48 protein-coding genes and 2 tRNA genes (2 of these 50 only partly in view) are annotated in these 57,671 nt (G+C 63.7%); 39 read left to right on the forward strand and 11 right to left on the reverse strand.

Translation table 11 applies throughout. The annotated features are described in order from the left end of the window. From J8C05_RS00650 to J8C05_RS00675, 6 genes are all read left to right on the forward strand, one after another. A protein-coding gene (locus J8C05_RS00650) for a MotA/TolQ/ExbB proton channel family protein (protein ID WP_211422336.1) crosses the window boundary here: on the forward strand, nucleotides 1-17 show its 3' end. 739 nt of this gene lie to the left of the window's left edge; the window shows 17 of its 756 coding nt (coding positions 740-756); its start codon lies off the left edge, out of view; it ends in the stop codon at nucleotides 15-17. Nucleotides 18-20: 3 nt separating this feature from the next. After that, nucleotides 21-452, forward strand: a complete 432-nt coding sequence (locus J8C05_RS00655) for an ExbD/TolR family protein (RefSeq protein ID WP_211422337.1) — start codon at nucleotides 21-23, stop codon at nucleotides 450-452. Between the two features lie 118 nt (nucleotides 453-570). Continuing rightward, complete coding sequence (locus J8C05_RS00660) at nucleotides 571-1,008, forward strand: ExbD/TolR family protein (RefSeq protein ID WP_211422338.1); 438 nt, start codon at nucleotides 571-573, stop codon at nucleotides 1,006-1,008. 9 nt (nucleotides 1,009-1,017) lie between these two features. Then, the gene (locus J8C05_RS00665) at nucleotides 1,018-1,869 is read left to right on the forward strand and encodes a tetratricopeptide repeat protein (protein ID WP_211422339.1); all 852 of its coding nucleotides are present in this window, start codon (nucleotides 1,018-1,020) and stop codon (nucleotides 1,867-1,869) included. Nucleotides 1,870-1,989: 120 nt separating this feature from the next. After that, the gene (locus J8C05_RS00670; RefSeq protein WP_211422340.1) at nucleotides 1,990-3,243 is read left to right on the forward strand and encodes a HesA/MoeB/ThiF family protein; all 1,254 of its coding nucleotides are present in this window, start codon (nucleotides 1,990-1,992) and stop codon (nucleotides 3,241-3,243) included. A gap of 544 nt (nucleotides 3,244-3,787) precedes the next feature. Next, a complete protein-coding gene (locus J8C05_RS00675) occupies nucleotides 3,788-4,033 on the forward strand; it encodes a ubiquitin family protein (protein WP_058867740.1) in 246 nt (81 codons plus the stop codon). A gap of 42 nt (nucleotides 4,034-4,075) precedes the next feature. On the opposite strand, the gene J8C05_RS00680 is transcribed toward J8C05_RS00675, so the two are convergent. Further along, nucleotides 4,076-4,693, reverse strand: a complete 618-nt coding sequence (locus J8C05_RS00680; protein WP_211422341.1) for a DICT sensory domain-containing protein — start codon at nucleotides 4,691-4,693, stop codon at nucleotides 4,076-4,078. A 303-nt stretch (nucleotides 4,694-4,996) separates the two neighbouring features. Here J8C05_RS00680 and J8C05_RS00685 point away from each other — a divergent pair. From J8C05_RS00685 to J8C05_RS00725, 9 genes are all read left to right on the forward strand, one after another. Continuing rightward, nucleotides 4,997-5,071: transfer RNA gene (locus J8C05_RS00685), tRNA-Gly, on the forward strand. A gap of 288 nt (nucleotides 5,072-5,359) precedes the next feature. Then, entirely contained in the window at nucleotides 5,360-7,048 is a 1,689-nt protein-coding gene (locus J8C05_RS00690) for a 30S ribosomal protein S1 (protein ID WP_211423160.1), read from the forward strand. Between the two features lie 165 nt (nucleotides 7,049-7,213). Continuing rightward, the gene (locus J8C05_RS00695) at nucleotides 7,214-8,455 is read left to right on the forward strand and encodes an NAD(P)/FAD-dependent oxidoreductase (RefSeq protein WP_211422342.1); all 1,242 of its coding nucleotides are present in this window, start codon (nucleotides 7,214-7,216) and stop codon (nucleotides 8,453-8,455) included. Between the two features lie 73 nt (nucleotides 8,456-8,528). After that, nucleotides 8,529-8,604, forward strand: a tRNA-Lys gene (locus J8C05_RS00700). A 297-nt stretch (nucleotides 8,605-8,901) separates the two neighbouring features. Then, complete coding sequence (locus J8C05_RS00705) at nucleotides 8,902-9,774, forward strand: fumarylacetoacetate hydrolase family protein (protein WP_246840708.1); 873 nt, start codon at nucleotides 8,902-8,904, stop codon at nucleotides 9,772-9,774. Further along, nucleotides 9,749-11,182 (forward strand): L-seryl-tRNA(Sec) selenium transferase, encoded by a 1,434-nt coding sequence (selA, locus tag J8C05_RS00710; RefSeq protein WP_211422343.1) that lies wholly within the window; start codon nucleotides 9,749-9,751, stop codon nucleotides 11,180-11,182. Before J8C05_RS00705 ends, selA begins: the two co-directional genes overlap by 26 nt. Nucleotides 11,183-11,280: 98 nt before the next feature. After that, entirely contained in the window at nucleotides 11,281-12,552 is a 1,272-nt protein-coding gene (locus J8C05_RS00715) for an MFS transporter (RefSeq protein WP_211422344.1), read from the forward strand. Nucleotides 12,553-12,568: 16 nt separating this feature from the next. Continuing rightward, nucleotides 12,569-13,543 (forward strand): tryptophan--tRNA ligase, encoded by a 975-nt coding sequence (gene trpS, locus J8C05_RS00720; protein ID WP_211422345.1) that lies wholly within the window; start codon nucleotides 12,569-12,571, stop codon nucleotides 13,541-13,543. Beyond that, nucleotides 13,540-14,109 carry a methyltransferase family protein gene (locus tag J8C05_RS00725; protein ID WP_211422346.1) on the forward strand — a complete coding sequence of 190 codons (570 nt, stop codon included), beginning with the start codon at nucleotides 13,540-13,542 and terminating at the stop codon, nucleotides 14,107-14,109. Before trpS ends, J8C05_RS00725 begins: the two co-directional genes overlap by 4 nt. A gap of 9 nt (nucleotides 14,110-14,118) precedes the next feature. Here the strand turns inward: J8C05_RS00725 and J8C05_RS00730 are convergent, their stop codons facing one another. Then, nucleotides 14,119-15,420 carry an ABC transporter permease gene (locus J8C05_RS00730; RefSeq protein ID WP_211422347.1) on the reverse strand — a complete coding sequence of 434 codons (1,302 nt, stop codon included), beginning with the start codon at nucleotides 15,418-15,420 and terminating at the stop codon, nucleotides 14,119-14,121. Next, nucleotides 15,420-17,144, reverse strand: coding sequence for a YCF48-related protein (locus J8C05_RS00735; protein WP_211422348.1), 1,725 nt, complete (start codon nucleotides 17,142-17,144; stop codon nucleotides 15,420-15,422). Before J8C05_RS00735 ends, J8C05_RS00730 begins: the two co-directional genes overlap by 1 nt. Nucleotides 17,145-17,341: 197 nt before the next feature. Here J8C05_RS00735 and J8C05_RS00740 point away from each other — a divergent pair, with 197 nt between their 5' ends. Further along, nucleotides 17,342-18,850, forward strand: coding sequence for an NADH-quinone oxidoreductase subunit N (locus J8C05_RS00740; protein ID WP_211422349.1), 1,509 nt, complete (start codon nucleotides 17,342-17,344; stop codon nucleotides 18,848-18,850). A gap of 9 nt (nucleotides 18,851-18,859) precedes the next feature. Here the strand turns inward: J8C05_RS00740 and J8C05_RS00745 are convergent, their stop codons facing one another. Both J8C05_RS00745 and J8C05_RS00750 read right to left on the reverse strand, forming a co-directional pair. Continuing rightward, nucleotides 18,860-20,056: a geranylgeranyl diphosphate reductase gene (locus J8C05_RS00745; RefSeq protein ID WP_211422350.1), complete on the reverse strand. Its 1,197-nt coding sequence runs from the start codon at nucleotides 20,054-20,056 to the stop codon at nucleotides 18,860-18,862. 478 nt (nucleotides 20,057-20,534) lie between these two features. Further along, on the reverse strand, nucleotides 20,535-21,926 hold the full coding sequence (locus tag J8C05_RS00750) for a BCD family MFS transporter (protein WP_211422351.1): 1,392 nt from the start codon (nucleotides 21,924-21,926) through the stop codon (nucleotides 20,535-20,537). 325 nt (nucleotides 21,927-22,251) lie between these two features. On the opposite strand from J8C05_RS00750, the gene J8C05_RS00755 reads away from it, so the two are divergent. Beyond that, nucleotides 22,252-22,545, forward strand: a complete 294-nt coding sequence (locus tag J8C05_RS00755; RefSeq protein WP_014098664.1) for a MoaD/ThiS family protein — start codon at nucleotides 22,252-22,254, stop codon at nucleotides 22,543-22,545. Nucleotides 22,546-22,616: 71 nt separating this feature from the next. Continuing rightward, nucleotides 22,617-23,336, forward strand: coding sequence for a DUF1684 domain-containing protein (locus J8C05_RS00760; protein ID WP_246840709.1), 720 nt, complete (start codon nucleotides 22,617-22,619; stop codon nucleotides 23,334-23,336). Nucleotides 23,337-23,393: 57 nt separating this feature from the next. On the opposite strand, the gene hutH is transcribed toward J8C05_RS00760, so the two are convergent. Then, nucleotides 23,394-24,914 (reverse strand): histidine ammonia-lyase, encoded by a 1,521-nt coding sequence (gene hutH, locus J8C05_RS00765; protein ID WP_211422352.1) that lies wholly within the window; start codon nucleotides 24,912-24,914, stop codon nucleotides 23,394-23,396. 142 nt (nucleotides 24,915-25,056) lie between these two features. Between hutH and gatA the strand changes: the two genes are divergently transcribed. The 8 genes from gatA (at nucleotide 25,057) to J8C05_RS00805 (ending at nucleotide 34,773) form a co-directional block, all read left to right on the forward strand. Beyond that, complete coding sequence (gene gatA, locus J8C05_RS00770) at nucleotides 25,057-26,502, forward strand: Asp-tRNA(Asn)/Glu-tRNA(Gln) amidotransferase subunit GatA (RefSeq protein WP_211422353.1); 1,446 nt, start codon at nucleotides 25,057-25,059, stop codon at nucleotides 26,500-26,502. A gap of 41 nt (nucleotides 26,503-26,543) precedes the next feature. Further along, complete coding sequence (locus J8C05_RS00775; protein ID WP_211422354.1) at nucleotides 26,544-27,512, forward strand: HEAT repeat domain-containing protein; 969 nt, start codon at nucleotides 26,544-26,546, stop codon at nucleotides 27,510-27,512. Between the two features lie 177 nt (nucleotides 27,513-27,689). Then, nucleotides 27,690-30,707 (forward strand): DUF6079 family protein, encoded by a 3,018-nt coding sequence (locus tag J8C05_RS00780; protein ID WP_211422355.1) that lies wholly within the window; start codon nucleotides 27,690-27,692, stop codon nucleotides 30,705-30,707. A 30-nt stretch (nucleotides 30,708-30,737) separates the two neighbouring features. Further along, on the forward strand, nucleotides 30,738-31,010 hold the full coding sequence (locus J8C05_RS00785) for a hypothetical protein (protein WP_211422356.1): 273 nt from the start codon (nucleotides 30,738-30,740) through the stop codon (nucleotides 31,008-31,010). Beyond that, nucleotides 31,007-31,468 (forward strand): P-II family nitrogen regulator, encoded by a 462-nt coding sequence (locus J8C05_RS00790; protein ID WP_211422357.1) that lies wholly within the window; start codon nucleotides 31,007-31,009, stop codon nucleotides 31,466-31,468. Before J8C05_RS00785 ends, J8C05_RS00790 begins: the two co-directional genes overlap by 4 nt. Before the next feature lie 16 nt (nucleotides 31,469-31,484). Beyond that, on the forward strand, nucleotides 31,485-32,780 hold the full coding sequence (locus J8C05_RS00795) for an ammonium transporter (RefSeq protein ID WP_211422358.1): 1,296 nt from the start codon (nucleotides 31,485-31,487) through the stop codon (nucleotides 32,778-32,780). Between the two features lie 22 nt (nucleotides 32,781-32,802). Continuing rightward, on the forward strand, nucleotides 32,803-33,264 hold the full coding sequence (locus J8C05_RS00800) for a DciA family protein (RefSeq protein ID WP_211422359.1): 462 nt from the start codon (nucleotides 32,803-32,805) through the stop codon (nucleotides 33,262-33,264). Nucleotides 33,265-33,405: 141 nt separating this feature from the next. Further along, on the forward strand, nucleotides 33,406-34,773 hold the full coding sequence (locus tag J8C05_RS00805; RefSeq protein ID WP_246840710.1) for a S8 family serine peptidase: 1,368 nt from the start codon (nucleotides 33,406-33,408) through the stop codon (nucleotides 34,771-34,773). Here the strand turns inward: J8C05_RS00805 and J8C05_RS00810 are convergent. From J8C05_RS00810 to J8C05_RS00830, 5 genes are all read right to left on the reverse strand, one after another. Continuing rightward, a complete protein-coding gene (locus tag J8C05_RS00810; protein WP_211422360.1) occupies nucleotides 34,741-35,850 on the reverse strand; it encodes a fibronectin type III domain-containing protein in 1,110 nt (369 codons plus the stop codon). The genes J8C05_RS00805 and J8C05_RS00810 overlap by 33 nt on opposite strands. Continuing rightward, complete coding sequence (gene hslU, locus J8C05_RS00815) at nucleotides 35,822-37,207, reverse strand: ATP-dependent protease ATPase subunit HslU (RefSeq protein WP_211422361.1); 1,386 nt, start codon at nucleotides 37,205-37,207, stop codon at nucleotides 35,822-35,824. Before hslU ends, J8C05_RS00810 begins: the two co-directional genes overlap by 29 nt. A gap of 172 nt (nucleotides 37,208-37,379) precedes the next feature. Next, nucleotides 37,380-37,781: an arsenate reductase ArsC gene (locus J8C05_RS00820; RefSeq protein WP_211422362.1), complete on the reverse strand. Its 402-nt coding sequence runs from the start codon at nucleotides 37,779-37,781 to the stop codon at nucleotides 37,380-37,382. Nucleotides 37,782-37,812: 31 nt separating this feature from the next. Next, a complete protein-coding gene (locus J8C05_RS00825) occupies nucleotides 37,813-38,868 on the reverse strand; it encodes a polyprenyl synthetase family protein (RefSeq protein WP_211422363.1) in 1,056 nt (351 codons plus the stop codon). Continuing rightward, complete coding sequence (locus tag J8C05_RS00830; protein WP_211422364.1) at nucleotides 38,865-39,425, reverse strand: tetratricopeptide repeat protein; 561 nt, start codon at nucleotides 39,423-39,425, stop codon at nucleotides 38,865-38,867. The genes J8C05_RS00825 and J8C05_RS00830 overlap by 4 nt, the downstream gene beginning before the upstream one ends. A 606-nt stretch (nucleotides 39,426-40,031) precedes the next feature. On the opposite strand from J8C05_RS00830, the gene J8C05_RS00835 reads away from it, so the two are divergent. The 13 genes from J8C05_RS00835 to J8C05_RS00895 all read left to right on the forward strand — a co-directional run. Beyond that, nucleotides 40,032-40,994 carry a B12-binding domain-containing protein gene (locus J8C05_RS00835; RefSeq protein WP_211422365.1) on the forward strand — a complete coding sequence of 321 codons (963 nt, stop codon included), beginning with the start codon at nucleotides 40,032-40,034 and terminating at the stop codon, nucleotides 40,992-40,994. Between the two features lie 290 nt (nucleotides 40,995-41,284). Continuing rightward, a complete protein-coding gene (locus J8C05_RS00840) occupies nucleotides 41,285-43,348 on the forward strand; it encodes a tetratricopeptide repeat protein (protein WP_211422366.1) in 2,064 nt (687 codons plus the stop codon). A gap of 38 nt (nucleotides 43,349-43,386) precedes the next feature. After that, nucleotides 43,387-44,634 carry an ABC transporter permease gene (locus J8C05_RS00845; RefSeq protein WP_211422367.1) on the forward strand — a complete coding sequence of 416 codons (1,248 nt, stop codon included), beginning with the start codon at nucleotides 43,387-43,389 and terminating at the stop codon, nucleotides 44,632-44,634. After that, nucleotides 44,627-47,311, forward strand: coding sequence for a HEAT repeat domain-containing protein (locus J8C05_RS00850; protein ID WP_211422368.1), 2,685 nt, complete (start codon nucleotides 44,627-44,629; stop codon nucleotides 47,309-47,311). The genes J8C05_RS00845 and J8C05_RS00850 overlap by 8 nt, the downstream gene beginning before the upstream one ends. A 182-nt stretch (nucleotides 47,312-47,493) precedes the next feature. Further along, complete coding sequence (locus tag J8C05_RS00855) at nucleotides 47,494-47,907, forward strand: PTS sugar transporter subunit IIA (RefSeq protein ID WP_058868364.1); 414 nt, start codon at nucleotides 47,494-47,496, stop codon at nucleotides 47,905-47,907. Between the two features lie 73 nt (nucleotides 47,908-47,980). Continuing rightward, complete coding sequence (locus J8C05_RS00860; RefSeq protein WP_014098692.1) at nucleotides 47,981-48,265, forward strand: HPr family phosphocarrier protein; 285 nt, start codon at nucleotides 47,981-47,983, stop codon at nucleotides 48,263-48,265. Then, the gene (gene ptsP / locus J8C05_RS00865; RefSeq protein ID WP_211422369.1) at nucleotides 48,255-49,997 is read left to right on the forward strand and encodes a phosphoenolpyruvate--protein phosphotransferase; all 1,743 of its coding nucleotides are present in this window, start codon (nucleotides 48,255-48,257) and stop codon (nucleotides 49,995-49,997) included. The genes J8C05_RS00860 and ptsP overlap by 11 nt, the downstream gene beginning before the upstream one ends. A gap of 106 nt (nucleotides 49,998-50,103) precedes the next feature. Next, nucleotides 50,104-52,584, forward strand: coding sequence for an endonuclease MutS2 (locus J8C05_RS00870; RefSeq protein WP_211422370.1), 2,481 nt, complete (start codon nucleotides 50,104-50,106; stop codon nucleotides 52,582-52,584). Beyond that, nucleotides 52,581-53,330, forward strand: coding sequence for an adenosylcobinamide-GDP ribazoletransferase (gene cobS / locus J8C05_RS00875; protein WP_211422371.1), 750 nt, complete (start codon nucleotides 52,581-52,583; stop codon nucleotides 53,328-53,330). Before J8C05_RS00870 ends, cobS begins: the two co-directional genes overlap by 4 nt. Beyond that, on the forward strand, nucleotides 53,302-53,964 hold the full coding sequence (locus J8C05_RS00880) for a hypothetical protein (protein ID WP_211422372.1): 663 nt from the start codon (nucleotides 53,302-53,304) through the stop codon (nucleotides 53,962-53,964). The genes cobS and J8C05_RS00880 overlap by 29 nt, the downstream gene beginning before the upstream one ends. A gap of 11 nt (nucleotides 53,965-53,975) precedes the next feature. Beyond that, on the forward strand, nucleotides 53,976-54,605 hold the full coding sequence (locus tag J8C05_RS00885) for a carboxypeptidase-like regulatory domain-containing protein (RefSeq protein WP_211422373.1): 630 nt from the start codon (nucleotides 53,976-53,978) through the stop codon (nucleotides 54,603-54,605). A gap of 650 nt (nucleotides 54,606-55,255) precedes the next feature. Beyond that, nucleotides 55,256-56,410, forward strand: a complete 1,155-nt coding sequence (locus tag J8C05_RS00890; RefSeq protein ID WP_211422374.1) for a hypothetical protein — start codon at nucleotides 55,256-55,258, stop codon at nucleotides 56,408-56,410. Nucleotides 56,411-56,431: 21 nt separating this feature from the next. Beyond that, a protein-coding gene (locus J8C05_RS00895; protein WP_211422375.1) for a DUF58 domain-containing protein crosses the window boundary here: on the forward strand, nucleotides 56,432-57,671 show its 5' portion. Its footprint extends 221 nt past the window's final position; only the first 1,240 of its 1,461 coding nucleotides appear in the window; its start codon is at nucleotides 56,432-56,434; its stop codon lies off the right edge, out of view.

The following is a 57,671-nucleotide window of genomic DNA, read 5'->3' on the forward strand; positions in this document are numbered from 1 at the left end:
GGCGGGGAGCGCGCTAAGCCATGGGCATGTCGGCTGGTGGTGGAAGCGGCTACAACAGCGACATCAACGTAACGCCCATGGTGGACGTGATGCTGGTGCTGCTGATTATCTTCATTGTCGTCACCCCGTTGTTGTCGCAGGGGGTCAATGTCAACCTGCCCGAAAACGACAACCCGGAAGAAGACCCGAACATTACCAAAGACACCTCGGTCGTGGTTTCGATCCCGCAGACCGGGCAGTACTATGTCGGGCGTGATCCGGTAGCCCGAACCGAACTGGTCGAGCGGATCAAGCGCCTGATGCGTGAGAAAGCCAAAAAGGAAGAACAGGTCGTCTACATCCGGGCTGAGAAGACTGTTCCTTACGGCGAAGTGGTGATGACTGTGGATGCCATCCGCAATGCCGGTATAGACCGGATTGGCCTCGTCACTGAAAAGCGCAAGAAGAAGTGACTCCCATGACCTGTCTTTTCTGCCACGGCGGCCGCCGCACGCAGTCCGGTGCGTACTGAGGGGTATAGAAGGTCAAGGGGGCGCAATGAAGCATGCAACCTGTTAGGAGGGGATAGCCATGGGGATGTCAACTGGCGGCGGCCCAAGTGGTAGCGACACCAGCGGCCCGCGCCCGGATGTCAACATTACACCGCTGATCGATGTCCTGCTGGTGATGATCATTATCTTCATGGTCATCAAGCACAAGGACCCACACCGCTTTGAGAGCAAAATCCCGGAAAAACCCAAAGAGCAGCAGCAGGTGAAAAGTGACACCATCTTTCCGGTGCTGACTATTGATCGGCAGGGTGTCATCCGGTGGAACACACAGGAAAAAACTGAAGAGCAGCTTAAGCGTGAGCTGAAAGAGTTCCTCGACAATCGTCCGTCTGATCTTCGGGCGGCCTTCATCAAGGCCCCACGGGATGTCCAGTATGAGCGCGTCATGAAGCTCATTGACCTTGCCAAGGGGGCCGGTGCGGCTCCGATTGGATTGCAGATTGACAACCTCGATTGAGTGATTCCTATGACGACACAAACACTGCGTGACTGCCGGGCGTGGGATTCTGCATGGCGCAGGGTCTTCCCCCTGTGCGGGGCACTTGCGCTCGCCTTTGGCATGGCTGGATGCAACAAGCTCATTGCCAAGGATTTGCTGAATCAGGGCGCGCGGGAGTACAACAAGGGGCGCTACGAAAAGGCAGAGAAGATTTTCAAGGAAGCCATCGAGCGTGATCCGGACTTCCTCCAAGCCAAGCTCTTTTACGCCACGGCCATTCGTTCCCGTGTCAACAACGAGGATGGTGAGGAGCAAGCCAAAGCTGCCAGGCAGGCTATTGAAGCCTACAAGGAACTTCTCAAGCCTGAAAATGAATCGCGTCTGAAAGAGCGTGACCGCGATCAGACGTATGCCTTTATTGCTGACCTGTACAAGACACTGGATGATCAAAAAAGTTATCAGGAATGGCTGAAAAAGCGTGCTGACCTGCCTGGTCAGAAGCCGACAACAAAGGCTGAGTGTCTCTACTCCATCGGTGTCATCTACTGGAACGAAGCCACAAAAATATCGAGAAAATACGAAACCCAGGTACCAGGCAAACTCCCGGAAGTGGCCAAGCCGGACAAATGGAAGAAAGAAGATATTGATGCGCTCCAGCAAGCCGTTCAGACAGGGCTGAAGTACATTGAAGAAGCCATTGCTGCCGACCCGCGGTATGCCAATGCCTATAGCTACAAGTCCCTTCTGCTCAAAGAACAGGCCAAGGCCACGGCTGACCCGCAGGTTGTCAATCAGCTCGAACGGTCAGCCCAGGAAGCCGTTGAGAAGTTTCAGGAGTTGAACCGGCAGGCGGCGGCTGAGCTGTCTGGCAGCAGCTAAGCTGGTCTCTCCAGATTTTCCTGTGTTCTGTTGACCGTAGCCTGGAAGCAGCTACGGTCAATCTTTTTGCATCTTTGTGATGCCACACGCCTCTGACTGTCCTTGGCTGAAACCGCATCCATGGAGTCCTTCTTTGAGCGACAGGAACGACTGAGCTGGTGGAGGCAGGAGGTTCTGCAGTCAGCGCGCATCATGGTGGTTGGGGCTGGCGCGCTGGGCAATGAAACCCTCAAAAACCTGGCTCTCTTGGGGGCACGGCGGATGCTGGTCGTTGACCAGGATGACATTTCTCCCTCCAACCTCAGTCGCACGGTCCTGTTTCAGCCTGCTGACATTGGTCGTCGCAAGGCACAGGTAGCGGCTGAGCGGACACAAGCCCTTTGCCGTGATACCGGGGGGACGGTCCGCGCACTGGATGCTGACCTGGTGTGGGATGTCGGACTCGGTGTCTTTCGGCGGATGGACGTGATTTTGGGCTGTGTGGACAATGACGAAGCACGTCTGGCCATCAATCGTGCTGCGCGCGCCGTGGGCGTTCCCTGGATCAATGCCGGCATGCATGAGCTGACCGGCAGTGTCACCTCATTTTCAGGTGAGGCCGGGGCATGTTTTGAATGTGCTGTGACCCCGGATCAGGTCGCCGATGCGCAGTCACGGTATGATTCCTGCGAACAGGTGCGCCGGCGCCACATGGTGGAAGACCGTTTGCCGACGATCCAGGTGACATCGGCACTGACTTCCGCCCTTCAGGTTCAGGAAGCCCTCAAGGTGCTGCACGGTGAGCCGGTGAACTTTGGTGTGCGGTATGTGTACAACGGTCACACCCACGGCTTTCACGCGATTCAGTTGCCTTACGACCCGCACTGTCTGGCTCACGGTCGTCTGGGTCCGGTCATGGAATTGCCCATTGGTGTGGATACTTCACTAAGGCAGACCCTCGATGTTCTCGAAGAACGGTTTGGACGTGGGGTGACGGTCCACCTCGGCCGGCGCTACATCCGCCGTATTGCCTGCCGTCAGTGTGGCCGGCCCCTGCTGGTGCAACGTCCGGCGCACCGGCTCTACGATGACGAGCTGGTTTGCGCTGACTGTCCAAGCCCCGCCGTTTTTGCTATAAGTGAAGCATTGCCACCGGTGGCTACCGCAGACAGCTACATTGAAATTATCACTTGCTTTACGGGCGACACCTTTGGGGGGGCACCCATGACGGGTGAGGACGAGCAGCGTACGTTGCGCCAACTGGGACTACCGCCCCTGCACATTCTGATGGTCGAGGACCAACGGGGACGACACTGGTCCTGTGAGTTGACCGGTGATGTGGCAACCGTTCTGGGAGACTGGGGAGTGGAAACCTTGGCCGCATCCCGTGGATAACCTGACTCCCGGGCGTGGCGTCCCGCATCGGAAGCGATGACGGGCTTCCCCGAAGCGTGGACGTGTGAGTGGCATTGGTGGGCGGCGGCTTCGACAGCCTCGAAGGTTTTCAACTTCAGCCCCCTACATCCCAGACAGCTTCTGGCTTAGGAAAGGATACGTGCCGTATGGAAGGGGTCGCAGTTTTGGGTTCGCTTCTTTTCATACTGATTATCCTCGTGTCCTGTGGCTTTGAGTTCTATGAACTCTACCAGGTACGCCGTGAGCTTGAAGAAGGAAGCCGCTCCGGGAATCATATTCTGTTTCCACGGCACCATTATGCCGATTTACACCGGCGGAACTACTATACCCCCTCCCTGCCTGGAAGCGCAGGGCGTACCTTTCGCGTCAAGCGGGAAGATCAACCGGTGCGGTGCGAAGTGTGTCACCAGGACGACTGCTTCGAGGTGCCAACCGGTTATTGCACACGCTGTGACCATTACACCTTGTAATCTGAAGCCCATGTGCACAAGGGCGCTGACATCAGGAGTCGAGGTCGTTGCCAATGTCTGATGTTGACATCACCTTTCGCAATGAAAACAACGGGAAGGAAGTGGAAGTTACAGTTTCTGACGACATGACGGCGGACGCCATTGTGCGAAACCTCATCGAGGCCGGTGTCATCCCGAATGTGCCGGGGACGACGCTCGTGTTTCGCAATATGCAACTGCGTCCCAACCAGACCTTGGCTCAGGCGGGAGTGGTCTCCGGGGATACGATCGGGATTTTTCTCAACACCCGTGGTGGATAGTGAACAGTGGACTGGACCGGCCAGTCCGCGGGTGGGTGGCACTTAGGGAATCCCCACGGTATCCGTCTGGGGCAGAACGCGGAGTTCCGGCCGGGCATAGTGGGCCTGGAGGCTGGCGCGGATGGCATCAATATACTCATCCCGATAGGTCCAAAACCCTTCAAACCGACGCTTCCCGCCGGCCTGCCCGTTTTTGACGGGTGCGGCTTTGACAGGTGCGGCCGGGGGCGGCTCCGGCGCATGGCACTCGCGGGCAAACAGGGCGATCCGAAAGCGGGGATCATCACTGAGAACAATCCAGTAGTCCCGACACTCGGCGTCAGCCGGGCGGAAAAACTGAAGATTGTCGGCGACGAAGGGGGGCGCGATGTCGGGTTCACCAATGATCCAGACCTGTTGTGAGGTACTGGCAATCGCCGCATAGCGTTCCTGCTGGTGCAGAAACAGCGACAGTCTCTGAAAGGAAGCGACGAACAGCCCGGAGAGCCGTTTCTCGACGAAGCGGTCTTCGATGTAGTGTGAAATGCTCAACATCAGGGAAAAGTTGAGCGTGCGGAACGTATCGGTCTCCGTGACGGGTAGCCCGCCACCGTTGCGCTCGGCGCGTGCGTCGAGGTGATGCACAATGTCTTCAAACGTTTTGACGATGGGTGCCGACATGGCGAAACTCCCGTGGCAACCGCGCCCCATCGGCGACCGGCGGGAATGGGCTGCCGGGGACATGGCTCGTTGGTCGTGATGGTGTCTCCAACGGCTAAGTGTATTTTCATACACTTTGGGAGGGGACACAACCCATGTTCCGCGAAAAAGTGTATTTTTTTTTAACTTTGTCCCGGGGCGCGCCGTTCCGGGGCAGGACGTGGGGAGGGAGGGCAACGGCAGGTGCCACAAACAAAGGGCTTGACAAAGCCGTTTCAGGCTGTCTATCCTGCTGAGCGCTCGACAGTCCCGGTGAGCATGTCTGCGGGAGTAACTCAGTGGTAGAGTGCAACCTTGCCAAGGTTGAAGTCGCGAGTTCAAATCTCGTCTCCCGCTCCAGACAATCCAGCAAAAAGACGACGGCAGCCTTCTGGCGCGTCGTCTTTTTGTTTATGATGTTTGTTTATGATGCTTGACGCGGCTTGACACAGGCTACGTGAAAGTTGTAGAGTCGCAAGCTTCCACCAGCACAATTTCAAAAAAGAGATTTCCGAACTCATGGCAGACAATGTACAGCCGTCCGGTCCTGAAGGCTTGACGATTAAGCCGTTACGCACACCGGGCATCACTTCACCACCAGCGCCAGAAGAAGCCACCCCGGATGCCGAGTCTGCGGCGACGCCGGGGATGGAAGCGTCCGAGGACACCGACTTTGCCTCCATGCTCGACGACTACGAGCAAACGTCCACTTCGGTTTCGCCCGGGGACATCGTGGTTGGGCAGGTCGTCTCGATTACGGAGCGTGGCGTCGTCGTTGATATTGGCTTCAAGTCGGAAGGGCTGGTGCCAAAAGAGGAGTTTACCGGGCCGGATGGTGAGCTGACCGTGGCGCGGGGCGCTTCGGTCGAGGTCATGGTCAAGCAGATTGAAGGCGGGGATGGTTATGTCGAGCTTTCGTATGCCGATGCCCGGCGCCATCACCTCTGGGAAGTCATCGAAAAAGCCTTTACGGAAAACCAGACCGTCACCGGAAAAATCACGGAGCGCACCAAGGGTGGGCTCCAAGTGGACCTGGGTGGGGTGATGGCATTTTTGCCGGGAAGCCAGGCGGACACCCGTCCGCTCCGCAACCTGGATGCCCTCATCGGGCGTGAGATGACCTTCCGCATCCTCAAGCTCAACAAGAAGCGCAACAACATTGTCCTGTCGCGCAAGGTCCTGCTCGAAGAAGAGACCACCGCCCGGAAGGCGGAAACCCTGCGCATGCTCGATGAAAACGTCATTGTCTCCGGGCAGGTCAAAAACCTCACGGATTATGGCGCTTTCATTGACCTTGGGGGGATTGACGGGCTGCTGCACGTGACGGACATGTCGTGGGGACGGCTGCCGAAGCCGTCCGATATGTTCAACATCGGCGACACCGTTCAGGTCAAGGTGCTCAAGTTCGACCGCGAGCGGGAGCGGGTCAGTCTGGGCTACAAACAACTGCTTCCCGATCCGTGGGATACGGTGACGGAGCGGTTTCGCAAGAATGACATCGTCAAAGGGCGGGTGGTCTCGGTCACGGACTATGGCGCGTTCGTCGAACTCGAAGACGGCATCGAAGGGCTGGTTCACGTTTCCGAAATGACGTGGTCCAAGCGGATCAAGCATCCCTCCAAGCTGGTCTCGGTCGGCGACGAGGTCGAAGCCATGATTTTGGAAGTCGATCCGGCCAATCGCCGCATCAGTCTGGGGATGAAGCAAATCCAGCCCAATCCCTGGGATTCGGTGGCGCAGCGGTATTCGGTGGGCTCACGGGTCAGTGGCAAGGTGCGCAACCTGACCGACTTCGGGGCTTTCGTGGAAATCGAGGATGGCATTGACGGCCTCATTCACGTCTCCGATCTGTCCTGGACGAAGCGCGTCAAGCATCCTTCCGACGTTTTGAAGAAGGGGCAGTCCATCGAGGCCATCATCACCAACATTGACACGGCAAACCGACGGCTGAGCCTGTCCATCAAGGACCTTGAACCCAACGCCTGGGAGCGCTTCTTCCAGAGTCACCGGGTGGGCGATGTCGTGACGGGCAAGGTGGTGCGTCTGGCGGGTTTTGGGGTCTTCGTCGAACTCGAAGAAGGCATCGAGGGACTGTGCCACATTTCTGAACTTTCCGATCAGCGTGTGGACCGGGCTGAGTCGGTCGTTTCTGTCGGGCAGGTTCTGCCCTTCAAAATCCTCAAGCTGGACGAGTCCAACCGCAAGATTGGCCTGTCGGCGCGTGCGGTAGGCAAGGAAAATGACCCCGAGGATGTCAGCAACTACCTCAACAACGAAAGCATGACCAGCCTGGGTGAAGTGGCCCGTTTCCTGCGTGGTGACAAGGAATCACGTTAGTCAGGGCTGTGAGTCAGGCCCGTGAGTCAGGTACGTACTGCGAGCCAGCAGTCCGCATTTCTTTGGGTCGGGTGAAGTTCTGGGGTCGGTTGGTACTGCCTGTTGAATGACGTCATTTGAAGGCGTCACCTTACCGCCACCCATCATCTGCTCTGGTGTATCGGCATGGGAAAGCACCGGGTTCTGATCTTGGGAGGCGGGTTTGGCGGACTCTACACCGCGCGGGCGCTGAGCGCCCTAGGCGTAACCCAAACGGCAGAGGTTACCCTCGTCAGCCGTACTCCGACCTTTCTTTTCCTTCCACTGTTGTATGAAATCCTGACCGATGAGGTGGCTGACTGGCATATTGCGCCACCTTTTGAGGAAGTGTTGCCACGGAACTGCCGGTTTGTCTGTGGGGAAGTACTCGGCGGCGAATTTCAGCCACGTCGGTATGGCGTCCGCGTCCGCTGTGCCGACGGAGAGCAGACCCTTGAGGCAGACACCCTTGTACTGGCACTGGGCAGCGTAGCCGACGACTTTGGCCTGCCGGGCGTCAAGGCGCACACCCGTCCCTTTCGCTCCCTGGCGGATGCCCATGCTCTGAAAAGGTCACTGGTGGAGGCCGTGCAGCACGCGGCTGCTGCGCCACGGGAAACCGTCTCACTGGTCGTCATCGGGGCTGGCCCGAGTGGGGTTGAACTGGCGGCCGTGGCGGCTGACAGGCTTCAGTCCGAACTCCGTCAGGCCGGGCTGCCGCCAACCCGGGCGCATCTGCATCTTGTGGATCGCCTGCCTGACATCCTGCCCCAGTATGCCTCTGCTCTGCGGCATCTGGCGCACCGTGAGCTGGCGCGCCGCCACATCAAGCTGCACTTGGGCGTTGGGGTCGCCTCCTGCTCGTCCGCTGGCGTGGAGCTGGAAGACGGCACACACATTGCCGCCAAGACCATCGTGTGGACGGCCGGCAGCCGTCCGGCGCCGGTACTGGCGGAGTTTCCTTTTGTCCGTGACCGACGCGGGCGGATTCCGGTCAGCCGGACGCTTGAAGTTCCCGGTTTTCCAAGCGTGTATGCTTTGGGTGACATTGCCGCCAGCGTCGCCGCGCCGGCAACGGCCCAGGTCGCGGTACGGCAGGCGCTGGTCGTGGCCCACAACATTGCCGCGGCGCAGCAGGGGGCGGCTTTGCGGGAGTACCACTACGAACCGCTTGGTGAAATGATGACCCTGGGGCGTGGCTGTGCGGGGGCCAACATCCTTGGTGTGGCGTTCAATGGTGTGGCGGGGTATCTCACGCGCCGTTTGGTGTACCTGCTGGCGATGCCGGAGCCGTGGCATGCCGCGCGGGTTGGACTGAGCTGGCTGGGGCAGTCGCTGGAAGAAACCTGGCAGGCATGGTCAGCGCCGGCGCCCACATCGGCTTCCTGAGCAGGGGCAGTGCCCGGCTTGACAAAAACGGCTGGTGCCACCTATACAATTCGGCATACGGTTTGGCACACGTGGGTCGTTAGCTCAGTTGGTAGAGCAGCTGACTCTTAATCAGCGGGTCGTAGGTTCGAGCCCTACACGACCCACCACGCTGCCCTGTTCCCGACCTCACTGGGAGCGCGGGTTTCCCGACTGCTTCCATGGAAGCCTGATCTTCCCTCTCACTTCCTCTGTCAGGTAGGGTAACTCAGGAAAAGCCGGTCATCCGATAGATGCCTTGCGTGGCGACGCACCTGCGCCCCCATAGTCAGAAGCGGGCGGGACGCCCGCACTCCCAGGATGCTATAAGCGGGTTGTACGCCCGCGCTCCCAAGAATGCTATACGTGGGCGGGACGCCCACGATCCCAAACCGTCATAGCGGGTGAGACGCCCGCACTTCTCCATTATGCGCCTTGGATTGTTCCGTCATCCGTCCCGCCCCTTGCCCTTCACCGGTCTTGTGCTGGACAGCCTGGCCGTGGATGTCAGCCACGCCCTGACCACACCCGGCGATGTCTTCAACCTTGATACCAACGCCCGAATTGCTCTTGTCACCCACGCCCAGGCCGAAGCCGAACGGCAAAGCCAGTCCGTCCTTCCCCTGACCGAAGTGACCTACCTGCCGCCTGTACCGCGTCCGGGCAAAATCATTGCCGTCGGACTGAACTACCGCGACCACGCCGCCGAACAGGGCAAAACACCGCCCACGGAACCCGTCATCTTTGCCAAGTACGCCAGCGCCATAACCGCCCACAACGCACCCATCGTCCTGCCGCCCAACAGCCGCGAAGTGGACTACGAAGCCGAGCTGGCTGTCGTCATCGGAAAAACCGCCCGCTGCGTGCCGCGCGAAGCCGCGTACGACTACGTTGGCGGCTACACCATTCTCAACGATGTCAGCGCCCGCGACATGCAACGCCAGGACAAGCAGTTTACCCGCGCCAAATCCTGCGACACCTTCGCGCCCATAGGGCCCTGGCTCGTGACGCCGGACGACATCCCCAACCCGCACGCCCTCGACATCCGCCTGACGCGCAACGGAGAGGTCATGCAGGCTTCCAACACCCGGGAAATGATTTTCGACATTCCCTATCTCATCTGGTTTCTGTCACAGTCCATGACGCTTGAACCCGGCGATGTCATCTCAACCGGGACACCCGGCGGCGTCGGCGTGTTCCGGCAACCGCCGGTCTTTCTCCAGCCCGGCGACGAAGTAGCCATCACAATCGAACATATCGGCACCCTTCGCAACCATGTCGTCGCCAGCGTCGCCGCCTGACGTACGCCAGCGGTTGCGCGCCCTGCCGTCGGTCGAACGACTGGCCCAGGCCCTTGCCCGGTCGCTTGCCGCCGATGCCGCACCAGCCCGCCACACGCCCGCCGAGCAGCGCGCTGCCGCCCGCGAAGCCATTGCCCGCCTGCGCGCCGAACTCCGCCAGCAGCCCGCAACCGAGGCCACACCGGCAGACCTGCTGGCGCGTGGGCTGGACCTCGCCCGGCAGCGGCTGGCCGCCCAGCCGGGCCTGATCCCGGTCATCAATGCCACCGGCGTCATCCTGCACACCAACCTCGGTCGCGCGCCCCTGGCAAAAGCCGCCCTGGACGCCCTGCTGGCTGTCGGACAGGGCTACAGCAACCTGGAATATGACCTGTCCGCCGGCGAACGCAGCCGCCGTGACCGCCACAGCGAAGCCCACTGGCAGGCGCTGCTTGGCTGCGAAGCCGCGCTCGTCGTCAATAACTGCGCCGCCGCCGTGTGGCTGGTTCTCGATACACTGGCACGCGGTCAGACGGCCCTGATTTCACGCGGCGAACTCGTGGAAATCGGCGGCGGGTTCCGCATTCCCGACATCATGGCCAAAAGCGGCGTCCGGCTGTGCGAAGTCGGCACAACCAACCGTACCCGCCTGTCCGACTACGAAGCCGCACTGACAAATGCGCCGGATGTACGCCTCATCGTCCGGGTTCATCCCTCGAACTTCCGCCTGCTGGGTTTTACGGAACGTCCATCGCTGGCAGCGTTGGCCGCACTGGCACGCCAGCACAACCTGCTGCTGTTTGAAGACGTGGGCAGCGGACTGCTGGCCGACCTCGCCGGCTGTGGGCTTGACGATGAACCCTCTCCGGTGCGCTCGCTGGCCGAAGGCGCGGATGTTGTCACCTTCAGCGCCGACAAACTGCTGGGCGGCCCCCAGGCGGGTATCATCGCCGGACGGCAGGCGCTCATCGCGCGCCTCCGGCAAAATCCGCTGCTGCGTGTGCTGCGCGCTGACAAGCTGACCTACGCGGCGCTGGAAGCCACCCTGCGGCTGTACCGCACCGGTCAAACGGATGCCATTCCGGTGCTGGCCATGATCCGCCAGTCGCCAGCCGACCTTGACCGCCGCGCCCGGCGGCTCGCCCGTTCCATTCGTCGTCAGATACCGCCCGGAAGCGCCACGGTGACGCTGGAAGCCGGCCAGTCCGTTATCGGCGGTGGCTGCGCGCCCCACGTCCAGCTTCCCACGACGCTCATCTGCCTCTCTCCCAGACACCTTGCAGCCGAAGAACTGGCTGCCCACCTGCGCTGTGGTACACCGCCTATCGTGGCGCGCATCGTGCGAAACAACATCGTGTGCGACCCGCGTACCGTGCTGCCCGCCCAGGAACGTGATCTGGTGGCAGGCATTGTCAGAAGTCTGGCCTGACGGGCCTTCCGCCCAAAGTCGCTGGCGACGGCCACAGCGCCTTTCGGTTATGCTTGCCGGACATCGCATGATTTCCGGTCAGATAACCCTTTCCGTCTATGCGCCAGCTTTTGCCTGAACGGTTTCGGCCACTCCTTTCGGCGACGGTGATTGTTTCGGCTTTGGGCTACTTCGTGGACATCTATGACCTGCTGCTGTTTGGCATCGTGCGCGTTCCCAGTTTGCAGGCGCTTGGTCTGGAAGGCCAGCGCCTGCTCGATGACGGCATCCTGCTGCTCGATGTGCAGATGATCGGGCTGCTGCTCGGCGGCATCATGTGGGGCGTCCTTGGCGACAGGCGCGGACGGCGTTCCGTCCTGTTCGGTTCGATTCTGCTCTATTCCGTCGCCAACTTTGCCAATGCCTTCATCATCGAGTTGGCGGCGCTGCTGCCCGGCGGCGTCACGGCATTCCAACTCTATGTTGTGCTGCGTTTTCTGGCCGGCGTCGGGCTGGCCGGAGAACTGGGGGCAGCCGTGACGCTCGTCAGTGAAAGTCTGCCCAAAGACCTGCGCGGCTACGGAACAGCCATCGTCGCCGGCGTCGGCGTGTCAGGGGCCGTGGTGGCCGCTACCGTGGGCAAGTATTTCTCCTGGCAGGTGGCCTACATGACGGGCGGCATCCTGGGCTTTCTCCTGCTGGCGACCCGCGCCACCCTGCTCGAATCGCGGATGTTTCAGGCGCTTGAAACCCAGGAAGTGTCGCGCGGCGATTTCTTCGCCCTGTTTACAAACGGCGACCGCTTCCGCCGGTTCTTCTGCTCGATTCTCATCGGCGTGCCACTGTGGTTTGCCATCGGGATTCTCATCACGCTGTCGCCGGAGTTGTCCCGTGAGTTGGGCATTCCGGGCATCACCGCCGGCGAATCCATCAAGTATGCCTACGCCGGCCTCGTGGTGGGCGATCTGGCCAGCGGCCTGCTCAGCCAGTATTTCCGCAGCCGGCGGCGGGTCGTCTTTGCCTTTCAGACGCTGACCCTGCTGCTGACCTTCGTCTATGTCGGCTCACGGGGCGCGTCGCCGACCTACTTCTACGGGCTGTGCTTCTGCATCGGCATTGCGGCCGGCTACTGGGCGGTGTTCATCACGATTGCCGCCGAACAGTTCGGCACAAACCTGCGCGCCACTGTGGCCACCAGTGCGCCGAATTTTGTCCGGGCCTCGGTCGTCCCCCTGACGCTGGCGCTCCAGTGGCTGACACACCACACGGCGCTTGGGCTACTCTACAGCGCCCTGGCCGTCGGGATTGGCTGCACGCTGCTGGCCTATCTCGCGCTGGCGCTGCTGGAAGAGTCCCACGGCAAGGCGCTGGATTTCGTCGAGGCGACATAACCGAGGCAACATCACGATGACCCAACCAAAACGTTTTCTCTCCGGCATTCAACCTTCGGGCAAACTCCATCTGGGCAACTACTTTGGCGCGATTGCGCAGCATCTGGCGCTTCAGCACGAAGGCGAGGCGTTTTATTTCATCGCCAACTACCACGCGCTGACGACGATCAACGACGCCGCCCAACTGCGTGCGCTGACGCGCGAGGTGGCTGCCGCCTACCTGGCGCTGGGACTCGATCCCCGGCGCGCCGTGCTGTTCCGCCAGTCGGATATTCCCGAACTGCACGAGCTCGCGTGGCTTCTGGCCACCGTGACCGGCATGGGGCTGCTCGAACGCGCCCACGCCTACAAGGACAAGGTTGCGCGCGGGATTGCCCCCAAAGTCGGGCTGTTTTACTACCCGGTGCTCATGGCCGCGGACATCCTGGCTTACCGTTCAAACGTCGTTCCGGTCGGGGCCGACCAGGTGCAGCACGTGGAGATGACCCGCGACATGGCCGGCTACTTCAACCACACCTACGGCGAGGTGTTCGTGCTGCCGGAAGTCCGCGTCAGTGAAGTAGCTGGCATTGTGCCGGGAACCGACGGGCAGAAGATGAGCAAGTCGTACGGAAATGTCATCGAACTCTTTGCTGATGACGCGGCGCTGAAAAAGTCCGTCATGGGGATTGTCACTGACTCCGCGCCCGTTGAAGCCCCCAAGGACCCGGAGCGGAATACGATTTTCCAGCTTTACGCGCTGGTCGCCACGCCGGAGGAAAAGGCTGCCATGGCGGATGCCTTTCGCGCTGGCGGCTACGGCTACGGAGAAGCCAAAAAAGCCCTGCTGGCCAAGCTGAAAACCTTTTTTGGTCCGGCGCGTGAGCGTTTTGCAGCTTTGCTGGCGCGGCCCGATGACATCGAGGACGTACTGCGGGAGGGCGCCCGGCGCGCACGCACCGAGGCGCTGGCAACCATCGAGGCCGCGCGTGCGGCCTGCGGTCTGGCATGAGAGGGCCGCGTGATTCGGCGGCCGGGTGGCGGCACCGGGCCCAGACGCTGCGCGTTCCGTTGGGTTTTGTGGCGGCGGCGCTGTTTGTGCTGCTGGCGCAGCCGACGCCGGTTTCCATGGCAATTGGCGGCAGCCTCAGTCTCGTCGGGCTGGGCTGGCGGGCCTGGGCCACCGGCCACCTGCGCAAGGACGAAGTGCTGACGGTGCGGGGGCCCTACCGTCTGGCGCGCAATCCGCTGTACTGGGGAAGTGCCTGGATGACCACGGGCTGTCTGACGGCCGGCGCGCCATGGCCGCTCGCTCTGTTGGTTGCCGGGTTGTTTGTCGGGATTTACTGGCCCGTCATGCAGGCGGAAGCCGCGCACCTGGCCCGTTTGTTTCCCGATACCTATCCAGCGTACGCGGCCCGGACACCGCTCTTCGTGCCCGACCTGCGCCGCCTGGCAGCCGCCTTGGGGGATGGCTTTGACTGGCGGCTGTACGTGCGCCACCGCGAATATCAGGCCGGGCTGGGACTGGCAACGGTTTTCCTGCTGCTGGGCCTCAAGCTCTGGTGGGCAGGGTGAGGGCGCGGGCTACTCGTACCGCAGCGCCTCGGCCGGGTCGAGTTGGGCGGCCCGCAGCGCCGGCAGGAAACCGGATACGAGTCCGACAGCAACCGAAATACCAAAACCGACGCCGATGGACCAGAGCGGCACCAGCGACGGCACACTGGGCACAAAGGCGTTGAGTCCGGCGCTCATCCCGACGCCAATCCCGATGCCCAGCGCGCCGCCGATGAGGGAAAGCACCACGGCTTCAATGAGAAACTGCGTCAGAACGTCCCGGCGGCGTGCGCCGACGGCGCGGCGCGTCCCGATTTCCTTCGTGCGCTCCGTGACCGACACGAGCATGATGTTCATCACACCGATACCGCCGACGAGCAGACTGACCGACGCCAGGGAGACGGCAATGATGCCCAGCACAGAGGTGATGCTGTTGAAAGTCTCAAAAATAGCATCAGGCGTGCTGATGCCGAAGTTGTCGGGCTGGTCCGAGCGAAGCCGGCGGCGGCGGCGCAGCAGCTCCGTGATTTCGTCGCGCATAGCTTCGAGACGGCCCTCACGGGCGTGGGCAATGATGGTGATGCCACGGTCGCGGAGCAGGTCGGGATACCGCTGGGCCAGATTGGCGTAGGGAATCAGGATTTGCCGGTCTTCCGGCGTATCACCGAAAATGCCGGTCGGGCCTTTTTCGACGACCCCGATGACCCGGTAGGAACGTCCTTCAAATTCCACCATCTCGCCAAGCGGGTTCTGCGTGCCAAAGAGCTGTTCGGCAGCAACGGGGCCGAGCACGGCTACGTCCAGCTTGCGGTCGTGTTCTTCCGGGGTAAAAAAGCGTCCCAGGCGCAGGTTCAGCCAGCGGACTTCCGGGTAGTTGGCCCAGACGCCAAAGGCAATCGGGCGAGTGGCTTCGCGCCCCTTGTACTTGAGACGGTACTGCGTGGCACTCGGCCCAAAGCTGCCGACAACAAGCTGCGGGGTGGCGGCACGGACGGAAGGCAGGCGGTTGACGGCTTCGGCATCCTCTTCGGTGAGCGGTTTGCGCTGTCGTTCTTCGGGCGTCACCCGTGAAAAGCGCGGCCCGATGGAATCGTAGCGGCTGATGTAAAGCACCTCGGGCCCAACCTGCGCCGCCAGCTTCGCCGTCCGGTCCTTGACGCCGGTCAGCACCGAGGAAACGGCAATGACCGTCGCCGTGCCCACCAGCACGCCCAGAACAGTGAGCAGCGAACGAAGCTTGTTGGCCCAGACATTGATGAGCGCCAGCCAGATGTTTTCAAGAAAAAGTTGCACCGTCAGCGTTCCGGTTTCAGAAATCAGGGCCTCAAACATCAGGGCCGGTAGCGCAGCACCGTGCCGCCCTGCCCCACGGCCCAGCCGGTTTGCGGATCGAGGAAGAAGGCTCCGTAAATCTGCGTGCCGGCAAGGGTTTTTTCCTCCCGCCAGGTGCGGCCGCCATCCCGTGTCGCCCAGATGCCGACTTCATACGGCGGGGAAGAGCTGTCACGGGAAAGCAGTGCCCCGATAGTCCAGCCCGTACGTTCGTCCAGAAAGTGTGTCACATGAAAGCCCGGCACTGCCATCCGGCGTTCGCTCCACGTCGCGCCGCCGTCGTTGGTGAAGTGCAGGGTGACGAAGCGGGCGTCGCCCCGGTAGAGTTCCGAGACGACACTGCCGCGCCGGGCATCGAGGAAGCGCATCGAGGTGATGTCGGCGCTCGTGGCGGCAAACGGAATCGGGTAGCGCGTCCAGGTTTCGCCGCCGTCCTGCGTCCAGAACACACCGGCCGGGCGCGTGATGCCGCGTCCGAAAAAGTTGCCGGCCACCCAGCCCCGGCGCTCATCGAGAAACTGCACGAGCGTAAACGTCAGGACGACATCGGGGAGACCTTCGGGCCGCTCGATGGCACGCCGCAGTCCCTCGCAGGCCGTCCACGTTGCACCGCCGTCCGTGGTACGGAACACCGCGCCGTAGTTGCCGACGGCAAACCCAACCTGTTCGTTCACAAACCACAGGCTGCGCACATCGAGTTCCGCGATGGGACGCCAGACCGTCCCGCCATCGTCCGTGCGCAGGATGGTGGGTTCGATGCCATCTACCGCCGGGTCAAGTCCATAGGTGCCGCCGACGGCTGCCCAGCCGGTCTGGGCATTCAGAAAAAACAGACCGGTGATGTTGGCTTTGGTGCCAGTGACCTGTTCGACCCAGTGCCGGCCGCCATCTTCGGTGTGGAGAAGCGTGCCGCGCCGTCCGCCAACCCAGCCTTTTTCCGGGCTGATGAAGTAGGCGCAGTGCAGATCGGCGCGGGTGGGTGTGGAAAGGCGTATCCAGGGTGACGGGTCAGGACGGAAATCCGCCCAGGCGGGCGTCACCGGGGCCGCGATTCCTTCCATAAGCAGCGCCGGACGTTCGGCCTGCCGGGGCAACTGCCGCCCCGGGGCTTCCACCGGGGGAGGGGGTGTTTCTCCGGGCGCTGTAGCCGCGTCGCCGGGTTGTCCGCCGGTGCTTTGGTCGCCAGCCGGCAGCGGGCTGGTATCCGGCGGCGGCTTGACGACGGCCGGCGGTGGTGCCGGCTGGCCCTTTGGCTTGATGACCAGCACCGGCGGCGGCAGGGCTTTGGCAGGAGTGTTTCCCCCGGATGCCGTGGTTGACGGCGGAGTGTTTCCCGGCGGTGGAAGCGGGGCCGGGAGCGCCGGCGCGCGCGTCAGCGCGGCATCTGCCGGGCCGTCATAGACCGTGATAAACGCATCCCGGACGCCGATGGCACGCGCGTAGCGTTGGGCTTCGGCCGGGCTGGCAAAGCGTCCGACCCGCACCCGGTAAAATGTCCCCTGGGGCAGTTCAACCTTGACGTAGTAGGCCGCCACGCCCCGCGCCCGGTAGGCGGCCACGGTTTCGCGGGCTACCGTTTCATCGTTGACCGAGGCCACCTGGACGGTGTGTGTCCGTCCCTGGCCGTGGCCCTGGCCGTGGCCCCGGCCGTGGCCGATGGACGTTCCCAGCCAGAACAACAGGATGGCAACCAGAATGTATCCGGTGGGCGCGCAGGTTCTCACAGGTGTCTCCCGGCGTGGAAGGCGGCAATGCAAAGTCCTGACCTGGATAACTGCCGTCGCTTCAGAGAAAAAGGCGGACAGATGGACTGGGCCTGTGATGAAACATACAAAAGTTGGCGGGATGTCGCTTGCCGTCGCTTGCACCGGTGATTATGGTGTGGTGTGCGCAAGTCCATTTCGTTTCTGCTCCATCCACGATGCCCGTCAATCCAGACATCAACTATACCGCAGTTCTCCCGGAAATCTGCCTGACCGCTACCGGTTTGGTAGTCATGATGTATGACGCTTTTGCCAGAGAAAGCCGGCGGTGGGCTGGTCTGATCGTGTTGGGCGGGCTGGGTCTGGCCGCCTATGGCGTCTGGCGCTGGGTTGGTCTGTCGCCGGGTTCAAGCTTCAACGGCATGCTGGTGACGGACCCCCTGCGTACCGCCTTTGCCTTTGTGTTGCTCCTTGTGGCGGCGCTCTCGGCCCTGCTGGCGATGCCAACTTTTGGACATCAGTCCAAAAGTGGCGGCGAATACTTTGCCCTGCTGACCTTTGCCACGGTAGGCATGCTGCTCATCGCCGGCGCTGGCGACCTCGCCATGCTGTTTCTGGGTATCGAGATTCTTTCGATTGCCTCCTACGCCATGGCCGGTTTCCGGCGCAGCGATCTGCGGTCGAATGAAGCGGCCGTCAAGTATTTCATTCTGGGTTCGTTTTCGACGGGCTTTCTCGTCTATGGCATGGCGCTGGTCTATGGCGCGACGCGCACGACCAATCTCAAGACCATTCAGATCGTCGTGCAAAACGGCAACCTGACGTCGGAATCACTGCTCCTGACCGGGGCGGCGCTGATGCTGGTCGGACTGTGTTTCAAGGCGGCCGCCGCGCCGTTTCACCTCTGGGCGCCGGATGTGTACCAGGGCGCGCCGACGCCCGTGACGGCCTTTATGGCGGCCGGCCCCAAGGCGGCAGCCTTCGTCGCCCTGCTGCGGGTCTTTGCCGAGATGTTTCCGGCTGAAGCCGGGGCGCTGCACCAGACGTGGACGCTCATCCTCGCCACGGTGGCCGTGCTCTCGATGGTCATCGGCAACGTCGTGGCCATCGTGCAGGACGACATCAAGCGCATGCTGGCTTATTCCTCGATTGCCCACGCCGGCTATGCCCTGTTGGGGGTTATCGTCGGCGACTGGAAAGCCACTCTGTTTTACCTCGCCGGCTATGCCGTGATGACCTTGGGGGCGTTTGCCGTCGTGGCCTATGTGGCGCGTGAGGACGACCGCCAGACGCTCATTCTGGACTACGCCGGGCTGGGCTTTCAGGCACCGGGAGCGGCTGTGGCGCTTGCGGTCTTCCTGCTTGCACTGGGGGGGCTTCCGCTGACGGCCGGCTTTATGGGCAAATTTGTTCTCTTCCGGGAAGTCTGGCAGGGGGGCTACGCCGAACTGGTCGTCGTTGCCGTGCTCAACAGTGCCGTGTCGCTTTACTACTACCTGCGCCCGATTGTGACGATGTTTTTCCAGGAAGGGCGGCAAAACGAGGACGAACTGCCCGACCTGCCGTGGACGCTGACCACGGTGCTGTCAGTGACGCTGGCCGCCGTGTTCTATCTTGGTGTGTTTCCAGAACCCATCCTGGCCGGGCTGACGCGCAAGGTGGAATCCGCCCCGGCCGGTGAGCTGCCACGGGCTACGCCGTTGCCACGGGCGATGCCGGGCCGGTAAACGCACGAATCAGGCTGGAGTGGCGTCGAGCCGGGTAGGGCGGTACAGCCCCAGCAGGGCGCGGGTCAGGTGGTAGAAGTTCTTGCTCATGATGCGGATGCCGTCGAGCATCGGCATCCGCACCAGCGTTTTGTACATGTAGGATTGAAACGTCAAATCCTGCACGCCACGGTCGCGGCAGATGGCCACGAATGCTTCCCGCCGGGCGTCGTTTTTGTAGTACAGGTTCTGCATCAGTTCGAGGAAGCGGAACGTGGCGCCGTACTTCTTCAGAAAAGCCTTCTGGTAGGCGCGATGGAGTTTTTCGCTGCGCAGATCGTGACGACATTCCAGCATGGCCTCAGCGGCCATCTCGCCGCTTTTCATGGCATAGAAAATCCCCTCGCCTGAACTCGAGGCCACGAGTCCGGCGGCGTCGCCAACCAGCGCGACGCGGTTCGTCACCCAGCGGTCATAGGGGCGGAGCGGAATGGGCGCGCCTTCGCGCAGCGTGGGGCGTTCACTGATGCCCAGGTGCTGCTTGAAGGCTTCAAGGTGTCCCTTGAGATTGGCGCTGCGAATGGCCGTGCCGGTGCCGACGGCGACGTGGTCGGCTTTGGGAAAGACCCAGCCGTAAAAGTCGGGCGAGTAGCGGCCGTCATAGTAAATGGCACAACGGTCGTTGAGGCGGCGCGCTGTTTCGGTATTGAGGGCAAACCGCTCCTGGACGGCCGCCGCGACGAGACCGCCCTGGTGCAGATCGAAGGTGCGCGCCACGAAGGAATTGGCCCCGTCCGCGCCGATGATGGCATCGGCCACCAGCGTCTGGCGGTTTCCCTGGGGCGTGGTGAAGGTGACGGTCGCGCCGCGTTCGGTGGCATCCACGCCTTCAACCCGTCCCTCGACGACAAGAGCGCCGAGTTGGCTTGCCCGCTGGCGCAGAAACGCATCGAACGCCTCGCGGCAGACCATGCCGACGTAACCCTGGTGGATGTCCATGGTGACGGCCCGCCCCGACGGGGCATAGACCGCCACGGAGGAGACCCGCCGCTGGATGAGGTGCTCAGGAATGTCGAAATCCCGCACCAGAACCGGTGGAATGGCACCACCGCAGGGTTTGATCCGGGAAAAACTTTTTTCGATGAGTACCGTCTCAACGCCGGCCCGCGCCAACGTGGCCGCCGCTGTGGACCCGCCCGGCCCCCCTCCACATACAATCACCCGCATAAAACACGCTCCCGGTAATGGATTTCAACGGTGGGAAGCCGGGCTGTTCTGTGCCTGGCCACTTCTGCATCACGGTTTTATGCCGCGCTCCCGGCAAAACCGGGCGATCTGTCTGGGGCAACGTGTGTAACGCTACAGAGAAAAAGTTTCAAAAGGCGCAGCGTACCTTTGCTCGTTCCCACTCGACTCGGACACTCAAGCTCCATCCTTCCGGCAATCAATTTGCAGGGAAGGAAGCGTCTGCTTGCTGCGTCCCCACTCAACAAGGACACGCTCCTCCCTGCAAACCCGGCCGTACTTCCCCACCAACGGAAGTACGGCTTTATTCCTGACAGAATCAATTTGCAGGGAAGGAAACGTCTGCTTGCTGCGTCCCCACTCAACAAGGACACGCTCCTCCCTGCAAACCCGGGACCGTATCGGGCGCCTTTGTGTCGCCACACGATACGGCAGTCTCTTCAAAGCGCGCTCATCTCAATCATGAGTTCGCGCTGACGGCATCGGCCAGATGCTCGATGCCGCGACGGTCATCCCGCCGTTCCTCCTGCTTTTGGGGCGTCGTCCGCCCCATGGACAGCAACAACCACACGGTGGCCATCAGGGCCAGGGCTTCAAGGGCAAACACACCCTGGTAGGCCAGCCCAATTTGTCCCGTCACCGCTTCCAGTCCAGCGCGTCCGACACCGGCGGTCAATCCGGCCGTGCCCTGCGCCAGTGCCTGGGCAATGCCCCAGACGCCCAGGTAGGTGGCCGCCTGACCAGGGCGCGTCATGTCCATCATCATCGAAAGGGCCCCGACGGCGAAAATCCCGCTACCCATTCCCAAAGTGAACACCCCAACCCGCAGAACTCCGCTTCCCAGGCCTGCGGCTGCAATAACAAGTCCCAATCCCAACGTACTCAAAAATGCTCCCAGCAATGCAATCTGTTTGCGTGAGAGTCGTCGGGCCAGGATGAAACCGGCAAACAGCATCGAGATGAGTGTGGCTCCGCCCCAGGTCGGCTGGAGGCGGGTTGTATCTGCCAGCGACATCTGCAACACCTGCGCGCCGTAAGGTTCGAGGAGCACATCCTGGGCGTTGACGCCGAAGATACCCAGCGCGACGACGGCGAAGAAAATCTTTGAATCCCGGTCGGCCGTCATAACGGCAATGGTTTCGCGCAGCGTCGGGGGCTTTTCATCCTCAGCCGCCAGATTCCGGTAGCGCGGCTCCATGCCGATGATGGCGACCAGCATCAGCAGGGCGGAAATTCCCACTACGGCGTAAAACAACTGCCGAAGCACCTGGTCGAGTGCGGCCGTGTCGAGGGCCGTTATGTCGGTGGACAGCTTCGACAGGTTCAAATCAAAGTACTTCGCAATGATGATGCCCGTCGCCACGATGCCAAAGGCCACCATCATGAACCAGGCCACGGAAATCGTCCGGGCGCGGTGTGGCCCCGACAAATCACTCATCAACGCCAGGTAGGGCACCGAAGCGGCGTTGAGTCCCAGCCCCCAGAGCGCAAACGCCATCCCACAGGCCAGACTGCCCCAGACCGGCTGGATACGCATCCACTGCGCCGCATGCAGGATGAGCAACAGTGAGCCGAAGGCCACCAGCATGCCGCCCACAATGTAGGGCGTACGGCGGTAGCCCCAGAGCGGCCGCGTGTCCGAGGCATAGCCAGCCAGCGTGCGCATCGGGCAGACGACATAGTGCGCACAGACGAATATCCCCACGAGCGCTGCGTTGATTTGCCACTCACTGATCATCACCCGGTTCAGGATGCCGAAGACGAGCAGCGCATTCATGCCAATCGCCACATTGAGCAGTCCCAATCGGATGGTCGCCGGTAATGACAAAGGGAGTACGGATGGGGATGACATAGGTTTCAGGCGTTTGGTTGGGGGGATTCAGTTCATCTGCTACCAACCTACTTTCAACTCGGCAGAAGTCAAAGTGAAAGTGTCTTTTTACGAACAGAACTTTTTGACGCCCGGCTTCCCCGGCCTTCCGTGGATGTCATCGGGCAGGTCTCTGCCGGTTCGGTCCGGTTTCGGGGTGCGCCACGGCTTTGTGCGGCGACTGTCCGCTAACCTACTTGAGTCACGGCAAGTCTTGGCGTAAGTATGGAATACGCCGGGTAATCCTCCGGCTGGCGCTGCGTCCTCACCTTTTTCAGAAGCATTGCCTGCGGAGTCATGTGAACCTATGGCTGTCACCATTGAACTGTCTTCGGTGTATCTTCCCCTGACCGACAACCAGCGCGCCGTTACTGTCGAGGCGACGACGGTCGGCGAGGCGCTACGCAAGCTGACGGAGAAATACACCAAGCTCAGCAAAGAGATTTACAACGGGCGTGGGCTGCGTCAGCCAAGCGTGAGCATTTACGTCAACAGCCGTGACATCAACACCCTGGACGACATCAACACGCGCCTTGAAAACGGCGATGTGGTTACGGTTGTGCCTTCCGTGGGGTGGAAACGCCCGTACGGCACAATATAAACCGTGTGTCTCCGGCCGAATGTTCCGGTAGCCGGGCCGGACGGAAGGGGTTAGAACCGGGGGATGTTGTCATGCGCCTGAGTCTGACGTGTCTGGTGGGCGCGGCGGTCATGCTCTCCGGCTGTGCAGCGGACGCGCCACGTCCTGTCACCACACCGCCGACACCGCCAGCCGCCGTCCCGGTGGCTGATGCCGCGCCCGAACCGTCACTCAGTCCGCTTGATGATCCCCGCGCTCCGGTCGAACGTGTCGCGCAGGCGCTGCTGGCGCAGCGCGAGTTGAAGGACCGGGCCTTCCGGCTGGAGGCTGATTCACCCATCCCGGCCGAACGGCGGACGACCTTCAGGGGGCTGACCTATTTTCCCTTTGATCCCAACTATCGCTTCGTCGTCACGCTCGAACCATGTTCCAAAGAAACCACCATCGAGATGGCGACGAACCGCCCCGGTGAAATCCGGCGCTACCGCTGCGCCGGAGTCTTCCGGTTCAAGGTGGAGGGCGTGGACTGTTCGCTGCTGGTTCTGACGCCGGACCTGGGCGTGCCGGAAGCTGCGGCCGATTTGTTCATTCCGTTTCGGGATACGACCGCCGGCCGGGAAACCTATGCGGCCGGGCGTTATCTTCAGCTCAGACGCCGCCCGACCAACGAATACGTGCTCGATTTCAATCAGGCGTTCCATCCGTACTGCGCATACGGCGGCGCTTACAGTTGTCCCCTGCCGCCGCCGGAAAACCACCTGCCGGTCGCCATCCGGGCCGGCGAGAAGCTGCCGGAAAAGCCGCCAAAGTAGCCTTCGGCCGGCGGGCGTGGGGTCTCTCACTGGTTTGCGCCCGGTGGGGCGGAAGGGTTACGCGCTGTTGCCGGCGACAGCATTCCGGGCTACGTCCAGGATGTCCGGCAGGCGCGTCTGGATGGCCTGAATGCAGGGCGTCAGGGGCGTGTCGCCTTCCAGCGGCGGCGCGAGCGTGTGAATGAAATCTTCAACCCGTTGGAGCTGTGGGCTGGTGCGCAGCGGCCGCAGAAAGGGCAGGGCCTGGGTGGCCACCAGCAGTTCAATGGCCAGGATGGCCGCAAGGTTTTCGGCGACCGTCCGCAGCTTGAGCGCCGCCGTCATGCCCATCGAAACGAAGTCTTCCTTGGCAGCTCCCGTCGGCAGCGATCCGACTGAAGCCGGGTGGGCCAGTCCCATGTTTTCGTTGCACAGCGCAGCGGCCGTCACCTGCGCCATCATCAGCCCCGACTGGAGGCCCGGCTGCCGCGAAAGAAACGCCGGCAATTCCGACAGGTCCGGGTTGAGCAGACGCTCAATGCGGCGTTCGGCAATGCCGCCCAGGGTGGCCGCGGCCATGGCGCAGGCATCCAGCGCCAGCGCCACCGGCGCGCCGTGGAAGTTGCCGCCAGAGAGCACCTCACCTGTGTCGGTGAAGACCAGCGGATTGTCGGTGGCGCTGTTGAACTCGGTCTCAAGGGTGTGCTGCGCGAAGTGAAAAACATCCCGCGCCGCGCCGTGTACCTGGGGCATGCAGCGCAGGCTGTAGGCATCCTGTACCCGTGGGCAGTCGCGGTGCGACGCCATAATCGCGCTTCCGTCCAGCAGGGCGCGCAGATGCCGGGCAACGGCGGTCTGTCCGGGATGGGGACGCGCCGCGTGAATGCGGGCGTCAAAGGCCGCAGCCGTACCGTGGAGCGCATCGAGCGAAAGCGCACCGGCAATGTCGGCCAACTCGGCCAAGTCAAGCAACCGGGCCAGCGCCAGCCCGCCCACGGCGCTCATCGCCTGCGTGCCGTTCAGAAGCGCCAGACCTTCCTTGGCCTCAAGGGCAAGCGGGCGCAGCCCGGCGCGGGCCAGAGCGATGCATCCGGGCAGGCGTTCGCCCTGAAAACTGGCTTCGCCTTCACCGATGAGCACCAGCGCCAGGTGTGCCAGCGGCGACAGATCGCCGCTGGCCCCGACCGAGCCTTTTTCCGGGATGACCGGATGCACACGGGCATTGAGCAGCGCCACAAGCTGTTCCAGAACCACCGGCCGGACGCCGGACGTGCCCTGCGCCAGCACGTTCGCCCGCAGCAGCATCATGGCGCGGGTTTCGGCTTCAGAGAGCGGCGCTCCGACACCACATGCATGCGAGCGCACGAGGTTGAGTTGCAGCTCCGTCAGCGCCGCCGGGGAGATGGTGACGGATGACAGCTTGCCAAAGCCCGTGTTGACGCCATAGACGATGCGCCCTTCGGCGAGAATGGCGTTGATGAGGGCGCGACTGCGGGCCAGCCGGGCCGGAACGTCAGGGGCAATTTCGACCACTGCCGAGCCGTCGTAGGCGACATGAACGACATCGGCCAGGGTCAGTCCATGACCGCGAATGTGCATTGGGGGGAAACTCCACAGCAAAAATGGGTGAGAGGTTGGCCGGTGGGGACAGGCGTCGAATTGACCGCAGGGGGATTACCGATTACCGTCACGGCATCCGCCGGCCAGCCACGGCGACGATTTCCAAGTCCTTCGATCAAGCGTGAACGTGGTGAATCTCCTCGATTTCGATATTGACCGCCTGCATGCCGCGTTTCAGGCGCGGACCTGTTCGGCTACCGAAGCCTGCCAGGCGGCGCTGGAAACTATCGCGCAACGCAATCCCGACCTCAATGCCCTGCTTTCGGTGCTCTCTGACCGGGCGCTGCAACAGGCCGCAGAAGTGGATGCCCGGTTGGCCGCCGGCGAACCGCTGCGCCCGCTGGAAGGGGTGCCCATTGTCGTCAAAGACAACCAGTGTCTGGCCGGCACCCGGACGACATGCGCCTCGAACATCCTCGCCAACTACACGGCAACCTATACGGCCACGGCCGTGGCGCGCCTGGAAGCCGCCGGGGCTGTCATCGTCGGCAAGGCCAATCTGGACGAATTCGCCATGGGGTCGTCGAATGAAAACTCGGCCTTTGGCCCCGTCCGCCATCCGCTGGACGCGACGCGCGTTCCCGGCGGGTCAAGCGGCGGCAGCGCGGCCGCCGTCGCCGCCGGCATGTGTCTTGCGGCAACGGGCAGCGACACGGGCGGCTCCATCCGGCAGCCGGCCAGTTTCTGCGGCATCGTCGGCGTCAAGCCGACCTACGGGCGCGTCTCACGCTATGGCCTCGTCGCCTTTGGTTCATCGCTGGACCAGATTGGCCCGATGACGCGCACGGTACGCGATGCTGCGCGCATGCTCGGCATGATGGCCGGCTACGACGTGCACGATGCCACGAGTTCGCTGCATCCGGTTCCCGACTATCTTGCCGAACTCGAAGCTGACCTGCGCGGCTGGCGGGTGGGCGTGGTACAGGAAGCCTTCGGTGCCGGGTTGGACGCGGACGTGGAAGCCGCCGTGCGGGAAGCCCTGAAGACTTACGAAAGCCTGGGGGCAACGCTGGTTGAAGTCTCCCTGCCACATCTGGGCTATGCCATTGCCGACTACTACATCATCGCCACGGCCGAGGCGAGCGCGAACCTGGCGCGTTTTGATGGCGTCCGCTACGGCTACCGCGCACCGGAGGCGACCACGGTTCACGACATGTATGCCCTCAGCCGTGAGCAGGGCTTCGGGCCCGAGGTGAAGCGACGCATCCTGCTGGGAACGTATGCGCTTTCATCGGGCTACTATGACGCCTACTACCTCAAGGCCCAGAAGGTGCGGACTCTCCTGCGTCGTGATTTTGAACGGGCCTTTGAGCAGTGCGGGGTGCTCATGATGCCGACCGCGCCAACGCCGGCGTTCAGGCTGGGCGAAAAGACGGACGATCCCCTGCAGATGTACCTGTCTGACATTTACACCGTTACGCTGAACCTGGCCGGTGTTCCCGGCATGAGCCTGCCCTGTGGCACAAGCCGGGAAGGGTTGCCAATTGGCCTGCAAATTGTGGCCCCGGCCTTTGAAGAGACCCGGATGTTCCAGGCCGGGCGGGCGCTGGAGCGTGCCCGCGCGTGACAGCGCGCCCCAGGAAGCCGGAACCGACTGGAGGTGTCAGTATGGTAGCTGTGTCCAGCCGCGGCTGGAGACCGGCGAAGCGGTGGCGCTGGGGACGCCTGGGCGGCGGGCTGTTGCTCGTGCTTGGGCTGTCGCCAGCGCTTGTGGGCGGCCAGTCGCCGGCGGCCGGGGCCGCTCCGATGAAGGAAGCGGTTGCCGACGAACGGCAGGCGAACCTCGAAGCGGCGCGCCTGATCCTGGAGCAGGGGCTGAAGGAAAGAAATCCCGACCACCGATGTGAAGCCGTCATCGCACTGAGCCTGACCCGCGTCGAGAACAATCCCTTTCCGTTGCTTGAAACCGCCCTGGCCGACAAGGATGTGTACGTTCAGGTGGCCGCCTGCGCGACGCTGGCCGGGCTGTCCGATCCGCGCGCGCTGCCGCTGCTCCGGCAGGCGCTTGGCAGCGAGACACCCGAAGTGGCCTTTGCGGCGGCCAAGGCCCTGTATGCCCAGGGAGATGAAGAGGGGCGGCAGGCGCTGCTCGATGTCGCCATGGGGGAGCGTCAGGCCAGGTCGGGCTACTTTTCGGTACAGCGGCGCAACCTGTTGCGTACGATGAAGACACCGGGTGGTTTTTTTCGTCTGGCCTTTCGCTACGGGATCGGTTTTGCGCCCGTGCCGGGGCTGGGGATGGGACTGTCTTCGCTTGCCGGGCTGCTGGCCGATGCCAACATTTCGGGCCGCGCCCAGGCCATTGCCGCCCTGCCGCCTGTCCGGGACCAGGAGACCGTCGCCATGCTGCGCGAGGCGCTGACGGATGAAGACTGGGCCGTGCGTGCGGCGGCTGTCCACGCGCTGGCGGTCAGTGACCAGAGCCTGGCGGTGCATGATCTCGTGCCGCTGTTTCAGGACAGGAAGGAAGCCGTACGGTATCGCGCGGCGGCGGCGTATCTCCGCCTGGCGCCGCCGCCGGCAGCGTCAGCGCGCCCGCCGGCCAAGAAGCCACGTCCGGGGCGTCGCCGGGGTTGAGATGGAGACATGGCACGCCCGTCTCCAGCGGAGTATGATGGTGAAGCTTGCGGCTGACATTTTGGCACCTCGAACGCGCCTGCACTGGTGTGCCGCGAGCTGTCTGCTTTTGGTGCCGGGATCAGACAGGCAAGGCTGGCAGCGATGGTTTTCTTTCGGTTTTTCTGAACAACAGCCATGGCTCAAAAGATTCGTGACTGCCTGAGTGTGGCGGAGTTTGCGCCGGTGGATTTCACTTCTCCGGGCTGGGAAGGTGAACTGCTCCAGCGGGCGCTACTGACCTACGAGTTCGGGGATGTGTTGCAGCGTTTGAGTGAGCGCCTGCTGGCTCCATCTCCGGCCGGGCACCGGGCGTCACTGCTGGTCGGCCCGCCGGCCAGCGGAAAGTCGTTTCTGCTGCGCCTGGTGCATGCCCTGGCCCGGTCCGCCGGCCGCCCTCTGGGGCAGGCCGCGCGGCGGCTCCAGGACATCCATGCCCAACTTGGTTCCCGGCGCTGGCACATCGTGAGCATCTATGGGGAGCAGGTCAGCACCTCGGATGTGACCCTCACACCGCTGGACTACCTGGGGCGCTTCATCAGTTACACGCTGGCCTCCAGCGGCTCGGCGGCCGTCGGGAGCAATCTGACAGCGGCTGACATCCTGATGTCCTGCCGTGCCATCCCGGATGAGGAAGGCATCGTCGTGATCATAGACAGCCTCGACGATCTGCTGCGGAACCGCACGCCACGCACGGCCGGCGTCGTGGTGGAGATGCTGGAGTTGCTCAGTCAGGTGTCGCGTCAGTTTCCGCTCTGTGTGTATGTCTCGGCAACCGACATCCTGCTCGACAGTGCCAGGGGACATCGCCTCTCACCCGCTCAGGTGGCGACGCTGCTGGCCAGTTACACGGTTGAATACATCGGGGAAAATGCCATTCCGGCGCTCATCGGCGCGCATCTGCTGACCAAAAATGCCCGGCAGCGCCATGCCGTGACCCAGGTGCGGGAGCAACTGCAACGCAAGCTGCCGGAACTGCACCTCGACGAACAGCGGCTCATCAACCTCTATCCGCTGCATCCGATGGCGTGGGATATTGGGTCACGGCTGCGCCGCTACCTGGGCGGTTTTTCCTTCCCGGCCTTTGCCCTGAAAGCGGCGGAGCGGATTCGGAATCGTCCGGCGGAAAGCCTGTTTACCGTGGATGAAATGTTCGATGTGCTGGAGCCGCTGCTGCGCGCCGCGCCACCGCTGGCTCACGCCTTCGAGAACTACGACCAGTCCGTGGAAGCCGTGCTGCCGCGCATCAGCCAGGGGCAGCGGCTGCACACGCGCATGCTGCTCAAGGCGATTCTCATGCACTCCCTGGCCGGCATTCCCGCCACAGTGCGCGACCTGACCAATGGCATCCTGTTTTACGATCTCTATGGGCAGAAGCCGACCTACAAGCTGTCGGCGGCGTTGCTCCAGCAGATCAGGGCGCTGGCCAAGAATGTCATCGTCACAGGGGATGACCCGGAGACCCGTGAGTATCGTTTTCCGCTCCATCCGGGCGAAGCCCTGACCAGTTTGCTGGATGCCCAGGCGGCAAGTCTGTCTGACCACGACCCGCGCCTCAGCCTGGCGCTGCTGGCCGCAGCCAGTCAGCTCTTTGAGGATTTTCCCCTCGGCTTTGCCGAGGGGGGCGACAAACTGTGGGGGCTACGCTGTACGCACCTGTGGCACATCGTCCGCCAGGATGTGCTCGGTGTAATCTGGGAACCGGCGCAGGCGAACCGGGGTAGCGACCATCAGATGCGGGTTCACTTTCCACGCCGGGCCGGGCAGGCGGACTTTGATCTCGAAGCCATCCGGGCGGAAGACCTGGGCGTGCACTGGTTGCCGGGCGCGCTTGATACTGAGGATGTCTGGGCGCTCAAGCGTCTCGTGTGCCTGTCCGACCCGACACTTCTGGGGGGCGTCACGCCAGCCGATGAACTGACCCAGCGCATGTTTGAGGAAGTGCGCCAGGCAGGTATCGCCCTCTTTCGCCGGAAGTACCTGACCGAAGGCCGCTTCGTCTTTCGGAGCGGGACGGTCAGCGATGTCCCGCTGCCCACCCGCCCGGAACCCTGGCAGATGTGGGAGTGGCTCCTGCCGCTGACCTCGCCGGTTTCGCCCGAAGGGATGCCGGAGGCGCTGTCCCTGGACGCGGCGCTGTGGATTGGGCATCTCGTGGCCCCGACGCGCCAGCGTGTGGAGATGTGCATTCCCGACGACCTCGACCGGGCGCTGGCGGAACTGGGGGCGTACTACCACGCCTGGCGGCAGCGTGATCTCTCCAAAGCCGTCGAGACGCTGTCACAGGCACCGGAAGAGGCCACGGACATCTGGGAAGCCATCCAGGTCGTCCGCCGCTTTGACCGGGTGGCTTCCCACGTCCGGCACGCGCTGATGCACAAATCCATCACCGAAGAAATGGAAGAGGTGAGCCTGCTGTTTGACAGCGATCTCGATGCGCTCTGGCGCGACCGGGCGACAATGGAGGCGGTCTATAGCTACAGCCAGGCGCAGGCCAGTTGCGAAGCCAAGCTGCGTTACCTCAACGACAGCTTCCCCACCAACAATCCCGTTGCCGAGCGGATTCGCTCCACCTTCAAGCTGCGGGGGGCGCCGGCCTGGCAGTTGTTTTACCCGAACAACCGCAAGCAGGTGGATTTGGCCTTTGGTGCGTTCCAGCCGGTGTATGCCGAGTTTTACATCCTGCTCCACGCCGGCGCGACTCAGTCGAATGTCATCGAGCCGCTCTGTACACACCTCGTTTCCAGTCCCGAATGGCGCAACCTGGAAATGCTCACCCAACTCAGCATCAGCCGCCAGGACTTTCTCGTGGATGCCATCAACGAAATCTCAAACCTGTATCAGATGGTGTGTACAGAGCCGGTGGAAGACATCCTGCTCACCCAACCCAAATGCCGCTGTGGGTTTGCGCCGGAAGAAGCCGGCCGGCTCAAGCTGGCGGAGGAACGGGCGCTGAGTCTCGTGCGGCGGGGGCTGGAAATTCACCGCGACATCCTCCGGGGCCAGCGGGACGTGATACGGGACCGGCTCAAGCGCCGCCGCCAGCAGGTGCCGCCGGAAATCATTCACACCATTGCGGCCCTGGTGGGTAATGACGAAATGCCGCTGCTGGATGATGGGACAATTGCGGTCCTGAATGAGGTGCTCGCAGAGTGAGGCGGCCGGCACGCCCGATGAACAACACCCATGGTCAGGACGGAACGAACCTATCTCGGCAAAAGCAACATGATTTTCGGCTCGCGGTACATCACCCAGACCGACGATGACCGGGTCGAGTACCGCTACATTGCTTCCTGTGGGCAAAGCTACCTGTTTGAGGTCATTGGAGACGATGTCTATGTCGTGGCCGAGGGGGGCGACTTCGGGGAATTTGAAGCCTACGCCCGCCATCTGGCCGAGGTGGTCTATCCAGGGCTATCTTCCCAAGCCATTCCAGAAGAAACCGAGGCAGCACCATGAAGCTCATCACGGCCATCATTCGTCCCGAACGTCTCTCCGATGTCAAAAGCGCGCTGTTTCGCGTTGGCGTCACCGGTTTGTCCGTCCACGGTATCCGGGGACACGGCGGTGAACCGGAAATTATCGAGTATGTTCGCGGACAACGCATCGTGGTTGACTTCACGGAAAAAGTCGCGCTGCGCATTGCCGTTTCCGAGCCCTTCGTGGAACCGACCATCACGGCCATTCTCACGGCGGCGCGAACCGGGAATGTGGGCGATGGGAAAATCTTTGTTCAACCCCTGGAGCGGGTCATCCGCATCCGTACCGGCGAGGAAAACGAGGCGGCCCTGACGCCGCTCACCGCGGACGAGGTACAGGCGCGGGCGCTCCAGGAAACCTCCGGCCAGACAACTTCCGGACAGACAGCTTCCGGCCAGACAGCTTCCAGGAAGACAACCGACCATCCTGAACGATAGCTTTGGGTAAAGCGCCATGAACGAGACAGCGATTTCATCCGGGGATACCGCGTGGCTGCTGGTTTCCACTGCGCTGGTGTTTCTCATGACGCCCGGACTGGCCTTTTTCTACGGCGGACTGGTCAGCCGGCGGCACGTGCTCAACACCCTGATGATGACCGTCGGTGCGCTGTGCGTGGCCGCCATCATCTGGGTGCTGGTAGGTTACTCCCTGGCCTTTGTGCCCGGCGGGGCGCTGGTGGGCGGCCTGGCCTGGGTGGGCTTCCAGGGCGTGGGCGACGCGCCCCAGAGCGATTATGCCGCCACCGTGCCGCACCTCGCCTTTGCGGCCTTTCAGGGCATGTTTGCCGTCATCACCCCGGCGCTCATCGCCGGGGCGGTGGTCGGGCGCATGGACTTCCGGGCCTTTCTGCTGTTCGTTGCCCTGTGGTGTCTTGCGGTCTATGCCCCGGTGGCGCACTGGGTATGGGGCATCGGGGGGTGGATTCGCGCTTCGGGGGCGCTGGATTTTGCCGGTGGCACCGTGGTTCACATCACCGCCGGCTGTGCGGCGCTGGTGGCCGCGGCGCTCGTCGGCGCGCGTGCGGATGTCAAGCGTGCGCCTCTGCGTCCGCACAATGTGCCCTTCGTTCTGCTGGGGGCGGGGTTGTTGTGGTTCGGGTGGTTTGGTTTCAACGCCGGTTCGGCGCTCACGGCGGGCGGTCTTGCCAGTCTCGCGCTCGTGACCACGCACCTGAGCGCGGCGGCGGCGGTCCTGATGTGGCTGGCCATCGAAGTCTGGCGCACTGGGAAAGCCACGGCCGTTGGTGCGGCGACAGCCGCGGTCGTGGGGCTGGTCGGCATCACGCCGGCGGCCGGTTTCGTGTCACCCTTGGCCGCCATGGTCATCGGCGGTGTAACCTCGGCCGTGTGCTATGCAGCGATCCAGTGGCGCAGCCGCCTCAGCCTGGATGACACCCTCGATGTCTTTGCCTGCCATGGCGTCGGCGGCATGTGCGGCGCTTTGCTGACCGGCGTCTTTGCCCGGCAGTCCCTCAACGAAGCCGGGGCGGATGGTCTGCTGGCAGGCAACCCGAAGTTGCTGCTGACCCAGTTGATGGCCGTGGCGGCCACGCTGGCCTACACGCTGGTTGTGACGTTCGTCCTGCTGAAGCTCGTGGCCCTCATTGTGCCGCTGCGCCTGTCTCCGGCGCAGGAGCGGGAGGGCATTGACCGGTCGGTGCATGGCGAAGCGGCCTATCACGAGACGACCGGGGATGATTTGTTTGACCTTGGCGCGGCCTCGGACAACCTTGATCCAGCCGTGATGTAACCGTAGCCAGATTGGTGTTTTCGTGGAACCTATCGCGCGACTTCTCCCGGAGCTGATCCGGCTGTCCAACGGGCAGCCGGAAGTGCTTTCGGCCGCCTGCTGCGCGGCCTGGGCGCTGTCGGTCGGCGAAGCCACCCTGCGGGCCAGCCGGGCGGTGGCGCTGACCGACCGTACGTTGACCGTGGCTGTCCAGGACGCCCGCTGGAAACGCCAGCTCGAAGTGCTCGCACCCCAGATTCTGTTTCGGCTCAACGGTCTGCTGCGGCAACCGCTCGTGACCCGGATTCACATCATCGTGGACAGGAAGTTCATGGTGGCTGAAACCCGGCGGCCGGCGGCGCTGCCGGCCGTGACACTCCCGGAGGAACTGCCGGAGGAACTGGTGGACGGCGCCAGCGTCATCCACGATGCGGCTTTGCGCGCCCAATTTCTGCGGCTGGCCGCAGCCTGCCTCGCCCGTGACCGTCTGACAGAAAACCCCTGACCGGGGAACGCGCCGGGGAACGCGCTCCACTGCCGGTTACGGCAGGGTGTCGTGCATCCGGCGCGCCGAAGCGTAAACTGGGGGCAACACTCCATTCCGGCTTTTCCAGTCTGGGCGGCCAGCGGCAAGCCCTTTGCACTCATGTTTGTTTGCGCTGTTTGCCACTATGCACTCGATGACGACCTGCGCGTTCCCGCCTCGGCGATGTCACGCTTTTCACGGGATGTGCTGCACCTCAACCTGCCGCACTGGGACGAGCGCGAAGGTGTCTGCCGCGACTGCCTCGAGCGTTTTACCCACGCCCGGTCACGGGTAGGTCTCTATCTGCCCACTCCCGGCGGCGTGACCCTGCCCAAGTTCAAAATTCTGCCCACTCCCCTGCGGCTTGGGGCCAGCCCACGCTATACGGGCCGTGGTGTGACCATCGCCTTTCTGGATTCGGGCTTTTATCCGCACCCGGACATCACCCAACCGGTCAACCGCATTCTCCACTACCACAGTGTGCTGACGCGACGGGCGGACCTCGCCGAGCTGGCCACGCCGGATGACTCCAGTTGGCATGGTTTGATGACCTCGGTCGTGGCGGCAGGCAATGGCTTTCAGTCCAGAGGGCTGTATCGCGGGATTGCTTCGAGCGCGAAACTGGTGCTGGTCAAGGTGGGCACCACCCGCCGGATTTACCACGACGACATCCGGCGTGGTTTGGACTGGGTGTACCGCCACCGGCACCGCTTTGGTATCCGCATCGTCAACATTTCCTGCGGCGGCGATTATGAAGCCTCGTACCTGACGGATCCGCTCTCCCAGGCGGCTGAGCGGCTGGTCAAGGCCGGCGTGGTGGTGGTGGCGGCCAGTGGCAACGCCGGGCACCAACGGGAGCATCCTGTCCTACCGCCGGCCAGTGCTCCGTCGGTCATTGCCGTCGGCGGTTTTGACGACAAAAACACCCTCGACCCCAACGAACACGACGTGTATCACTCCAGTTACGGCGTGACGGTGGACGGTCTTCAGAAGCCCGAAATCATTGCACCGAGCATCTGGATTGCCGCGCCCATTCTGCCGGGGACGCCGACCGCCCAGCAGGCCGCCCTGTATGAGCAACTCAGCCGCGCGCCGGATGGCGAACTGCGGGCCATTCTGGCGCAGCACACCGGGATTGACGCCGAACTCGATGCGGCCGCGCACCTGGAGCCGTACCAACTGCGCCTGCTCGTGGAAGGCAAGATGCGCAACGAAAAGGTCATTTCCGGGCACTACAAACACGTGGACGGCACTTCATTTGCCGCACCGATTGTTTCCTCCATCGTGGCCCAGATGCTGGAAGTCAATCCGCGCCTGACGCCGCAGCAGGTCAAGCGCATTCTCATCCGCACGGCGCGGCGGTTGCCCAATATCGAAGCCGACCGCCAGGGGTGGGGCGTGGTCAATGCGCGGCTGGCCGTGGCGGCCGCGCTCAATGGCGGCGACATCCTGCCTTCAGGGCACGACTTCCACCTCAACGGGCTGTGACCGTTCGCTTTCATTCCCGAACACATCCACCGCCGTGACGAAGTAGAGATAGACCCTGCCGCGTACGCCGGTCAGGTCCTGGAAGGTCGTGCGCTGGATGGGAGTCGGCGTCAGCCGGGTCGGTGGGTCATTCGTGCCGCGTTCGCGGCGATAGATGATGTAGCCCCGCAGGTCCTTCTCCGGGCTTGACGGGAAAAAGAGATTGACGATGCCGGCCGCGGAAGCGCCGGTCACGTTGGTTGGCGCTGCCGGCGGGAAGGTATCCACGGGGCGGACCCGTAGCGCCGGCGACGGGCGGCTCTCCACCGGCGCGCCCTGAACGTAGCTCACCGCCCGCACGACGTACTCATACTCCTCGCCAAACGTGAAGTCTGTCTCGGCAAACTGCGGGGTGGGCAGGGGCGCGCCATTGCGCCGGGATTCCACGGCGCTTCCCGCAGCGCGCCGATAGACGTTGAAGCGCACCTCCGTTGCCGGAGAGGCGTCAAGGTTCTGCTCCGGCGGTTGCCACTGAAGACGGATGGCTTCCTGGGTGACTGTGGCCTGCACATCGCGTGGCGGCTGCGCCACGGACAGCGCCGGATAGACCATGACATATCCCGACAGGGGGGACGGGCGCCCACGGGCATCCACCAGCCGGATGGCATACCGAATCCGTTTGTCTTTCCAGCTTGTGTCCTGGGGATCGAAGGCATCCACGTAGGCCGGCCCCGCGCCGGAAGACAGCTCCTGACCGGTAAGCGACCCGATGAGCCGTGCGTCCTGCACGAAGCGGTCTTCCGGCAGCGCCAGCGGCGCGTTGCGGGGTTCAATCCGGCGCAGAATATCGGCGCGCGCGGCCCGGTCGGCGGCGACAAAGCGCACCACGATCTGCTCGCCGTACTGGGTGGCGGTTGGCTCGCCGGCCGCCGCCAGCGTGAAGCGCGGCGGAGGTACGGGCGGCCCAACCTTGGCGCAACCGGCGCTGCCCAGCGCCAGCAACAGCCCACCCCAGGCCAGCCAGAGCCGGGCGGTCTGCCGCCAGCCCAAGTGGGGCTGCGGCTCCCCGTCAGAGGATGTACTTGCTGAGGTCTTCATCCTGCACGATGCCGGCCAGAACCTTGCGGACGTATTCGGCATCCACGCGGAAGTGCTTGTCTTCCAGGTCGGGTGCCGTGAAGGACACCTCATCAAGCACCTTTTCCATCACCGTGTGCAGCCGGCGGGCACCGATGTTTTCGGTATTCTGATTGACGGTGTAGGCAAAGTCGGCGACAGCTTCAATGGCGTCATCGGTGATTTCGAGTGTGACGCCTTCCGTTTCGAGCAGGGCAATGTACTGCCGGATGAGTGAGTTGCGCGGCTCGGTCAGAATCCGTTTGAAGTCTTCCTTGGTCAGGGGATCGAGATTGACGCGGATGGGAAAACGTCCCTGAAGCTCCGGGATGAGGTCCGAGGGTTTCGAGACGTGAAAGGCCCCGGCGGCAATGAACAGGATGTGGTCCGTCCGCACCATGCCGTAGCGCGTGTTGACCGTCGTGCCTTCGATGATGGGCAGGATGTCGCGCTGGACGCCTTCGCGGGAAACATCGGGGCCACTGCTGTTTTCGCGGCCGGCAATCTTGTCAATTTCATCCAGAAACACGATACCGGATTCCTCGACGCGCTCGACAGCGAGGCGCGCCACCTGATCCATGTCCACCAGTTTTTGCTCTTCCTCCTGGGTCAGGTACTCTACGGCCTCCCGTACGGACATGTTGCGCACCTTCGTGCGCGTTCCTGGAAACATGCCCGGCAGCATGTCCCGCAGGTTGATGTCCATTTCCTCGATGCCCTGGGGCGTGATGATTTCGATGCCGGAGGGAAAACCACGTTCCTTGACCTCGATTTCCACAAGCCGGTTGTCGAGCCGGCCTTCACGCAACTGCTGGCGGAGTTTTTCGCGCGTCCGCTGGAAGGCGGCTTCATCCTCCGGCGCGGCGGCCTCACTGTCACGGCGGGTTGGGAGCAGGATGTCCAGCAGCCGTTCCTCGGCGTTCTGGCGGGCCTTTTCCTCGATTTCCGCAATCTTTTCCTCCCGCACGAGGTCAATGGCAATGTCCACGAGATCGCGGATGATGGATTCCACATCGCGCCCGACGTAGCCGACCTCGGTAAACTTCGAGGCTTCGACCTTCAGAAACGGCGAGTTGGCCAGACGCGCCAGACGCCGGGCGATTTCGGTTTTGCCCACGCCCGTCGAGCCAATCATGATGATGTTTTTCGGGATGACATCCTGTGCCAGGTCGGGCGGTAACTTCTGGCGGCGGATACGGTTGCGCAGTGCAATGGCCACGGCCCGCTTGGCAGCGGCCTGACCGACAACGTGTTTGTCAAGTTCCTGGACAATTTGGCGGGGTGTCAGATCATCGAGGCGCGGCGTATCTTCGACCGTGCCGGGGAGGTAAATGACCATGGGTGTCATGCGGGCGGGATTGGAGGTGTCACGTTCCCATCCTGAAACGGTAACGGGGCAGTGGGGCCACGTCCGTGCACATAATCCGATTGCCCGGTCTTGTCAACAGACGGGCGGCGGGAGCAAAGCCGTCTGGAAAAGGATTCGTTGAACCGCCCGCGTGCCGTCAACCTCACGGCTGGACGTTCTGCAGCCAGGTCGGAATGGCCTCCAGCATTTCGTCGCGCACGCGGCGAAAGTCAGCCAGATCGTCCGTTTGGGCCGGATCAAAGAAGCTGTGGTGCCGTTTCCGCCCCGTCCCCAGCCATACCGGACAGTCCTCGGCGGCCGCGTCACAGACGGTCACGACCAGATCAAAGTCCTGATCCTGAAGTTCATCGGCATGCTTGGAGCGCCCCGCGTGCCGGATACCGATTTCTTCCAGCACGGCCAAGGCTTTGGGGTGCACGTAGCCGGCAGGCCGGGTGCCGGCGCTGAACGCCTGCCACTCACCGGCATACCGGGCATTGACGATGGCTTCCGCCATCTGCGAGCGGCAGGAGTTACCGGTACACAAAAACAGCACCTTCTTCATGCGGTTGTCCCCCGGCTGTCAGTGCCGTGCGTCAGTGTCGCCGTTGCAGCATAAAGTCAGCGTACATGTCAAGCAGCTTCCGGTGCGGCCCGGCCGGCAGGACGGACAGGTGCTGCCTGGCGTCCACCAGGTAACGGATGGCGAGGTCACGGGCAAAGGCAATCGAGCCGGTTTCCTCGAGCAGGGCAATGGCTTCGGGCAGCTCTCCATTGAGATCGCGTTTGCCCAGCAACTCCAGGAAGCGACGGCGGGCCGCGGGTGATGCATGCTGGAGAAAGTGAATGACGATGAGGGTCTTTTTGCCCTCACGGATGTCGAGTCCGAGCGGCTTGCCGAGGCGCAGCGGGTCGGCCTGCAGGTCGAGCACATCATCCCAGATTTGAAAGGCTGTGCCGATGTTCTCCCCGAAGGTCGCCATGGCCTGCAGGTCGGCTTCGTCGGCGTCGGCTGTCAGCATCCCGAAGATGCAGCTTGCCCGGTACAGCGCCGAGGTCTTGCGGGCGGCCATGCGCAGGTAGTCTTCAATGGTCAAATCCGGGCGGCGCTCAAAGTAGAGGTCATCGAACTGCCCGTAGCACATCTGTTTGGCGGTTTGGCCTAGGATGTGCACCATCCGCAGGGCATGGTGGCGGATGCGGGAAGCCTGCTCGACGGCTTTGGCATAGAGCAGGTCGCCGACCAGCAGGGAAAGATTCAGCCCGAAGCGGGTGTGGAGCGTGGGGCGGCCGTGCCGTTCGGGGCTGCCATCCATCATGTCGTCGTGGATGAGCGAGAGATTGTGCAGGTACTCCACGGCCAGCGCCGGTGGCAGGGCTTCTTCCAGCGTGCCGCCCGCGGCCTCGGCCGTGGTGATGACCAGAAACGGACGGAGCCGTTTGCCCTTGCCGTCAAAGAGGTGCATGACCGCCTGCCGGAGTTCCGGCTGCGTGACTTCGCTCAAGTCCTCGGCTATTGCCGTCTCGACGAGGTGGGCAACCGTCTGAATCCGCTCGACAAGCGGTGTGAAGGACAGCGGCAGGGAAAGACTGGGCGGTACGATGGACAATCCATTGGTGGTCGGCACCGCGTTGGCGGGCACATGTGTCATGATGGGCGTCTCCCGACAGAAATTCGACTGGGACGCTCACCCGCCGGGAGGCTGGGCGGGAGGGGGTGGGCGTCATCTGAAACCTTGGGCGATACGTTCAGGTCGGCCAGGCGCCGTTCGAGCCGTTGCCGCTCAAACGAGCCCACTTCCGGGAAATCCCGCAGATAGGCGTGGTAAGCCCGGTGGGCGCCGTGCCGGTCGCCGGCATATTCCAGCGCGCGTCCCAGCCAGGCAGCGGCCGAGCGGCGCAGCTCGCGGTCTTCCGCGGCGCTGGCAACCCGTTGAAAGTGCTGGGCGGCCTCGGCATAGGCGCGCTGGCGGATGCACAGCTCGCCCAGGGCCTGAACGTCCTGCCAGTCGGTGTCGTCCCCGGCCGTCGCCTGGCGGAGTTCCTGCGTGAGCACCGCAACGGCCTGGTCTTCAGCGGCCAGCCGGGCCTGCCAGAAACGACGGACCACCCACGGCCCAATCCGCTGGGCCACCCACCAGGTGAAACGCGGGTAGCGCAGGGCAATGCGCGTGATGACCGTCACGGCTCGCATCTTGAGAGTTGTCATGAGAGTGCCTTCTTGTACGCTGGCGATGCGGGAACGTGTCGCGCCATCCTATATGAAGCCGGCTGGATGTACCAAGCCAGCCAAGGCCACCGGGCGCCGCTTCGTGGGTTGCTGACCGGGGACTGCCCGGCGGTCGGACTCAAACGGAAGGCCGAGGGGGCGTGCACCCATCCTCGGCCCGGCTCGTGTCGGTTGTCCCGACTCCCTAAGTTTTGACGCGCAGCGCAACCCCCCAAGCGTCAAGAGACTTGAAAACTCCCCCCGGAGTCGTCGTTCCAAGCCTCCAAACAAGAGCGATGCGCGCCAAGCCCGCAAATACCTTTGAGCGCCGGGCCGTGTCACCGTTGCACGGCAGTGTTTGGGTCGCTCACAGACGGAAGAATATGGAAAACGCCCAAAGCGGTCAAGTCAATTTGTAAAACTTTTTCCGGGCGGGATGTGTCCGGTCCGGGGTGTTTGGTTCAAATGGCATATAAATCAAGATTTTGTGGGCTTGGCGGGAAAGTTGGGACAGCTTGACCAAATGCCTTGCGCGGCGTAGAGTAGGCGCGTTCCCGATTGGAAACGTTCAAAACGTTCACTCTTGTCGGAATTGGGAAACCCGGCGTGCCGCGTTCAAAACACACCATCCAGCCTGTCACCACCGCACAACAGACCTATTCCACCGCCGAGGTGGCCCGGATGTGGGCCGTCAGTGAGTCCTCGGTCAAGCGGTGGAGCGACAGCGGCGTCCTGGCCTGCATTCGGACGCCGGGCGGACACCGGCGCTTTACGCCGCAGGCGTTGCTGGATTTTCAGCGGGCCGGTGGTGTGCTGCGGCACGGCGGGCAGTCCGGGTCCGGCGCCGTGTCGGTGGTGTCCGATGAAGCGGCGGCGGTCACGGCGTCGCTGGATCAGGCGTTGGCGGCGCGCGACTGGGCGGTGCTTCAGGCGCAGTACTACGAAGCGGCCGTGGCGGGCGATGAGCTGGCCGGTGTGGCGGTGCTGGAGCGGGCCTACCGGAGCGGGATACCGGTGGTGGCGTTGAAGGAGCACGTGTTGACGCCGGTGCTGCACCTGATTGGCGAGCGGTGGCGGCGGGGTGAACTCAACATCTGGGAAGAGCACCTGGCGTCGCAGGTGACACTGGCGGTGACCGAGCATCTGCACCGGCAACTGCCGCGTGCGCCGTTCAACGGGCGGCTGGCGCTGTGCGGCTGCCCGGAGGGCGACCTGCACGGAATTGCGCTGCATCTGGTTATGGAAGTGCTGGAAGTGGAAGGGTGGCGGGTGCTGTCGCTCGGGCCGAACACGCCGTTGTTTTCGTTTGCCGATGCCGTCCGGCGGTTTTCACCCCAACTCGTGTGTATTTCGGCGACGATTGTGCACGATCTGGAGCGGCTGCGGCGCGACTACGGAGACTTTTACCATACGGTGCGGCAGCACGGGGCGCGGATTGTCATTGGCGGCGCGGCGTTTGCCGATCCGCAGGTGCGGGAAATTTTCATTCACGACTACCGGGCGGCAGGACTGACGGATTTTCTTGACTACCTGCGGCGTGAATTCCCCGCACCGGCGGTCGCCACCTGACCAAGCCGTACGCCAAGCCGTGCGGGTTGCTCACGTGCCAGCGTCTCATGCCGGCGCCCTTCCAGTTGCAATCCCCGGCCAGTTGCAATCCCCGGCCAGTTGCAATCCCCGGCGGGCGGCTGCTGGTGGTCCCGCCCGTGCGGGCCGGGCAGAATATCCAGCCGAAGACTGCCTGCCATCATTCCCATGTGGCGGCAAGTCGGTTAGATTTACAGACTGCAACTGCGCCTCGCCGGAGGCGTACGATGAGTCATAGGCTTCTCCCTGCGCACTTCTGGAGTTTCACCGCCATGCCAGCTTCACGCCTTGCCCTACTGCTTTCAGGCTGCTGCCTCACGGTCGGTTCCCTTGCGGCCCCGGCGTTTTCCCAACAATCACCCAAGCCACGGGTCGAGAAGCCCCAGCCCGCCGCCCCGGCCCCAGCCGCCGCCCCGGCCCCAGCCGCCGCCCCGGCGCCGGCCAGAGTGTCCCGTGAGCAGCGCATCCAGGCCTACGAAAAGTTCCTTCAGGCACGGCGCTACATTGCCCAGGCCGACCCGCTCAACGCCATCACCGCCTTCAAGGAAGTGCTGGCGCTTGACCCCACGGCCGCCACGGCACACGTCGAGTTGGGCAATCTGTACCTGGAAGGACGCAACCTGCGGGATGCCGAATATCACGCCCGCCAGGCCGTGGCGCTCGACCCCGAAGATGCCATGGCCCACTGGCTGCTCGGACGGGTGCTCTTTCTCCAGTCCAGCGGCGCGGCACTCAACCGCGAAAAAGCCCGCGAAGCCGTTGCCGCCTTTGAAACCGTTGCCAAACTGGACGCCCTCAATCTCGATGTGTACCGGTTGCTTGGCCGGCTCTACCGCGATTTGAACGATACCGAAAATGCCCTCTCCGCCTACGCCAAACTCATTGGTGCCAATCAGGGCGGACCCGAAGAGTTCGCCGCCGCCACCGAGCTGTACTTCCGCAAGCGGCGCTACCGGGACGCCGCCAACACCGCCCGCCAGGCCTATGCCCTGAGCGGCGAAAACCCCCAGTGGGGCTACCAGCTTTCACAGGCCCTGCTGTACGCCGGCCAAACCGCCGAGGCCATTGACGTTCTCAAGGAACTGCTCGAAGAAAACGGCAACAACCTGCGGCTCATCCTCAGTTACGCCGAAGCCCTCATGCGCGGCGGACGCTACCCTGAAGCCGAGCAGCAGGTCCAGCGCGTCCTCTCCGAACGCCCCAACCATCCCGAAGCCCTCTCCATTCTGGCCCAGGTGCAACGGCGCAGCGGCCGGCGCGAAGAGGCCGTCAAAACCCTCCGCCAGGCGCTGGCCGGACAGGACGTGACCGAAACGCTCGCCCAGCAGTATGCCCTGGCTGAAACCCTCGTGGAGCTGGGGCGGACTGAAGAAGCCGTGGCGGCCTATGAAGCGGCCCTGCGCAGCGTCTCCAATCCTGACAACTCCGTGAGCGAAAGCCAGCGGGAGCGCGCGGAACTGATCCTGATGCGCATGGCCAGCGCCTACAAGGCTGCCGGAAAACTCGATCAGGAACTGGCGACCTACGACCGTATGCGCCGTCTGCTCGGCAGTGAAAGCACCTTGGCCGACCTGCTGCTCATCGAGTCGCTGCGTAGTGAAGGGAAGCACGAAGAAGCCCTCAAGTCCGCACGCGCCGCCCGGCAGCGCTTTCCCAACGAGCGCCAGTTCGTGTACCTCGAAGCCCAGGTGCTGGCCCGCCTGGGACAGGTTGACCAGGCCCTGAAAGAGTTGTCCAGGGTTGCCGAAGAGGCCGACGACGCCGGCGAAGTCGCCCAGATGAAAGCCATCGTGCTCAGCGACGCCAACCGCTTCGAGGATGCCGAACGCCTGGCGCGCCAGGCCGTGCGCTACGACGAGAAAAACATCGCTTACCTTGTCACCCTCAGCTCCATTCTCGAACGCCGCAAGCAGTATGCCGAATCTGAGCAACTGCTGCGCACCGCGCTGGCGCTCGACCCGGACAACCCCACCGCCCTCAACAACCTGGGCTACTTCCTCGCCGAGCGTAACGAGCGCCTCGATGAGGCCCTGACCCTTGTCCAGCGGGCAGTCAACATCGAGCCGACGAACAGCTCCTTTCTCGACAGCCTCGGCTGGGTCTATTTCAAACAAAACCGCCTCGATCTGGCCCGGCAGTACATCGAGCAGGCCCTCAGCTACGACCGGCGCAACGCCACCCTCAACGACCACCTGGGCGACGTACTGGAGCGCCTGGGCGATCTGGAAGGCGCCCGGCGGCACTGGAAAATTGCCCGGAGCCTGGCCACGGACCCGGAGGACATCAACCGGATCGACGCCAAACTGCAACGCGGACAAACGGCTGAAACCCAGTAACCCCGACCCGGCAGGGATGGAACCGTGGGTCTGAAACTGTGGGCTACGTCTGGTTCATTGCACAGCGTTATCTTCGCGCCCGCCGCCGCGCAACGCTGTCCGTCGCGGCTGGGCTGGCCGTGCTGGGCATCACCGTTGGTGTCTGGGCGCTGACCGTTGTCCTCGCCTTCCAGAGCGGAATGGAATCCGAGCTGCAGGGCAAAATCCTGGCCGGAACGGCCCATCTCAATGTGCTGCGCCGGGGTGGGCGTCCGCTGCCCGACCCGGACGGCCTCAAGGCGCAGATTCAGCAGACGCCGGGCGTCCGGTCCGCCACGCCAACGACCTACCGGGAGGTGCTGCTGACGAGCGGCTCGCGGGCGGCCGCCGGGGTTTTGAAAGCCGTTGACCTTGCGGAGCCGCCGGAAACACTTGAAGTCACCCGCACCCTCTGTCCGGGAACCAACCTGAAAGACCTTCAGCCGACACGCGGCCCCGAAGGCCGGGTGCTCGACGGCATCATTCCCGGCAAACGCCTGGCGCAGGAAGCCGGACTGCGCATTGGCGATCTGGTGGAAGCCCTGACCCCCGGCGCCCGTGGGGAACTGTCGCCCTTTGGCTGGCTGCCGACGACCTACACCTTTCGCGTCGTGGGTTTTTTTGAGTCCGGGTTGTATGAGTACGACGCCGCCTGGGCCTACATTTCCCTCGACGCAGCGCGGCAGCTCACGGGTGAGGAGACACCGGCGACGGTCATCCAGGTCATGCTTGATGACGCGCGCGCCTACCGTGACGTGGGCGCGGTGCTCCAGTCCCGGCTTGGCCCCGACTACGTCATCGAAGACTGGGCCACGCTCAACCGGACGGCCTTTGCCGCCCTCAACCTTCAGCGCCTGGCCTTTGCCGTCGTCATCGGGCTGGTCATTCTCGTGGCGGCGCTCAACATCGTGACGACCCTGATGTTGCTGGTCACGGAAAAACGCCGCGACATCGCCATTCTGCTCGCCATGGGAGCGACGCCGCGCACGATTCTGCTGGTATTTCTGGCGCAGGGATTGGCGCTGGGACTCGCGGGGGCGCTGTGTGGCGGTTTGCTGGGCGCCGCCACGGCCATTATCTGTGACCGCTACGACCTGATTCAGCTCGATGCCCGGATGTACTCCATCGCGTCCGTACCTTTTCGCTTTTCGCTGCTCGATACGGGCATCGTGCTGGGCGTTGCGCTCAGTGTGAGTCTGCTGGCCACGATTTATCCGGCCTGGCGGGCTGCCACCCTCAACCCGGTGGAGGGATTGCGCCATGCGTAGCCGGCGGCACATCGCTTTTCAGCTCGCAGCCTGGCTGGTGGTGGGGTTCACCGGCTGGCTGGTCCTGGAAGCTCCGGCGCAAACGTCGCCCCCGCCCGATGACTGGCTGGCGCGCGCGACGGTGCTGGCCGCCGCGCCCCCCTGTGCGCCGGAGGTGACGGCTGCGCTCGATGACCCGCAATGGTACGTCCGCGCCCGCGCCATCCAGACTCTGGGACGGCAACGCTGCACAGCGGCGGTCCCGGCCCTGCTGGCGCGTTTCTACCGTGAAGACTGGGACAATCAGGCGCGGCTGCTCGTGGCGCTGGGGCAGATTGGCGACCCGGCCGGGTTGCCGCCGGTGGCCCGGGCCGCCACGGGCCCGGCCGGCACGCTGCGCACCGTGGCCCTGGCCGCCCTGGGAGGTTTTACGGCCGCCCAGGTCGCGCCGGTGTTGGCCACGGCGCTCGAACAACCGCTGAACCGCGATGAAAAGTGCATTGTTGCCCGCCAGATTGGCGTCTTCCGCCTGGCGGACTGCGCCTCCCGGCTGGCGGACTGGCTGGATCAGGATGAGGAACTCGACCGCCTCATCGCCGTGGCGCAGTACCGCACCGGAGATCAGGCTGCCGGGCGGCGCGTCATCGAAGCCTTTGACCGTCTCGATGCGCCAACCCGGTTGCAGCTTCTCAGCGACTGGGCGGAACGGCCGGACATGCGCGCCAAAGCCATCCTGCTGAAGTCCCTGCGCTCGGAAGCGCCGGAGACCCGGCTGGCGGCAGCGCGGGCCTGGGCGGCATACGGTGCGCAGATGCCCATCGCGGAAACCCTGAACGTCCTGCCCGATGTGGATGCCGAGGTGCGTCACGTCCTCGTAACAGCGCTGGGAGGCTGCCCGGCAGAAGAAACCGTGGCGGCCGTCATCGAACGGCTGAAGGCGGAGCTACCGGCGGCGGCCCGAGTGACCTACCTGGACGCACTTGAAGCCCTTGACCGGGAGGTGGTGACGGCGGCGCTGCTGGTGGCCCGGCAGGCACGGCTGCCATTCGCCGAACAGGCTCTGGAAAAACTGGGCATCACGCCGGAGGCGCTGGCGGCCCGGCTGGCCGCGCCGACGTTGACGCCGACGGCGCGGGTCACGCTGGCAGTTCAGCTTGGACAACTCGGCGACCTGCGGGCCTTTGACCTTCTCCGCCAGGCGTTGTTGTCCGGGGATGAAGCGACGCGCTGCACCGCCGCCGAAGCGTTAGGGCGGTTGCAGGACGTGCGGGCGGTCGAACTGTTGCTCGATGTCCTGGACGATGATGTGCCGCGCGTCCGGTCGGCGGCGGCCGCGTCCCTGGCGCGTCTGGGGATGACGCCTGCGCGCCTGGTGGCTGTGCTGAATGCACCGAACACAAACCTGCGTACTGAGGCACTGCGGCTTCTCGGAAGGCTCAGTGACGTTGCGACGCTGCCGGCCGTGGCGGCGCAGACGCAGGAAGGGGAGCCACTTCCGGTACGCCTGGCCGCCGTGGCAGCACTGGGTCGCCTGCGTCATCCAGATGCCGTTCCGGTGTTGGTACGTCTGCTGTCGGCCCGGGAGCCAGCCCTGCGGATGCAGGCGGTCAGCGCCCTGGGCGAGATTGGAGAGGAGCGCGCCGTTGCCGCGCTGCTGCCGCTGCTGCGCGACCCGGATGCGGCCGTGGTGGGAAAGGTCGTTGCGGCGCTCTCCCGGACAAAAGCCCCGTCGGCCGTGACACCGCTGCTGGCGGCGCTTCAGCACCCGGACTGGCGGGTCCGCGCCGCCGTGGCACACAGTCTGGATGCCTGGGAGGACGCACGCATTCCGCCGGCCCTGGCCGCGGCGTTGGAAGACCCTTCCGCGCTCGTGCGGTTTCACGCCCGCCAATCGCTGCTGAAACTGGCCGTTGCGCCAGAGACGCTGCTGCCGGTAGCCCTCGGCCAGAGCCGCCCGCGTGGGTGGTATGGCGCTTACGTTACGTTGCAGGAACTGGCGCCCGAATCCATACGGGATGAGCTGCGGCGCTCCCTCGATGCACCCGACCCGAAGACCCGTGCCCTGGCGGCGGCGCTGGCGCGGCGCTATCCGGACCCAGACATGCTGGCGTTGCTCTGGCAGCGCCTGGACGCCGAAACCCGCTTTACCGTCCGGTGGTGGCTCGTCCGCGCCCTGGCCGACTTCGGTGAAGCGGCGCGGGAAGGGGCCATGAAGCGCGCCCGGTCGAAACAGCCCCGGTTGCGCGCCGATGCCATGCGCGTTCTGGGTTGGCTTCCGGCCAACCGGGAAAGCCAGTTGGTCTTGCGGGAAGGGCTGGCCGATGCGGAAAGCCAAGTTCGTTCGGCCGCTGTGGAAGCCTTGGGACGCATCGGCGATGTCGCCGCCCTGGCGCCCTTTCTGGCCCGCCAGAGCGGGGCTTTCACCATTGCCCCGGATGAGCTGGTGGATGCGCTGCTCGCCTGTGGTGACGCCGGGCGGGCCGTGTTGCGTCAGGCCGTGGCCGGAAGCGAGCCAGCCATTCGGGCGCTGCTGCTTCAGCGGCTTGGGGCCGACGGGCATCCTGATGCGCTGCCCCTGCTGCTGGAGGGCCTGCGCGATGCGTCACCCCTTGTACGCCAGTCCGCACGCCAGGGCTTGGCGCGGCAATCGGATGAACGCGCGGTGCAGGCGCTGGCTGCGTTGCCGGATGAACCATAAGCGAAACACGGCCCCGGCGTTGCCGTCACACGCTGCCGGTGGCTTGGTTGATACGTCGCACATGTGTTACAAAACGCAAATGTCATAACGCTCTGCCGATGGGAATCCGGCTGCGTTATGACCGGTACCGGTTACGGCTTCCGGCCGCGTAACTTTCCCGTAAAAAACACAGGACGGTCACCATGCCCCGCGTTGGCGGCGTCATTATCACTCACGGACAACTGGCGACGGAGTTGCTCCACGCCGCAGAAATGATTGTCGGCGACATCCGCCACGTGCGCGCCGTCTCGATTGACTGGCACGATGATGTGGAGATGGCGCAGGGAGTCATCGAGCGCGCCATTACGGAAGCCGATCAGGGGGGTGGCGTGCTCATTCTCACGGACCTGTTTGGCGGTACGCCGACCAACCTCGTCATGGCTTACAGCGGGCAGGTACGGGTGGAAATCGTCACCGGCGTCAACCTGCCGATGGTCATCAAGCTGGCGACGGCGCCCCCTGACTGGTCACTGCTCGACGTTGCCCGGTGCGTGACGGAACAGGGGCGCAAGAACATTCATCTGGCAAGTGAGCTGGTGCAGATGCGGACAAGTTGAGTCTCCGCCATCCGGGCCGGCTTGATCGCTCTCCATTTTTCCTTGCTTTCCGCAGCATTGTCGAAAGGTCCCCATGCCACTTGAGCGTCTGGTCACGGTGACGAATCCGTTGGGGCTGCATGCGCGTCCATCGGCGCGTCTAGTGACTGTCGTCAATCAGTTCAAGAGCCGGGTGCTTCTGCGCCGGGCGGATGATCCGAACTTTGTGGATGCCGGAAGTATCCTGAGCGTGATGTTCCTGGCCGCGGCGCGTGGAACACCGCTCGTCATCCGCGTCGAAGGCGAAGATGAAGCGGCGGCAATGGCGGCTGTTGTGGCGCTGTTTTCCGAAGGCCAGGAGTCCTCCCATGTCTTCTAATCCACTGACCGACACCGAACGGCACTTCACGGGGCTGGCCGCCTCGCCCGGCGTTGGTTTCGGGCAGGTGGCGCGCCTCGTGCCGCAGACCCGCCCGCCGCTGTTCATCCATGTGCTGCCGCACCGCGTAACACTCGAAATCGAGCGCGTCAAACGCGCCATGCAGCGCGCCCGCCGGCATCTGGAAAGCGTCCAGCACCATTTTCGGGAACAGGTCGGACATGGCTCGGCCTATCTGCTCGATCCATACATTCTCATGCTTGATGACGCGGTTTTGACGCAGGCCATCGAGGACAACATCCGCCAGCACCGCATCAATGCGGAGTGGGCGGTCAAGCGTGCGGTTGAGTCCCTGCTGGCGTCCTTCGACAACATCCAGGACGCCTACCTCGCGCAGCGCCGGGACGACATCCGGGATGTCGGTCAGCGGCTCATTGGCATCCTGTCAGGCCAACCAATGCGCATGCCGCAGTTGGATACGCCTTCGATTCTCTTTGCCGACGACATCCTGCCGACCATGCTGGCCGAGGTGAATCCGACGAACCTGAACGGACTTGTGACAGATACCGGCGGCGTGATGACGCACACGGCAATCATTGCACGCAGCCTTGGCATTCCGGCGGTATTTGGCGTTCAGGAAGCCCTCAATCAGGCGACTGAAGGGTCCGCCTGCATCGTGGATGGCTCGCACGGCGAAGTCATCCTGCATCCCCGGCGGGCAACCCAGACCGTGTATCTGGGACGCCGCGCCGCCGAGCAGCGTCTGCGCCGGGACGGGCTGAGTGTGGCGCGGCTGCCGGCGGTGACACGCGATGGCATCGCCTGTCACCTGCTGGCGAATGTCGAAATCCAGTCGGAACTCCCCGGCGTCGAACGGTGTGGGGCGCAGAGCATTGGGCTGTTTCGCTCCGAGTTCATCGTTTCCAGTGATGCCAGCAGCCTGCCGGATGAAGACACCCAGTGCGCGGCCTATCAGGCGGTCATTACCGCTTCACCTGACCACACCGCGACGATTCGGACGTTTGATTTCAGCAGCGACACCCTGCCGGGCGAAACGCGCATCGTGGAACCGAATCCGGCCCTTGGTCTCCATGGCGTCCGGTGGTGGCTGGCCCACGAAAACGTTGCCAAAACCCAGCTCCGCGCCATCGTGCGCGCGGCGGCGAGCGGGCGCGTACGGATTCTGCTCCCCCGTGTGACCTGCATCACCGAGTTGCGTGCTGCCCGCGAGTTGCTCACGGCGGTCTGCCGCGAACTGGGCGCAGACGACCGGCTCCGCCGGCGGCTCGAACTGGGAGCAATGATTGAAATGCCGGCCGCGGTGTTCATTGCCGACCGTCTGGCGCGGGAAAGCGATTTTCTCTCCATTGGCAGCAACGATCTGGTGCAGTACGTGCTGGCCAGTGACCGGGGCAACGAGCGGGTAAGCTACTTGCAGCAACCGCTGCATCCGGCCGTGCTGGCGAGTCTGAACCTGGTTGTCAGGGCGGCGCAGGAAACCAAAAAACCACTGACGATGTGCGGCGAGATGGCGGCCCAGCCGGTCTGTGCCTTCGCCCTGCTTGGTCTGGGAATCCGCCGGTTCAGCCTGTCGCCAGCCGCCCTGCCACAGCTCAAGTCCACGTTGCGCCGGTTGTCCGTCCGGGATGCCGAACAGTTCATGGCACAGGCGCTGACCCTTGATACGGCCCACGCCATCGAAGCCTGCGCGCAAACCTACCTCAAACCTTGAGAGACGGCGGCCCGCCTCGCGCCGCCAGCGTCGGACTTCCGGGCGTTGACAGCGCGCCCGGTTTTCGTCAGAAGTCACACCAACCTTTGCCTGCGGACGGGTCACGGTGACATCCAGGACGCCCTTTACTGCCGATTTCGAGACGCTGGATTTCGATGCCATCCGGGAACATCTGGCGCGTGAGACACGAACGCCTTACGGGCGCGAGCTGGCGCGCGACCTGCTGCCCAGCGCCGACCCGTCTGAAGTGCGCTACCGGCTGCGGTTGACGACGGAAGCACGCCATTGGTTGGCCGAGCAGGGGGGCTTCGGAATGGGCGAACTGCCGGATGTGCGCCCGCTGCTGGATCGTCTGCGGCTGGAAAATGCCACATTGACCGTGGACGAAATCCATGCGCTGGCGCGAACCATGGAGGCGGGGCTGCATCTGCGCGCGACGTTGCGCCCGCACCGGGAGCGGTTTCCACGGCTCGGCGCGATTGCCGAGACGATTCCCGATTTCCGGGACACCCTGGCGCAGGTTCGCCGCATCGTGGCACCGGGCGGACAGCTCGATGAACGGGCCAGCCCGGAGTTGCAGCGCCTCCGCCAGGAACAGCAGGTCCAGCGCGACCGCCTGCAACGGCGGCTGGAGCGGTTGCTCCGCCGCCCCGACCTGGAAGGCGTTTTTTCTGACGACATTGTGACCCAGCGCCACGGCCGGTTTGTCATTCCGGTGCGGGATGATCACCGGGGACGGGTGGCCGGGGTCGTCCACGGGATGTCGGGCAGCGGCATGACGGCTTTTGTCGAACCACTCGACGCCATCCCGCTCAACAACGAACTCACCCGCCTGCAGGAGCTGATCGAAGCCGAAGTCCTGCGTCTGCTCCAGGAAGCCACGCAGCAGTTGCGTCACCGGCAGTCCTGCCTGACCGCGTTGGTGACGGCGCTGGGCGAACTCGACCTGGTGGTGGCCAAAGCCCGTCTGGCCGAGCGTTTGCGCGCCGTCGAGCCAACGGTTTCGGAAACCGGCCGGTTTCAGCTCACGGCCGCGCGGCATCCGTTGCTGATGCTGACGTTTCAGGCGCAGGGGCGCGAAGTCGTGCCGTTGAGTCTGACGCTGGATGCCGCGCAGCGGGCGCTCGTTGTCAGTGGGGCCAACGCCGGCGGCAAGACGGTCGTGCTCAAAACGGTCGGATTGTGTGTCCTGCTGGCACAGTCGGGGCTGCACGTTCCGGCACAGGCGGCCGAGCTTCCGGTGCTGCGGCAGGTTAACGCCGACATTGGCGATCAGCAGTCGCTGGTGGCAAACCTTTCGACGTTTTCTTCCCACATCACCAAACTGGCCCGGGTGGCGGCCGAGTTGACGCCGCCAGCACTGGTGCTGCTCGATGAAGCCGGAACAGGTACGGACCCGGACGAAGGCGCGGCGCTGGCGCAGGCGCTCATCGAGCATTTTCGGACACGCGGGGCCTACGTCCTGGCGACGACCCACTTCAACGCCCTGAAAATCTATGCCGATTCGACGCCGGGCGTCATCAGCGCCGCTGTGGCCTTCGATCTGGAAACCCTGACGCCGACGTATCAGCTTCATCTGAACGCCGTCGGCAGTTCGAGCGGACTGGTCATTGCCCGCCGCCTGGGCCTGCCGGAGGCGCTGATTGAACAGGCGCAGAGCTATCTGCGCGAACGGGAGGTCATCCTGGCGCAGTATGTCGCCGAACTCGAACGCCGGGTGACGGAAGCCCGTGACGCCGCTGCCGCGCTGGACGAAGAGCGCGCCGCGCTGGCCGAACGCTATGCCCGGCTCGAACAGGAGTTTCTGGCGCGCGATGCCGCCCGGCAGGCCGATTTCGAGACCCGCGTACAGCAACTTTCCACGGCGTTTGAAGCGCGGCTGGCATCGCTGCTGGAGCGCATCAGTGAGGCCGAAACCCGCGAACGTCTGCGCCGGGAGGCCGTTCGCCAACTGGAAGCCACGGCGGCCGAGGTCAAGGCCGACGCCGCGGCCGACAAGCCACTGGACAAGCCCTCGCTTGCGGCCGAAGTGGCCGCACGGCGTCCGCAGAAGTCCAAAGCCGCGCAGCGGGCGCTGGTGGCGGAATCGCTGACGGCACAGCCGGTCAGGACGGCGGCGGAACTGCGTCCCGGCGACCGCGTCCGCACGGCCTTCGGGACGGTCGGGCAGGTTGAAGCCATTTCCGGCGAAGAAGTGACCGTCACCAGTGGCGCTTTGCGTCTGAAAGTGCCGGCGACGACCCTGGCCAAGCTCCCGCCGACGAAGTCCCAGCCGGCACCATCCGCGCCCCCGGCGCGGCAAACGCTGGTGGCCATGCACGACGTGACGCTGGAAGGGCAGGTGCCCTCCGAAATCAATCTCATCGGGCTGACGACGGATGAAGCCACGGATGCCCTTGACCGCTACCTTGACCGCGCCGCGCTGGCCGGACTCACCCAGGTGCGGGTCATTCACGGCATTGGCACGGGGGCCCTGCGAAAGGCCGTGGAAGCCTTTCTGCTGACACACCCGCACGTGGAAAGCTTTGCCCGCGCCGACCGGCGGCAGGGCGGAGACGGGGCCACGCTGGTGAGTTTGCATCCGTGACCGTCCTGCGGCTGTTTCTGGCAGCGGTGGCGTTCCTGACGCGCCTGCCGATACCGGCCTGGGCGCACCCGGACGGCCGGACACTGGCGGCTGCCATGGTGTTTTTCCCGCTGGTCGGGGCGCTGCTGGGCGCGGGGCAGGCGGCACTCATTCTCGTGCTGCACCCGGTGCTTGCGCCGGATGCGCTGGCCCTGCTGCTCATTGCCACGACGGTACTCGTCACCGGGGCATTGCACTACGACGGGCTGGCCGACACGGTGGACGCGCTGGGCGGCGGCTGGTCGCCAGAGCAGCGGCTGGCCATCATGAAGGACCCGCACATCGGGACGTTCGGCGTGCTGGCGCTGGTGGTGGCCGTTCTGGCCCAGTTTGTGGCGCTACGGAGTTTTCAGCACGTGGAGTCGCTGTGCCGGGCGGTGATGGTTGCGCCATGTCTGGCCCGGATGACGATTGTCTGGCTGGCGTGGCAGGAGCCTTATGCGCGGGCTGAAGGTGGCAAGGGACGCTTCATCGAGGCGCTCCAGGGGCGGCATGTGTTGGGGGCGCTGCTGACCGGCGGGGCAATCGTGCTCGGCGTGGGCGGCTGGTTGGGCAGTCTGCTGTTGGCGTTGGCGGCGGTACTCGTCATGATGGCGGCCTTTCGTTTTCGGCGCTGGCTGGGTGGGATTACCGGCGATGCGCTGGGTGCGGTCTGTCAGACGTGTGAACTTCTGGTCTATGGCGTGTGGGTTGCATTTCGGCCGTGAATCGGCATCCGGCGGCTGGCGCTGGCGGCTGGGCGCGGCCCTGCTGGGGCTGCTGCTGGCTGCCTGCGCCCGTGAGCCGTTTCGCGTCCGTCCCAAAACGGACCCGCCGGTGTCTGAAACCCGGGCCGTGGCCGTTGCGGAAACCGATTACGTTCTGCGCGCCCGTGCCGTCTGGGATGGCAACGAACTCGTGGACCGCTTTGACGCCAATCATCTGACGGCCGGGATGCTGCCGGTGTATGTCTGGCTGGACGTACGCACGGCCGCACCACTAGACCTCAACGCCTTCCGCTTCCGCTTGCGTGATGCGGCGGGACAAACCTGGCAGCTACTGTCCGTCCGGCAATCCGAAAAGCGGCTGATGAAGTCCTACGGCATCCGCGCCTACAGTGTGGATGGCTACCAGACGTTTCGCCAGCGCTACACCGACTCGTGCTTTCCGACGACGGGCACTGTGGCCGCCGGAGAGCGCGCCGATGGCTTTCTGTTTTTCGAGATACCACGCGCCCGGTGCGACCTCCCGGCCGGAACTCTCTGGCTGGAAGTCGAACGACGCGGGCCGAGTCCGCGCACCGTGACGCGCATCGAACTCCCAGCAGCGGATGTGGTAACGTCGTCCGCACCGGAGGAGTGAGTGTGCGTGGTATGAAGCCTTTACGAGTATTCGCCCTGATGGGGTTGGGGTGGCTGGTGCTGGGCAGCGGCGCGGGCGAAGCGCCGGCGCAGTTTTCGGTGGCGGCCGGCTCGCTGACCGTGCGCGGGCGGGTCCTGGATGCCCAGACAAAGCAACCGCTGGTCAACGCCCAGGTGAATATACGGACGAAATATGACGACTACCGGACGCTGACCGATGCCGAGGGGTACTACACGCTTCAGGTGTCGGCCGGACGGGAGTTGCGCGACTTTGAGCTGATTTTCAGTCACCCGGACTACCGGGAGAAGTACTTTCACACGGCGTTCCAGCCCGTTCTGCGGGATGACCTGACAGCAACCGTCGAACCGCTGCGTGCCCGCGTCAAGTACCGTAAAAACAAGCTGGACATGCCTTGTGGCGACCGCAAGGCGCTCATCACCAAGGGCGGCGATACGCTTTCGTGTACCTTTGCCTGTGAGTCGGCGCCGGCTTTGACGGTGCGCCTCCCGGCCGGCAATGAAATGCGTGTGACGGCGGCCGGCGGCTTTTCACTCAGGATTACCGATGAGAAAGTGGAGTTGCGCGGCGCGGAAAACCAGGCGGTGGCTTTGCAGGTGACCGCTGTGATGTTCAGGCGTTGACTGCCTGGGAGCGCGCTGGGAGCGCGGGCATCCTGCCCGCGTGATGAGTTGAGAGCGCGGGTATCCTTGCCCGCATGAATCCAACGGGCGGATTCAACCGTCGCTACGCGACGAGCCTGGGAGCGCGGGCATCCTTGCCCGCATGAATCGAACGGGTGGATTCAACCGTCGCTACGCGACGGGGGGTGTGTTGGGGGCGTATGTGATCCGTGGGTTGAAACCCACGGCTAAATTCATCCGTCGCTACGCGACGAGTCTGGGAGGGCGGGCATCCTGCCCGCGTGATGAGTTGAGAGCGCGGGTATCCTGCCCGCATGAATCCAACGGGCGGATTCAACCGTCGCTACGCGACGAGCCTGGGAGCGCGGGCATCCTGCCCGCATGATGAGTTGGGAGGGCGGGCATCCTGCCCGCATGATGGCTGGGAGCGCGGGCATCCTTGCCCGCATGAATCCAACGGGCGGATTCAACCGTCGCTACGCGACGGGGGGGGTTGGGGGCGTATGTGATCCGTGGGTTGAAACCCACGGCTAAATTCAACCGTCGCTACGCGACGAGCCTGGGAGCGCGGGCATCCTGCCCGCAGATGAGTTGAGAGCGCGGGCATCCTGCCCGCATTTTGGCCGGACAGTCCGGCAGGGAGGTGCGTCATGACGGATTACTTCGACCGTTTCAGTGAGTGGCGACGCAAAATCCAGCGCAAGGCCGAGGAAGTGGATGCGCAGTTGGGACTGTCGGAGGCCATCGGGAAAACCGTCGAGAAGACGGTCGAGCAGACCGAAAAGCTGACGGAGGAGGTCCGGCGGGCAACCGGACAGCTTTCGGCGAGCTTTCAGCGGGCTGCCGAAAACGCGCCGGAAGTCGTCAGCGAAGTGGTGCAGGAAGTTACCCAGGCCGTCGGGGAAGTTTCAGAGCGGTTGCCCGATGCGCAGACCGTGACGGACACCATGGCGCGGGTGGTGGAGACGGTACGCGACGAGTTCAGGAACCTCGATGAAAAGCACCACGTGACGGAAAACCTCAAACAGGCGGCAGAAAAGGTGGCCGACAAAGTGACCGAAGTCGGGGCGGAGACCCTGCGTACCGGTGGCGAGAAGGCCTCCGAGGTGGTGGATCGGGCCGGTGAAGCGTTTGATGCCGTGCGGGAGACGGCGCACAAGTACTACAGCCGGGCGGAAGAGGCCTACAACTTTGGTTCGCGCGTGTTTCACGCGACGGTCGAAACCCGCGACGGCTACCGCAAGGCGCGGGAGTGGGTTGTGGCCAATCCCGGTACGTCGGCGGTGATGGGGTTGTCCCTGCTGCTGGGTTTCCGGTTGGGCGCGGCCTTTCCGGGGCTTGACCGGGTGATTCTGGGGCAGTCGCGGCACTGGGTGTTTCACAGTGGTCTTGCCGCCTATGGGGCCAAGCAGCTTGCAGAACGCTACATGCGCTTTCTGCGCGAGCAGGAACGGCTGGTGGCCGAAGGCAGGCTGGACGAAGCGGCGCAGGCGCGGGTTGCCTTTCAGCGGAAGGCAGCGCGCTACGTGGGCGCGCCGTTGCTGGGGGCGTTCAACGTCGCCCTGGGGACGGCGCTCTGGGCGGAAATCTTTTCACCGGGACGGATCGTGGGGTTTCCAATCAGCATCGTGCTGGGGGGCAATCCGGTTCTGGAAACGGTCTGGCTGTTTGGCAACGGGCTGGTGTGCATTTACACCGGCTATGAACTCGTCATGCTGGCCTTTGAGGATGAAGCCGACGTGCAGCGGGTCGTCCGCGCCATTCGTGCGCTGCTGCCGGAAGCCGACAGCTCGCAGGCGGCCTGAATCCGACGCCTTTGGATTCACATGTTGGCAACTTTCCGCGAGCGCCTCGCTTCGCCTGAATTTCGCGCGGAACTCAAAAGCGCGGCTATCACGTTTGTCATCACCAGCCTGCTGTTTGGCGGCTCGCTGCTGGCTCTGGCGCTGGCCTTTCTCGCCCAGCTCCTGTCTATCTACCTTGCCTGGCTTGCCGAGTGGCTGTTTATCCTGTCGCTCGTCCTGGCTGCCCTCGCCGGGTTGTATGTCGTTCCCAAGCTGGCCCGCCGCGTCCGTATGGAGCTGGCCCGCCTGGACATCAGCTATGCTCCGACGCAGGAAACGGCCTTTTTTGTACTGCTGACGGTGGTTGTGGCGCTGTCGGCCTTCAACACCGGCAACAATCTGCTGTACCTGATTTTTGCCATTCTCATCAGCGTCATCGTGGCGTCGGGGATTGTCTCCGAAAGCATGTTGCGTGGGTTGACGGTGGGTTTGCGCTTCCCGGAGCACATCCACGCCGGACAGGCGGCGGTGCTGGAGGTGAGCGTTGCCAATCAGAAATACCTTGTGCCTTCGATGTCGTTGACTGTGGGCGTCCGGCTGTCACAGAAGGCTGGCCCGCGGACGACCGCCCAGGCCGCAGCCAAACGGTGGTGGCCATGGGGCGGCAAGCCACAGAACAAGCCGCAGGACAGGCCCCGGGTGGAAGCCGCAAAACTGGACAACCTTGTTCACTTCGTCATCGTCGGGCCGCGCGCCAGAGTACGCCAGACCATCGAGCACCGGTTTCCGGCGCGTGGTCAGTACAACATCACGGGTTTCACGGTGACGACGAAGTTTCCCTTTGGCTTTCTGCAGAAGACGCGCCGTTTTGCAGCTTCCGGGACGATTGTGGTGTATCCGGCGGTGGATGCAGCGGTTTCCGTCCCAAAGGCGTTGTCGGAGGCGCTGGGGGCGCGGGAGACGAACCGGCGCGGGCTGGGGGCGGACCTCTACGCCATCCGGCAGTACCGCGATGGCGACCGGCGGCGCGACATTGACTGGAAGGCCACGGCGAAAACGCGCCGGCTTATGGTGCGTGACCGTCTGCGCGAGGATGAGCGCCGGGTGACGGTGCGGTTTGACCCGCGTCCGGCGCGTGATTTGAGCGATGCTGAGCTGGCGGCCTTTGAAACCGGCGTGACCCAGGCGGCGTCGCTGCTGAACCGGTTGGTCAAGTCCGGGGTGCTGGTGCGGCTGGTGACACCGGAGGCGGCCACCGAGTTTGGCAACACGCCACGTCACC

Origin of the sequence: Chloracidobacterium sp. N (genome assembly GCF_018304765.1) — a bacterium.
In the GTDB taxonomy this organism is placed as follows: domain Bacteria; phylum Acidobacteriota; class Blastocatellia; order Chloracidobacteriales; family Chloracidobacteriaceae; genus Chloracidobacterium; species Chloracidobacterium aggregatum.

Excerpts from the sequence above, each read along its gene's own strand:
- J8C05_RS00655 (WP_211422337.1), top strand. The coding sequence starts at position 21 with ATGGGCATGTCGGCTGGTGGTGGAAGCGGCTACAACAGCGACATCAAC.
- J8C05_RS00660 (WP_211422338.1), top strand. The coding sequence starts at position 571 with ATGGGGATGTCAACTGGCGGCGGCCCAAGTGGTAGCGACACCAGCGGC.
- J8C05_RS00665 (WP_211422339.1), top strand. The coding sequence starts at position 1,018 with ATGACGACACAAACACTGCGTGACTGCCGGGCGTGGGATTCTGCATGG.
- J8C05_RS00670 (WP_211422340.1), top strand. The coding sequence starts at position 1,990 with ATGGAGTCCTTCTTTGAGCGACAGGAACGACTGAGCTGGTGGAGGCAG.
- J8C05_RS00675 (WP_058867740.1), top strand. The coding sequence starts at position 3,788 with ATGTCTGATGTTGACATCACCTTTCGCAATGAAAACAACGGGAAGGAA.
- J8C05_RS00680 (WP_211422341.1), bottom strand. The coding sequence starts at position 4,693 with ATGTCGGCACCCATCGTCAAAACGTTTGAAGACATTGTGCATCACCTC.
- J8C05_RS00690 (WP_211423160.1), top strand. The coding sequence starts at position 5,360 with ATGGAAGCGTCCGAGGACACCGACTTTGCCTCCATGCTCGACGACTAC.
- J8C05_RS00695 (WP_211422342.1), top strand. The coding sequence starts at position 7,214 with ATGGGAAAGCACCGGGTTCTGATCTTGGGAGGCGGGTTTGGCGGACTC.
- J8C05_RS00705 (WP_246840708.1), top strand. The coding sequence starts at position 8,902 with ATGCGCCTTGGATTGTTCCGTCATCCGTCCCGCCCCTTGCCCTTCACC.
- selA (WP_211422343.1), top strand. The coding sequence starts at position 9,749 with ATGTCGTCGCCAGCGTCGCCGCCTGACGTACGCCAGCGGTTGCGCGCC.
- J8C05_RS00715 (WP_211422344.1), top strand. The coding sequence starts at position 11,281 with ATGCGCCAGCTTTTGCCTGAACGGTTTCGGCCACTCCTTTCGGCGACG.
- trpS (WP_211422345.1), top strand. The coding sequence starts at position 12,569 with ATGACCCAACCAAAACGTTTTCTCTCCGGCATTCAACCTTCGGGCAAA.
- J8C05_RS00725 (WP_211422346.1), top strand. The coding sequence starts at position 13,540 with ATGAGAGGGCCGCGTGATTCGGCGGCCGGGTGGCGGCACCGGGCCCAG.
- J8C05_RS00730 (WP_211422347.1), bottom strand. The coding sequence starts at position 15,420 with ATGTTTGAGGCCCTGATTTCTGAAACCGGAACGCTGACGGTGCAACTT.
- J8C05_RS00740 (WP_211422349.1), top strand. The coding sequence starts at position 17,342 with ATGCCCGTCAATCCAGACATCAACTATACCGCAGTTCTCCCGGAAATC.
- J8C05_RS00745 (WP_211422350.1), bottom strand. The coding sequence starts at position 20,056 with ATGCGGGTGATTGTATGTGGAGGGGGGCCGGGCGGGTCCACAGCGGCG.
- J8C05_RS00750 (WP_211422351.1), bottom strand. The coding sequence starts at position 21,926 with ATGTCATCCCCATCCGTACTCCCTTTGTCATTACCGGCGACCATCCGA.
- J8C05_RS00755 (WP_014098664.1), top strand. The coding sequence starts at position 22,252 with ATGGCTGTCACCATTGAACTGTCTTCGGTGTATCTTCCCCTGACCGAC.
- J8C05_RS00760 (WP_246840709.1), top strand. The coding sequence starts at position 22,617 with ATGCGCCTGAGTCTGACGTGTCTGGTGGGCGCGGCGGTCATGCTCTCC.
- hutH (WP_211422352.1), bottom strand. The coding sequence starts at position 24,914 with ATGCACATTCGCGGTCATGGACTGACCCTGGCCGATGTCGTTCATGTC.
- J8C05_RS00775 (WP_211422354.1), top strand. The coding sequence starts at position 26,544 with ATGGTAGCTGTGTCCAGCCGCGGCTGGAGACCGGCGAAGCGGTGGCGC.
- J8C05_RS00780 (WP_211422355.1), top strand. The coding sequence starts at position 27,690 with ATGGCTCAAAAGATTCGTGACTGCCTGAGTGTGGCGGAGTTTGCGCCG.
- J8C05_RS00785 (WP_211422356.1), top strand. The coding sequence starts at position 30,738 with ATGGTCAGGACGGAACGAACCTATCTCGGCAAAAGCAACATGATTTTC.
- J8C05_RS00790 (WP_211422357.1), top strand. The coding sequence starts at position 31,007 with ATGAAGCTCATCACGGCCATCATTCGTCCCGAACGTCTCTCCGATGTC.
- J8C05_RS00795 (WP_211422358.1), top strand. The coding sequence starts at position 31,485 with ATGAACGAGACAGCGATTTCATCCGGGGATACCGCGTGGCTGCTGGTT.
- J8C05_RS00805 (WP_246840710.1), top strand. The coding sequence starts at position 33,406 with ATGTTTGTTTGCGCTGTTTGCCACTATGCACTCGATGACGACCTGCGC.
- J8C05_RS00810 (WP_211422360.1), bottom strand. The coding sequence starts at position 35,850 with ATGAAGACCTCAGCAAGTACATCCTCTGACGGGGAGCCGCAGCCCCAC.
- hslU (WP_211422361.1), bottom strand. The coding sequence starts at position 37,207 with ATGGTCATTTACCTCCCCGGCACGGTCGAAGATACGCCGCGCCTCGAT.
- J8C05_RS00820 (WP_211422362.1), bottom strand. The coding sequence starts at position 37,781 with ATGAAGAAGGTGCTGTTTTTGTGTACCGGTAACTCCTGCCGCTCGCAG.
- J8C05_RS00825 (WP_211422363.1), bottom strand. The coding sequence starts at position 38,868 with ATGACACATGTGCCCGCCAACGCGGTGCCGACCACCAATGGATTGTCC.
- J8C05_RS00830 (WP_211422364.1), bottom strand. The coding sequence starts at position 39,425 with ATGACAACTCTCAAGATGCGAGCCGTGACGGTCATCACGCGCATTGCC.
- J8C05_RS00840 (WP_211422366.1), top strand. The coding sequence starts at position 41,285 with ATGCCAGCTTCACGCCTTGCCCTACTGCTTTCAGGCTGCTGCCTCACG.
- J8C05_RS00850 (WP_211422368.1), top strand. The coding sequence starts at position 44,627 with ATGCGTAGCCGGCGGCACATCGCTTTTCAGCTCGCAGCCTGGCTGGTG.
- J8C05_RS00855 (WP_058868364.1), top strand. The coding sequence starts at position 47,494 with ATGCCCCGCGTTGGCGGCGTCATTATCACTCACGGACAACTGGCGACG.
- J8C05_RS00860 (WP_014098692.1), top strand. The coding sequence starts at position 47,981 with ATGCCACTTGAGCGTCTGGTCACGGTGACGAATCCGTTGGGGCTGCAT.
- ptsP (WP_211422369.1), top strand. The coding sequence starts at position 48,255 with ATGTCTTCTAATCCACTGACCGACACCGAACGGCACTTCACGGGGCTG.
- J8C05_RS00880 (WP_211422372.1), top strand. The coding sequence starts at position 53,302 with ATGGCGTGTGGGTTGCATTTCGGCCGTGAATCGGCATCCGGCGGCTGG.
- J8C05_RS00885 (WP_211422373.1), top strand. The coding sequence starts at position 53,976 with ATGAAGCCTTTACGAGTATTCGCCCTGATGGGGTTGGGGTGGCTGGTG.
- J8C05_RS00890 (WP_211422374.1), top strand. The coding sequence starts at position 55,256 with ATGACGGATTACTTCGACCGTTTCAGTGAGTGGCGACGCAAAATCCAG.